Source organism: Sinimarinibacterium arenosum (assembly GCF_005047655.1).
Classification (GTDB): domain Bacteria; phylum Pseudomonadota; class Gammaproteobacteria; order Nevskiales; family Nevskiaceae; genus Solimonas.
On the sequence record NZ_SUKF01000008.1, the window covers coordinates 1 to 57,117 of the forward strand.

A 57,117-nucleotide genomic window follows, 5' to 3' on the forward strand; every position below is an offset into this window, starting at 1 on the left:
GCCATGCCAGCAATGTGGACGTCGATATCCTGCGGACCAGGCGCCTTTGCCCAATCCCGCAAACTTGTTTCGGATCACCCAAGCAACCCGTCACCTCACCATCGCAAACGCCGTGCCAAGGTCCGAAGCGCCTGTTGCCCGGATCACCACGGCACCGGGAGAGCGCATCGCGGTACGTAGAGGAATCCTGCTGCACTGCGGCATTTTCAACCGAGGAGTAGCGCCTCATCCGGCTTTGCGGGGCATCGCGTCGGGCGCCGCCGGGGTGCGAATCGTGTTCGTGCGTCTGGTGCACAAACAGTGCACGGAAGCGCCAACTTCGCGCGCAATGGACGCCTTAAAGAAGCTCCGTCACCGTCAGCAGGGCACGTGCAGCGTCACCGATCTTGAGCTTGCGCGACATCGCGATGGTCCGCAGCAGTTCATAGGCGTCGCTTTCGCTGAGCTTGCGCCGTTGCATCAGCATGGCCTTGGCACTTTCAACATCACACCGGTCGGCCAGACGGATCTTGTTGTTCTCGATCTCACGACGCAGCGCCTGATGTTCGTCAAAGCGCGCAATCGCCACCTCGATCACCGACTTCAGCCGCGCAGGCGACATGCCATCGACCACATAAGCGCTGACGCCGGCACGGATTGCCCGGCGCGTGGTGTCGGGATCGGTCTGCGACGCGAACAACACGATCGGCCGCGGCCGATCGCGGGTGACCTGGCCCAGCGATTCGAGCGTATCGCGACTGGGCGCATCGACATCGACCAGAATCACGTCGGGCCGGTGCCGGTCAACCGCCAGGCTCATGTCATCGCGGCTCGACAGTCGTGCGACCACTCGATGTCCTGAGGCATCCATCGCCTGCTGCATCAGATCCAGCCGCTCGGCGTCGTCGTCGACCAGCATCACGCGCAGCGCTGCCGGGGTCTTGCGCGAACTCATGTGCAAGACCCCGGCATCCACACGACAGCGGCATCGCCGCAGGCTGCGGCGACTTCACTATATAAGGACATCAACACCCCGTTGCCAGGCGGCATTGTGTGTCGCGGTGAGTTGTATGCGGCGCGGATGGTCATCACGCGCGGGCCTCATGACGATGGCGACAAGGTCACAGATGGTATTCGATCTGCAGCCACAGTTTGTCCGTGTCCACGCCATAGTCATTCGCCCGATAGCGGGCCAGTTTGATCTGCCCCTGCACGTCATACGGTAAAGACACCGAGATCCGGGCATCGAGTTCGCGACCGAGATCGTCGTGCGACTCGTCAGAGCGGAACTGATGATAAGCCGCCCCGATGCCGCACCAGGGCAACTTGGCATCGACCGCGACATAGGCATCGCGCAGACCCGCATCCGGTGTCTTCAGGAACACGTCGGCCCAACCCTGGAATGCATGGCGGGTACCCAGCGGGGTCTGCAGTGCAAAGTCGCCGGCATCGCTCCCCAGTAGCTCATATCCCAGCTTCAGGGCCAGTGGATTACGCTCCAGCGCCAGCTCGGCCAGTCCATAGCGGGTGTCGAAACGATCGCTACCGCGAACCGCCCTTTGCTCTGCCATCTCGGCGCTATAACGCAGCTGCGTTGCAGGAGCCAGACCGACCTTGCCGGTGGCACGCAGCCCGAACGTGTCGAGGTCCGCTGCAGCCGGATCCTCATTGTCGATCCAGTAACCGTAGGCGCTCAGTCCGATCTTCGGATCGATGGCCCAATGCACCCGCAACAGCTCGGCGCGGACCTCCACGTTACTGAGCGTGATGGTGTTGACCGTGCTTAGATACGCCGCGTCGATCGTCACGGTCTTGAACATCCCCGCGTGCAGAAAGACCCCATCAAAGGTCTGTTCGTTCTGGCGCCAACCGACGTTTCCGATCCAGCGGGCGTTGTCGTAAATGAGCCGTTGCCGCCCCGCGCTCAGCAGGATCTCCGGCGTCACCGCGTACTGCACCCCATAACGGTTCAATTCGCTGCCCTCGGGATCGGCCACAACCGGTCGCCCGGCTGTTTCGGGAGCGTAATCGTCGACCAGTGCGGCCGTGTGCTCGAATTCAACAAACGCAGTAACGTCCGCTACGGCGCGTGTGCTGTATCCAAGCCGTGTGCGCAGGGTCAGTGCATTGGCTTCCTTGTCCAGGTTGTCCTGCTCGACCGATTCATAGCGCAACCGCAGGTCCAGTTGTGTGGTGCCGCCATGCAGGAAATCCTGTACCTGCGTCTCTTCTCCCCATGCAGCCGCCGCGCATGTGAGCAGACCTGCCCCGCCCAGCATTGCAACCCTTTTTGTTACGCCCATTGAAAGTACCGCCCCCTTCCGTTCGGTTGTCGAAAAAAACACGCGCGCACAAAAAAAGCGCCCCCCAAGATCAGCGTGGCTGATTCAGGTGGACGCCCTTGTCCTGTACGCAGTGGTGTACGGCTGTCGCAGGCCCATCATTGGGCCGCACCGTCATGGTGCTAAAGCTGAAGCCAATGCCCCAAACGCAAACGCCGTGCCATCCCTCCATGCGCTAACACCGACGCCGTGCACGTCGCAGCACACAAGGGCACAGATCTTGCGGAGTGAGCTCTACTTACCGACCCGGATGCGCAGCCCCCCATGCGTGTGATGCTCGTGGACGATGACTATGGACGTATGGCTCTGCTTCGCCAAGCGCTGCTGGCAGGCGGAAACGACGTTGTCGCGCAAATGTCGACCACCGACGATTTGCTCGCCTGCGTCGCGCGCCTGCAGCCGGACATCATCCTGATTGAAGTCGATGCACCCAGCCGCGATACGCTCGAATCGCTGGGTCAGATCAATCGCGACCGACCGCGACCGATCGTCCTGTTCGCCAACCACAGTGACGCCGATACCGCGCGCCGTGCCATGCGCGCCGGCGTCAGTGCCTACGTCGTCGACGGCATGTCGCCGTCTCGGCTGAAGTCGGTGATCGACGTCGCCATTGCACGCTTTGATGAGCACCAGGCCTTGCGTCGGGAGTTGCACGAAACCAAGACACGTCTGGCCGATCGCCGCGACGTTGACCGCGCCAAGGGCATCCTGATGCAACGGCGCAAGCTCAGCGAAACCGAGGCCTACGAACTACTGCGAAAGATGGCGATGGACCGCAACGTCAAAATCGGCGACGCGGCACGCTCGTTGCTCGCGGCCGCCGAGCTGCTATGAGCGAGGAACGCATGAGCGAAACGCTCGAGAAAAAGAAACTCCGCCTCGGCGTTGTGCCCCTGGCGGATGCCGCACCGATCATTGTCGCTCGCGACAAGGGCTTCTTCGAAATGCATGGCCTGCAGGTCAGCATCAGTGTCGAAGCATCCTGGGCGAGCATTCGCGACAAACTGGTCGCCGGCATTCTCGATGGCGCACAGATGCTCGCGCCGATGCCCATCGCCGCAACGCTCGGACTCGATGGACTCGGCACGCCGATGGTCACCGCGCTGAGCCTGAATCTCAACGGCAACTCGATTGCCGTATCCGAGCGCCTGTATCGCGAGCTGCATTTGCAGCGGCGCGATGCAGCGGCAGCGGGCCGTGCGCTGAAAGACTTGCTGATCCGTGACCGCCTGACCGGTCGCGGGCCGCGCGTGTTTGCACACGTGTTTCCGTTTTCCACCCATCACTACGAACTGCGCTACTGGCTCGCCGCCAGTGGCATCGATCCGGACCACGATGTACGGCTTGAGGTGGTTCCGCCGCAGTTGATGGTGCACAACCTGCGCGATGGCCGCATCGACGGCTTCTGCGCCGGCGCGCCCTGGGGTGCCGTGGCGGAGATTGCCGGCAGCGGTTATCGCATCGTCAACACCTACCAGATCTGGAACAACGCGCCGGAGAAAGTGCTGGGCGTCACCCGTGACTGGGCCGACGCAAACCCCACCACGCATCGCGCGCTGGTCGCAGCATTGATCGACGCCTGCCGCTGGCTCGATGCGGCCGAACATCGTGCCGAAGGCGCGCAGCTGCTGATCGACAGCGAAGTGCTGGAAGCCCCACCGGCAGCGATTCGCGCGGCACTCGATATTCCGGTCGCGGGCGATCCGTTTTTCGGGCCTGGCCTGGCATTCCACGCCGGTGCCGCGAACTTTCCGTGGGTCTCGCACGCCCAGTGGTTCATCGAGCAGATGCAGCGCTGGGGCCAGGTCCCGGCGGATGTCGACGCCGCGGCGGTCGCGGCCAAGGTCTATTTGCCCGCGCTGTATCGTCAGGCCGCGGCCAGTCTGAAGATCACTTCACCGCTGGAGGATTCCAAGACGGAAGGTCAGCACGACGGCGACTGGTCACTGGAGCAGCCGTCCGGCGCAATCCGGATGGGTGCCGACCGTTTCTTTGACGGAAGCATCTTTGACCCGGGCGTATCCGGACTCCCGCGTTGAACGCGTACCGGTACGCAGTTTCACCCCGGTCATCCAGCGTTGTGGCATGACGCGTGCTTGTGATATTCCCGACGCCAAGCCCAACGATGGGCTGCCGGCACCGGATAACGAAGTCCATCACCCTCTCGGGCGATGGGCTTTTTTTGTTGGAGCAAGGTCCTTCCCCCAGAGGCGACGCTCCTGTTCCGTTGCCGCAGTCCATCTGGCCGCGTCTGCAGCGTCGCCGCGCGGGCGCGGCGCGGTCGAGGATGCCCCTGTTCCGGCCTCTTTCAGAGTCATTCCGACCGCACCGCGTCCGCGCCCTTGTTGACGCAAGCGAACGACAGAACGGAAACCACATGACTCCGACACAAGTGGCGCTGGTGAAATCGACCTGGGCACAGGTTCTGCCCATCCAGGATCAGGCGGCAACGTTGTTCTACAACAAGCTGTTCGAGCTGGATCCCAGAGTGCAGTCGATGTTCCGTGGCGACCTGCCAACCCAAGGCAAGAAGCTGATGCGGATGCTCGATATCGCTGTCCGCGGACTGGATCATTTTCATGCCCTGCTACCCGCACTGAAGGATCTCGGCCGACGCCATACCCAGTACGGTGTGCGCTCGGACGATTACGGCACGGTGGCTCTGGCGCTGCTGTGGACGCTGGAACAAGGGCTCGGCGACGCCTTTACCGCAGAGGTGCGCTCCGCGTGGACCGAGGTCTACACCGAACTGGCCACGGCCATGCAGACGCTCTAACCGGCACTGCAGGCGGGCCCCGCGGCGGTGCGCCCGCTCGCGCCAGCTTGGTGCGCAGCGCACGGCATTGAGCCGCCGCCGCGGCGTGTCGCCGGCATGAAAGCGCGGCCACCTCGTTCGGCAAAGCTGGCACGCGGCTTGCGATAAACAACCCAGCACTGGATGAAGCGCGCACCAACGGCGGTGCATGCGGCGCAGGTTATGTCCTGCGGAAGGGTGCTCAGAATCGGACAACGGCGTCCATGGCACGGTCGAGAGACCGTCTCATGGGCGCTTTTTTTTGCCTTTTGGAAACTGAGAGACGAACCATGACCAGCAGCTCGCATCGTCATCCATCATCAGGATTGCGCCGCCTCGCGCTGCCCGCAATGACCCTGCTTGCCACCTTGGCTGCCGCGGCCTGCGGCAGCGGTGACAAGACCAGCGCAGCACCCGAGGCCTCGCCGAAGGCGGCAGCGCCTGCAGTTACCGTTGCGCAACCGGAAAAGGCCGAGCTGAAGTTCGGCTTCATCAAGCTGACCGACATGGCACCGCTCGCGGTGGCCTATGAGAAGCACTACTTCGAAGACGAAGGGCTGTTCGTCACGCTCGAAGCGCAGGCCAACTGGAAGGTGCTGCTCGACCGCGTGATCTCGGGTGAGCTCGACGGCGCACACATGCTCGCCGGCCAGCCGCTGGCGGCCACCATCGGCTTCGGCACGGCGGCCGACATCATCACGCCCTTCTCAATGGATCTGAACGGCAACGGCATCACCGTTTCCAACACGATCTGGGAGGAGATGAAAAAGAACATTCCGATGGAGGACGGCAAGCCGGTCCATCCGATCAGCGCCAGCGCGCTGGCGCCGGTGGTCAAGCAGTACAAGGCCGCAGGCAAGCCGTTCAACATGGGCATGGTGTTTCCGGTATCGACGCACAACTACGAGCTGCGCTACTGGCTCGCCGCCGGGGGCCTGAATCCGGGCTACTACGCACCGCTCAAGGGTGACGTCGGCGGACAGATCGGTGCAGACGTGCTGTTGAGCGTGACGCCGCCGCCGCAGATGCCGGCGACGCTGGAGGCCGGGACCATCTTCGGCTACTGCGTGGGTGAACCGTGGAATCAGCAGGCCGTGTTCAAGGGCATCGGCGTGCCGGTGATCACCGACTACGAGATCTGGAAGGACAATCCGGAGAAAGTCTTCGGTATCCGCGCCGACTTCGCCGAGAAGTACCCGATCACCACCAAGGCGGTCACCAAGGCGCTGATCCGTGCGGCGTACTGGCTCGACGAGAACAACAATGCTAACCGCATGGAAGCGGTGCAGATGCTGGCCAAGTCCGACTACGTCGGTGCAGACGCCGAAGTCATCGCCAACTCCATGACCGGAACCTTTGAATACGAGAAGGGCGACAAGCGTCCGGTGCCGGACTTCAACGTGTTCTTCCGCCACAACGCCACCTATCCGTACTACTCGGACGCGATCTGGTACCTGACGCAGATGCGTCGCTGGGGCCAGATTCCTGAGCAGCATCCGGACAGCTGGTACATGGACACGGCGAAGAAGGTGTATCGCCCGGACCTGTACGCCGCGGCAGCGAAGGAGCTGATCGCCGAAGGCAAGCTGAAGTCCAGCGACTTCCCGGACTTCGCTACCGAAACCGGATTCCGCCCGGCGACTAACGAGTTCATCGACGGCGTGACCTATGACGGTACGCAGCCGAACGCCTACATCGACGCCTTGAAGATTGGTTTGAAGGGCGACGAGACCGTCAAGTAAACCGCGACGCACATAGACGCCGCATCGATCAGACAAGACGTATTGGGGATTGCTCATGATGCTGAATCACACTGTCAATTTTCTCGGCAAGGCCGGGTTGACCTGGTTCATTCCGATGGCGCGGCTGGTCGCGGGTGAGGACCCGCGGCAGCAGCTGCGCGAAATCCTGCAGGTGATCGGCATTCCGGTGCTGGCTTTTGCCATCTTCCTCGGTCTGTGGGGCGGACTGGCCGGCTCGGTGCAGACCAGTCTCGGCGCCTTGCCGGGTCCGTCGGCGGTGCTTGAAGCCGCGGGCGGGCTGCTCGACGAACACCGGGCCGAACGTGAGAAGGCGGATGCGTTCTACAAGCGGCAGGACGAGCGCAATGCGCAGATCCTCGCCGCCGACCCGAATGCAGAAGTCAACGTCCGCGCGTGGACCGGCAAGCCGACCTACATCGATCAGATCGGTACCAGTTTGCTGACGGTGTTCTGCGGTTTCGTCATCGGCACCCTGGTTGCGGTGCCGCTGGGCATCGTCTGCGGTCTGTCCAATATCGTGCAGGCTGCGATCAATCCGATCATCCAGATCTTCAAGCCGGTCTCGCCACTGGCATGGCTGCCGATCGTGACCCTGGTGGTCAGCGCGGTCTACGTCTCGGCCGATCCGATGTTCGAGAAGTCGTTTCTGATCTCCGCGATCACGGTGACGCTGTGCTCGCTGTGGCCGACGCTGATCAACACCGCAGTCGGTGTGGCCTCGGTCGACAAGGATTTGATCAACGTCTCCAAGGTGCTGCAGCTGTCGTGGTTCGCCAAGGTCCGCAAGATCGTGCTGCCGTCGTCGCTGAAGCTGATCTTCACCGGTCTGCGGCTGAGCCTGGGTGTGGGCTGGATGGTGTTGATCGCCGCCGAGATGCTGGCGCAGAACCCCGGGCTGGGCAAATTCGTCTGGGATGAATTCCAGAACGGCAGCTCGCAGTCGCTGGCCCGCATCATGGTTGCGGTCTTCACGATCGGCTTCATCGGCTTTCTGCTCGATCGCGTGATGGCCACCCTGCAGCAGCTCGCCAGCTTCGGCGACGACCTGCGGTGAGCGGAGCCCAGCCATGCAAGCCCAATTGAAAATGCGTCCGCTCACCGAGCCCGCATCGGCGTCCGGTCCCATGCCGTCGCCATCCGCACCACCGGCACCGATCCGGCTGGAACTGCGCAACGTTGCCAAAGCCTATGGTGCCGGCACGCGTCGCAGCGAAGTGCTCAAGAACATCAATCTGCAGATCAAGGAAGGCGAGTTCGTTGCCATCGTCGGATTCTCCGGCAGCGGCAAGTCCACCTTGATCTCGCTGATTGCCGGACTGATCGCACCCGATCAGGGTGAAGTCCTTGCCGGCGGCAAGGCGGTCACCGGCCCCGGGCCGGACCGCGGGGTGGTGTTCCAGAACTACTCGCTGATGCCGTGGATGACCGTGCGCGAGAACGTCGCGCTCGCAGTGGATCAGGTGTTCGGCGCCGAATCGCGGGCGCAGCGCGCAGCGCGGGTCGAGAAATATGTCGGCATGGTCGGATTGACGCCGGCCATGGCCAAGCGACCGGCCGAGCTGTCCGGCGGCATGCGTCAACGCGTCGCGGTTGCGCGTGCGCTGGCGATGAGCCCGGACATTCTGCTGCTGGACGAACCGCTGTCCGCATTGGATGCACTGACACGCGCCAAGTTGCAGGACGAAATCATTCAGATCTGGGACCAGGAAAAGAAAACCTGCGTTCTGATCACCAATGATGTCGACGAAGGCCTGATCATGGCCGATCGCATCATCCCGCTGAATCCGGGCCCCGGCGCAACCTTCGGCCCCGAGTTCATCGTCGATCTGCCGCGCCCGCGCGATCGTCGTGCGATGAATCATGACCCGGCGTTCATCCGCCTGCGCAAGGACGTGACGCAGTATCTGATCGACGCCGCGGCGTCGCAGAATGCACAACGTGACGACAAGGTCGTGCCGCTCAAGGGACTGATCCCCAAGACCAGCGACGACTACCCGGCAACGATCAAGGCCGGCAAGAAGAAAGCCCCGGTACAGCCGGAACGCTATGTCGAGTTTTCGCAGATCTCCAAGATCTATCCGACCCGCAAGGGACCGGTCAAAGTCGTCGACGGCTTCGATCTGAAGATCCGTCAGGGCGAATTCATTTCGCTGATCGGACACTCCGGCTGCGGCAAGTCGACCGTGCTGTCGATGATGGCTGGGCTCAACTCCGTCAGTGAGGGCGTGATCATTCTGGACGGCAAGGAGATCGACGGCGCCGGTCCGGATCGCGGCGTCGTATTCCAGGCCCCGAGTCTGGTGCCGTGGCTGTCGGCCTTCGAGAACGTCGCTCTCGGCGTCAACCAGGTGTTTCCGCAGGCCAGCGAGGCCGAACGTACCGAGATCATCGAGCACTATCTGGCTCGCGTCGGCCTCAGCGAACAGAAGCACAAGAATGCTGCCGAGCTTTCCAACGGCATGAAGCAGCGCGTGGGTATCGCACGTGCATTCGCACTGTCACCCAAGCTGATGCTGCTGGACGAACCGTTCGGCATGCTCGACTCGCTGACGCGCTGGGATCTGCAGGAAGTTCTGATGGACGTGTGGGCACGCACACAGCTGACCGCCATCATGGTGACCCACGACGTTGACGAGGCGATTCTGCTGGCCGACCGCGTGGTGATGATGACCAACGGCCCGAACGCCAGGGTCGGCAAGATTCTCGAAGTCGATCTGCCGCGTCCACGCACACGCAAGGCACTCCTGGAGCATCCGGATTACTACCGCTTGCGCGAGGAGCTGCTGAGCTTCCTCTCCGACTGCGATCACGCCTGAGGCACGCCATGAAAATCATCGTCATCGGCAACGGCATGGTGGGGCACAAGTTCGTCGAAGAACTGGTCGCGCAGCAGAATGTGGCAGCGGACGTCACTGTGCTGTGCGAAGAGCCGCGCCCAGCCTACGACCGTGTGCAGCTGTCTGCCTTTTTCTCCGGCAAGACCGCCGACGATCTGTCGCTGGTCACGCCGGGCTTCTTCGAACAGCATAGTGTGGATCTGAAGCTGGGCGTCGGCGCCAAGTCGATCGACCGCACGCTGAAGACGGTGACCACCACCGCCGGCGAAACGCTGGGCTACGACAAGCTGGTCATCGCCACCGGCTCGTATCCTTTCGTGCCGCCGATTCCGGGCAAGGACCGCGAAGGCTGCTTCGTCTACCGCACGATCGAAGATCTGGAAGCGATGACCGCCTGCGGCGCGCGGTCCAAGGTCGGTGTAGTCATTGGCGGTGGCTTGCTCGGCCTGGAATGCGCCAAGGCGCTGCGCGATATGCAGCTGCAAACGCATGTCGTCGAGTTCGCTCCGCGCCTGATGGCAGTGCAGATCGATGACGGCGGCGGGCGCGTGCTGCGCAGCAAGATCGAACAGCTGGGCGTCACCGTCCACACGCAGAAGAACACGGTTGAAATCGTTGCCGGTGATCACTGCCGGCACAAGATGAAGTTCGCGGACGGCGCCGAGCTGGAAACCGACATGATCGTGTTTTCCGCCGGCATCCGGCCGCGCGACGAACTGGCGCGCGCCTGTGGCCTGGGCGTTGGCGAGCGCGGCGGAATCATCGTCGACAATCACTGCCGCACGCTCGACGACGACATCTATGCCATCGGCGAATGCGCTTTGTGGAGCGGCCGCATTTTCGGCCTGGTGGCACCGGGCTACGAAATGGCGCGGGTTGCGGCGAAGACGATTGCCTCATCACCGTCACATGACGCGCCGCAGTTCACCGGCGCCGATATGAGCACCAAGCTCAAGCTGATGGGCGTCGACGTCGCCAGCATCGGTGATGCGCACGCGGCAACCGCCGGTGCACGCAGCTATGTGTTTACCGACGAGCGCAAGCAGATCTACAAGAAGCTGGTGACCTCCGAGGACGGTTCCCTGCTGCTCGGTGCGGTGCTGGTGGGTGATGCCACCGAGTACGGCCAGCTGTTGCAGATGATGCTGAACCACATCGCGCTGCCGTCGTCGCCGGAATTCTTGATCCTGCCCGCCGCGGACGGTCAGACCCGCGTGGGTCTGGGAGTCGATGCGCTGCCCGGGTCGGCGCAGATCTGTTCGTGCAACAACGTGACCAAGCTGCAGTTGTGCGAAGCGGTCGGCGCCGGCTGCACCACGCTCGGCGCGCTGAAGAAGACCACGCAGGCAGCGACCTCCTGCGGCGGCTGTGCGCCCCTGGTGACGCAGATTCTCAAAGCCGAGATGAAGCGCCTGGGTCACAGCGTGAACAATCATGTCTGTGAGCATTTCGCCTATTCGCGGCAGGAGCTGTATCACCTGGTGCGCGTCGGACGTATCGAAACCTTCGACGCACTGCTGAGCAAGCATGGCAGCGGACTGGGCTGCGATATCTGCAAGCCAGTGGCTGCCAGCATCTTCGCTTCGTGCTGGAACGACTATGTGCTGACCCGCGACAAGGCCGCACTGCAGGATTCCAACGACTACTTCCTGGCCAATATCCAGAAGAACGGCACCTATTCGATCGTCCCACGCATCGCCGGCGGCGAGATCACGCCGGACAAGCTGATCGTGCTCGGTCAGGTCGCCAAGAAATACGGTCTGTATACCAAGATCACCGGCGGCCAGCGCATCGATCTGTTCGGTGCCCAGGCGCACCAGCTGCCGCAGATCTGGAGCGAGCTGGTCGACGCCGGATTCGAGACGGGCCACGCCTACGGCAAGGCGGTCCGTACGGTGAAGTCCTGCGTCGGCAGCACCTGGTGTCGCTTCGGCGTGCAGGACTCGGTGTCGATGTCGTTGACGATCGAGCATCGCTACAAGGGCCTGCGCGCTCCGCACAAGCTCAAGTTCGCGGTCTCCGGTTGCACCCGCGAATGCGCCGAGGCGCAGAGCAAGGATGTTGGCGTCATCGCCACCGAGAAGGGCTGGAACCTCTACGTCTGCGGCAACGGCGGCATGAAACCGCGTCATGCCGAACTGCTGGCGGGCGACCTGGACGATGCCACCCTGCTGCAGTACATCGACCGGTTCCTGATGTTCTACATCCGCACGGCCGATCGCCTGCAGCGCACCAGCGTCTGGCGCGACAACCTCGAAGGCGGTCTCGACTATCTCAAGGACGTGATCGTGCATGACTCGCTGGGCCTCGGTGCCGAGCTTGAGGCCGAGATGGCGCAAGTGGTCGACAGCTACGTCTGCGAGTGGAAACGCACAGTCGAGGATCCGGAAGCGGTCAAGCGCTTCCGCACCTTCATCAACGCCGACGGCGGCGACGACAACGTCGTGTTCGTCGAGGAGCGCGGACAGATTCGACCGGCAACCGCAGCGGAACGTGAGCGCCCTGAGTTCAAGGGTGTCGCCGTTGTCGCCGAGCCAGCCTGAGCCTGCGCAATGCCTGCTATGGATGGAATACGTATGAGCACGCTTTGGCACGACGTCTGTGGTGTGGACGAGATCTGGCCCAATACCGGGGTCTGTGCCCGCATCGACAACCGTCAGATTGCAATCTTCCGGATCGATCGCGCCGACGGCGCGACCGAAATCTTTGCGATCGACAACCACGACCCGCATTCCGGCGCGAACGTGCTGTCGCGCGGGATCGTCGGCAATCTCGGCGCACGCACCGTGGTGGCTTCGCCCATCTACAAGCAGCATTTTGATCTGGCAACCGGCGATTGCCTCGAGGAGCCGTCGCTGCCGGTGCGCAGCTACGCCGCCGAGATCAACGACGGGCGGGTTCGGGTCTGCGTGTGAACGCAACGGCGCTGAACGCTTTGATCGTGCCCGCGCGCCTGCGCGGTGGCCTGCGCGTGACCAGCGGCCCGGGCCACGCGGAGCGCTCCGGCGCCGGCCGGTCTGCAAGTCCGGCGGCATCCGCCGCAGGCCAGGGCGCGCCGCGCACACAGAGCGGGGATGATGCTCAGGGTCAGGGGAACCGTCCTCGCCAGCATCTGGTCGTGATCGGCAACGGCATGGCCGGCATGCGCACGGTTGAAGAGCTGCTGAAGCTCGACGACCAGGCCTACGACATCACGGTGTTCGGCGCCGAGCCGCACGGCAACTACAACCGCATCATGTTGTCGCCGGTACTCGCCGGCGAAAAGACGGTCGACGACATCATGCTCAACACGCCGCAGTGGTATGCCGATCACGGCATCACCCTGTACGCCGGTGATCCGGTGGTGGCGATCGATCGCCGCGCCCGCCGCGTCCGTGCGGCCAGCGGACGCGAAGTCGGTTACGACCGGCTGTTGCTGGCAACGGGCTCCAAGCCTTTCGTGATTCCGGTTCCGGGTGCCGATCTACCGGGCGTGATTGCGTTCCGCGATATCGGCGACGTCGACGCGATGCTCGCGGCCGCACGGAATCATCGAAACGCTGTGGTCATCGGCGGCGGATTGCTCGGCCTTGAAGCCGCCAATGGCCTGATGCGTCAGGGCATGAACGTCACGGTGGTCCACGTGATGGACAGCCTGATGGAGCGACAGCTCGACAAGCCGGCGGCGATCCTGTTGCAGCAGGCACTGGAGGCGCGCGGCATCGGCTTCATGCTGAACGCCAATACCGAGGCGATTCTCGGCAGCGATCGCGTCACCGGCCTGCGCTTCAAGGATGGCCGCGAGATGGCCGCGGATCTGGTGGTGATGGCCGTCGGCATTCGCCCCAACGTCGATCTCGCGCGCAGTGCCGGCCTGCACTGCGAACGCGCCATCGTGGTCGACGACACGCTGCAGTCGCTGTCCGATCCGCGCATCTATGCCGTTGGTGAATGCGTGCAGCACCGCAAGACCGTCTACGGGCTGGTCGCACCACTCTGGGAGCAGGCGCGCGTGTGCGCGTCGCATCTGGCCGGCGTCGGACACAACCGTTATTCCGGATCGGTGACCTCGACGCAACTCAAGGTCACCGGCATCCATCTGTTTTCCGCAGGCGATTTCATTGGCGGCGCCGATACCGAAGAACTGGTGTTCCGCGACCCGCGGCGCGGTGCCTACAAGCGCCTGGTCCTGCGAGACCAGCGAATCGTCGGTGTCGTTCTGTATGGCGATGTCCAGGACGGTCCGTGGTATTTCGAATTGATGCAGAACCAGACCAACATCGAATCGCTGCGGGACCGGCTGCTGTTTGGCCGTGCGTTCTGCACACCACCAGCCGGCCCGACCGGCGGACCTTGAGGGGGGTCGAATCATGAGCACCGGTGCTGGCGTCAACACCACATGCCCCTACTGCGGCACCGGCTGCGGCGTCACCGCGCGGGTGACGACCGCCGGGGTGGAGGTCGCGGGCGACACCACGCATCCGGCCAATCTGGGCAGGCTCTGTGTCAAAGGGTCTGCGCTGGGTGAAACCGTCGTTGACGAAGGCCGTCTGCTGTATCCGGCACTGCGTGATCGCAACAGTCCGAATCCTCCGCAACGCGTGAGCTGGGAGACCGCACTGGACACCGTCGCCGATGGCTTCGCGCGGATCATGCGCGAGCACGGCCCTGAGTCCGTTGCATGGTACGTCTCCGGCCAGCTGCTCACCGAGGATTACTACGTTGCCAACAAGCTGGTGAAGGGCTTTGTTGGCAGCGCCAATATCGACACCAATTCGCGGTTGTGCATGTCGTCGGCCGTTGCCGGCCACAAGCGCGCGTTCGGTGAAGATATCGTGCCGGTATCGTACGAAGACCTGGAGGACGCCGAACTGATCGTGCTGGTCGGCTCCAACACCGCATGGTGTCATCCGGTGCTGTATCAGCGCATTCTCAAAGCCAAGGCGCGCCGCCCGTCATTGCAGATCGTCGTGATCGATCCGCGACGCACCGCGACCGTGGAGCTGGCCGATCTGCATGTGCCGCTGCGCGCTGGCAGCGACGTGTGGCTGTTCAATGGTCTGCTGACATTTCTCGAGCGCAGCGGTGCGACCGATGCCGGATTCGTCAGCGAACACACCCGCGGCGTCGCTGACGCCCTGGCGGCGGCCGACATCGAACTCGAAACCGTCGCCCAGCAGTGTGGCGTCGACAGCGACACGCTCACCGCGTTCTATCGTCTGTTCGCCCGCACCGAGAAGGTCATCACCTGCTTCTCGATGGGGGTCAATCAATCGTCGGCCGGGACCGACAAGGTCAACAGCATCATCAACTGCCACCTGCTGACCGGCCGCATTGGCAAGCCGGGAATGGGGCCGTTTTCGCTGACCGGACAACCCAACGCAATGGGCGGTCGCGAAGTCGGCGGTCTCGCCAACATGCTGGCCGCGCACATGGATCTGGAGAACCCGGATCATCGCGCTCTGGTGCAGACGTTCTGGAACAGCCCGCGCATCGCCGAAAAGCCGGGCCTGAAAGCTGTCGAGTTGTTCGAAGCCATCGAGCAGGGCCGCATCAAAGCCGTCTGGATCATGGCGACCAATCCGGTTGTCAGTCTGCCCGACGCGGATCAGATCAAGCGCGCGTTGCAGCGCTGCGAAATGGTCGTGGTGTCTGACGTCATTGCCAACACCGATACCACGCCGTTTGCCGACGTGCTGTTGCCGGCGCATGCCTGGGGCGAGAAAGACGGCACGGTGACGAACTCCGAGCGCTGCATTTCGCGACAGCGCCCCTTCGTCCCGGTCGCCGGTGAGGCGCGCCCGGACTGGTGGGCGCTCAGCGAAGTGGCACGACGCTGGGGCTACGGCGAACAGTTCGCCTACACCAGCGCGCACGAGATCTTTGACGAGCACGCACGACTGACCGCCTGCGGCAACGGCGACGACGCGGCATCAGACCACTCATGCGCGCGCTACCTGAATCTGTCCGGCCTGACCGGACTCGATCGCCAGGCCTTCGACGCGATGAAGCCACGGCGCTGGCCGGTCGTCCAAGGTGACGCCGACACCAATCTTCGCGTCTTTTCTGACGGCCGCTACTACCACTCGGACCGGCGCGCCCGTCTGGTACCGACGCCGCCCCGCCTGCCGGCACATGCAACGGCCAATGAATTTCCACTGGTGCTGAACACCGGCCGCGTGCGCGATCACTGGCATACGATGACGCGGACCGGCCTGGCTCCACGTCTGGCCTCGCATACCCACGAACCCTATGTCGATATCCATCCGCTGGATGCGGCCGAAGCCTTGCTCAAAGTGGATGAACTGGCGCGCGTGACCACACGCTGGGGCAGTCTGGTCGCGCGGGTACGCTGCAGCGGCGAAGTACAGCAGGGCACGATCTTCGTCCCGATCCACTGGAACGAACAATTTGCATCCAACGCGCGGGTCGGTGCGCTGGTCAACCCGGTGGTCGACCCGGTCTCCGGCGAACCGGAATTCAAGCACACGCCGGTTCGCGTGGAGCCGTTCCGCGTGGACTGGCACGGCTTCGTACTCAGCCGTGGACGTCTGCCGATGGAAGGGGTGACCTGGTGGACGCGCGCCGCCGGCGCGCAGTTCGCGCGCTACGAAGTCGCGGGTCGCCAGAAGGTCGACAACTGGCCGGCACTGGCGCGTAGCGCCCTCGGCGTCCCGGACGGCGCAGACTGGATCGAGTACATCGATACCGCATCCGGGGTCTACCGCGCCGCCTACGTGATCGAAGATCGTGTCGAAGCCTGTCTGTTCGTCTCCTCGCGTCCGGACCTGCCATCGCGAGCCTGGCTGTCGAGCCTGTTTCAGAAACCGAAAATCGACAATCTCGACCGGCTCGGCCTGTTGGTAGGCGAGCCGCTGGACAGCAGTGCGGACACCGGGCCGACGATCTGCTCCTGCTTCGGTGTCGGCCGCAACACCATCACCAACGCAATCGAGCAAGGCGGCTGCAACAGCGTCGAAGCCTTGGGCGCCAAGCTGCGTTGCGGGACCAACTGCGGCAGCTGCATCCCCGAGTTGCAGAAACTGCTGGTCGCACCGACGGCGACTGCCTGAGCCCTGTGACGCTCCGTCCCGCGTTGCAGCGGCTCGCGGGTCAGCCGATCAGTTCGGCCAGACGTGCATTGAGTTTGAGCAGATACGCCGCGTGCCGTTTCTCACTGGCGCGGAAGGCCTTGATCAGCTTCAGGCCGGCTTCGGTGACAACCGCGCCGCCACCAGCACGCCCACCGGCAAGCCGGGTCACCAGGACCTTGCCGGTGCGCTTGTTCATGGCGTCAACCGCGTTCCACGCGGCGCGATAACTCATGCCCATGCGCAGCGCGGCCTGACGGATCGAACCGGTTTCGGCGATGGTCTCCAGCAACTCGATGCGGCCTGGGCCGACCAGACTCTCGTCGTCAGCCATGAGCCAGAGATGGGAACGCACTGAAAGTTTTGGTTTGGCCATGAGCGTCCAAATTGATGACAAGCGGTGCGATCTCCGCCGCAACAGCTGCGCGTCCGCACCCGCATCATAGCCCGGCCCTGCGCCGTGGGGCATGGGCGTTATGTATACTCGGGAATAACGTTGTCCTGCCACCCCCCATGCACAAGACCTCTTCCCAGCACCCGCTCAGCAGCGCCGCCGTGGCGCCGGAGCAGCGTGTGAGCCCGTGTGGAAATGGAACGGTGACGGGCGTGATTCTCGCCGGTGGCCAGGGTGCCCGCATGGGCGGTCGCGACAAGGGGCTGATCGAGTACAAGGGCCGCCCGCTGGTTGAGCATCAGCTTGAACTGCTGCGTCCGCAGGTCGGCGCGCTGATGATCAGCGCCAATCGCAACCTCGACCGCTACGCCGTTTATGGTGTTCCGGTGGTCAGCGATGCGACGCCGGATTTTCGCGGCCCGCTGGCCGGCATGCTGGCCGCGTTGAGGGCCGCCCGGACACCCTGGGTAGTATGCGTGGCATGCGATACACTCGGCCTGCCGGGAACGCTGGTCGAATGCCTGCTCGACTCGGCCAAGGAGGAGAACAGCAGCGCGGCCTATGTTGCCGACGCCAGTGGGGCGCAGTACACCGTCTGCGCGCTGCACACCACTTTGGCCGATCCGCTGGATGACGCACTACGTCACGGCCGCCGTGCGGTTCGCGAGTTTCTTGGCGCGCAGCGCGCGGCGCGCAGCCTGCTCGCAGGGACGCAGCTGCACAATCTGAATTCACTCCTGCCCGCGACGGAGACCCCTTCGTGCTGAACACGCTGAACGCACCCGCCACCCCCAGCGCCGCTGTGTCGGCGCCGGGGGTGCGTGCGCGTTCGCCGTCGGATGCGGTGTCGGGTTTGTCGGATGCGCGCGGGCGGGTCAAACGCAAGCTGCGCCTGTCGCTGACCGATCGCTGCAACCTGCGCTGCGTCTACTGCATGCCGGACACGCCGAAGTGGCTGCCGAAGGCGCAGATCCTGCGGCAGGACGAGATCATTCGTCTGGCCCGACTGTTCGTCGAAGAACTCGGCATCACCGACATCCGCCTGACCGGCGGCGAGCCGCTGCTGCGCGCCGACGTCGTGGATATCGTCGCGGCACTCGACACCTTGCGCCCACTGGGCCTGGAACGCATCGCGATGACCAGCAACGGCGGGCGTCTGCCGCGCGTTGCCAACGCCTTGCGCGCCGCCGGGCTCGACGACATCAACATCAGCCTCGATGCGCGCACACCGGAGACCTTCACACGCCTGACTGGCGGCGGCAGTGTCGAGCCGGTGCTGGAGGGGATCGCGGCGGCGCGTGACGCCGGGCTGCCGGTCAAGATCAACAGCGTCGTGATCCGCGATCACAACGAACACGAAGTGCTGCCGTTGCTGCGCTGGGCGATGGAAGCGGACATGACCCTGCGCTTCATCGAGTTCATGCCCTTGGATGGTCGAGGCTACTGGAATGCCGACCGTGTGTTCACGCAGGACGAGATCGTGGCGGCACTGCGTCAGCACCACCGGATCGATGCACTGCCGGAAACCGACGATCCCGCACGCTATTTCAGCGTCGACGGCAATCATCGCTTCGGCATCATCTCCACGATTTCAAAACCGTTCTGCCGTCGCTGCGATCGCGTGCGGATGTCATCGACCGGCACGCTGTATTCCTGCCTGTTCTCGGCCGCCGGTGAAGACCTGCGGGCGCCGATGCGGGCAGGTGCCGACGATCAGGCCCTGGCGCGGCAGATTCGCGGACACGTCTGGCACAAGGAAGCGGGCTACGCCGAGCGGCCGGGTTACGTCGAACGACCGATCACGATGCATGTGTTGGGAGGCTGAGGGTGCAGATTCAAGTCTTGTGTTATGGCGCGACACGCCGCCACGTCGACGGCGATGTCATCGAACTGGCGCTGGCCGAACCGGCGACAGTCGCCGATGCGCTGAGCGCGCTGTCGTCCGTCAGCACCGAACTCGCTGAGCTGCTGAAGCAATGTGCCGTGGCGATCGGCGACGAGCTGGTCCGCCGCAATCATCCGCTGCATGCCGGCGACGCGCTGGCACTGTTACCGCCGGTAGCCGGAGGCTGAGTCATGGACTTCAATCGAATTCAAACCACACCGCTGTCACTGGACGCGCTGCTGGCCGGCACGGAATCTCCTGAGTGCGGCGCGCTGACAGTGTTTTCGGGCACGGTCCGCGATCACCACGAAGGCCGCAGCGTGCTGCGTTTGAAATACACCTCGCACGTACCGCTGGCCGAACGCATGATTCGCGAGATCGAACGGGCCACCTGTGCGAAGTTCGATGTGCCGCTGTGCCGTGTTGTGCACCGCATCGGCGAACTCGGGATCGGCGAATCCGCGATCCTGGCCATTGTCCGATCCGGGCACCGTGCAGAGGCCTTTGCCGCACTCAAGTATCTGGTCGATCAGGTCAAGCATCGCGTGCCCATCTGGAAAGAAGAGTTCTACGCCGACGGCAGCAGCGCCTTCGTGACAGGCTGCTGCATCGCCGATGATGCCGATGACGCGTCACACGCCGGCGACCACGATCACGCTCATCACCACCACGCGGCGCACACGCACGCGCACACCGAGGCCTGAGCATGCGCGATATCACGCTCAAACCCAGCACGCTGCGCAGCGCGCGTGCGACCGGTTTTGTAACCTTGCCGGAAGACACGGTGGCACTGGTCCGCGCCCGTGGCGTGACCAAGGGCGACGTTGCTGAAGCCGCGAAGCTGGCGGGGCTGATGGCGATCAAGCGCACCCCTGACCTGCTGCCGCACTGCCACCCGCTGGCCGTGCTCGATGCCGACATTGAAGTCGCCGTCGAAGACAACGGCATTCGCATCGAAGCACGCGTGCGCACGATCGCGTCGACCGGTGTGGAGATGGAGGCACTGACGGCGGTCTCCGTCGCGGCACTGACGATCTACGACATGCTCAAGCCGCATGCGCCTCCGGAGGCGCTGTCGATCGGCGACATTCATCTGCTCGAAAAGCGCGGCGGCAAGACGCAGTATCGGCGCCAGCTTGCCGGCCTGCGCGCCGCAGTGCTGGTGCTGTCCGACACCGTGGCGGCCGGCAGGAAGCCGGACACCGCGGGCGCGAGCGTGCGTGACAGCCTCGCCGACGCCGGCTTCGATATCGGCGTGTACGAAGTACTCGCCGACGACCCCGATACGCTGCGCATGCGCGTGCAGCAGTTGCTGGCCGACAAGCTCGACTGCGTCATCACCGTGGGCGGAACCGGACTGGGGCCGCGTGACATCACTGTCGATGTGATCGAGCCAATGCTCACCACACCCCTGCCTGGCTTCATGGAAGCCGCGCGTGCATTTGGCCAGCAACGCACGCCGTACGCGATGTTGTCGCGCGGCGTCGCCGGCCTCGCCGGCACCACCTTCGTTGCGACCTTTCCGGGCAGCCGTCGCGGTGCCGAGGAAACCCTGGCTGCGGTGCTGCCAGGCCTGGTGCATCTGCTCGAAGTCTGCCGCACCGTACGACCGCATGAGGGTGGATACACCTGATGCTGCCGGAACATTCCTGTGGCGGCGGCAATATCGCGATCGATGCCGCGCTGGCCGTGCTGGACCAGCATCTGCAGCCGCTGGAAGCGGTCACCACACCATTGTCAGCTGCGCTGCATCGCGTGACCGCGGCGACGCTGACCGCACAGTGTGATCTGCCGCCGTTCGATCAGTCCGCCGTCGATGGCTACGCGGTGCGGACTGCAGACCTTGCGACGATTCCATGCCGCCTACCGTTGGCCGCGACGATCGCCGCCGGACCGCTGGCCGCGGCACCGCTGCTGCCCGAGCGCCAGGCCTGCCGCATTTTCACCGGCGGCATGCTGCCGCAGGGCACCGACACCATCGTGCGCCAGGAGCTGACCGAGCGCGACGGCGACAACGTGGTGATCTGCGCCGCTGTCGGCGCCGGCATCGACCTGCGCCGCCGCGGCGAAGAATTGCGTTACGGCACGCCGGTGGTTGCTGCGGGCAAGCGCCTGCATGCCGGTCTGGTTGGTGCACTGGCCGCTGCCGGCATTGCCGAAGTCAAAGTGCGCCGCAGTCCGCGCATCCGCGTATTGATCACTGGCGACGAGCTCGTCAGTGCCGGGTCCGATGCCGGGCGCGGCGAGATTTTCGATTCCAACGGTCCGCTGGTCGCGGCGTGGTTTGCCGCCGCCGGCTACCACGACGTGCATCTGCGTCGCGTGCCGGACGAACAGGCTGCGGTGACCTCGGCACTGGCCGAGGCTTTCGACAACGCCGATCTGGTGGTCAGCACCGGCGGCGTGTCCGTCGGCGACCGCGACCTGCTCCCGGGAACCGCAGAAGCGCTCGGTGCGCAGCGCCTGTTCTGGAAGGTGTCGCAGAAACCGGGCAAACCCTTGTACTCCGCACAGCGCGGGCGTTGCCTGTTTCTCGGTCTGCCCGGCAATCCGGGTGCGGTGCTGATCAATCTGGCCGTGTTTGTACGTCGCGCGCTCGATCGGCTGGAAGGGCTGGACGCACCCGGCCCGCAGCGCGCGGTCGGTCGCCTCGGGGACCGTGCGCGCTGCGATGCGCACCGTGATACCTGGCTGCGCGTTCGCCGCAGTGTCGACGCCGAAGGGCGTGTCCTGCTGCTGCCCCTCGGCCGTCAGGCCTCACACATGATCAGCAATCTGGCGCAGGCCGATACTCTGGCCCTGCTGCCAGCGCGTGCAAACGACTGGGCGCCCGGTGAAGCGGTCGAGTGGTTGCCGCTGAGCGGCTTCTGAACACTCACCGCAGCTCAATCCCACGGGTCCGGTGCGAAACGGCCCGGGAACGGCTCCGGCAAGCGTGAGGCCCAGCCGCGAGACCGCGGAATGATGCCGTGCGCCTGCAGATTGCGCACAGAGTCGTAGTAGATCGTCAGTACTTCCGCCGGACGCTTCGACGCGCGTTCAAACTCGACGTAGTCAGCTGACGAACGTGCACTGCGGCCGTGGCCGGTGCCGAGCTGTGGTTCCGCACGCTTGGACTGCACGCTCGGGCCACGCGCATCGTCGCGCTCACGCTGGATCTGCGGCACACGCCGATCGTCGTCGTAACGGTACACGCGGCGTTCGCGAAACAGTGCCACCCCAATCGCGCCGACGTTGTCCGGACGACGGGTTCGCGCCGCGTAGGAATCGTCGAGGTCGGTGAAGTAGAAGCGCGCGACGCGCGACAGGCTCTTGCGCCAGCCCTCGATATCCACGCGATCGCGGCGATCGATCACATAACCGCTTTGTCCAGCTGAGGCGGTCTGCCCGGTGATGACGTTGACGCCATCCACGCTGGTCACTGCCATGATGCGTTCGTTGCTGCGATTGCGGATACGAATCTCGTATTCGCGTCCCGGGTCCCCGGCAAGGTACCAGCGACCATCGTGACGATACATCGGCAACGCCTGACCACTGTGACGATCGATGATGTCGATGTCGGCAAGACGGCCGACATCTGGGTTGGAGCTGGCGCCGGCAAGGGCAGGCAGCATCAAGAGCAGCAAGGCAACGATACGGGATTTCATGTTGGTTTCTCCGGTGTCTCTGGCTTCAGTTGTAACGCCGCGATGCTTGCTGTGGGGTTAACTGAACGCGCGGTTCAGCCAACGAAAAAGGCCCCGAAGATCGGGGCCTTGATCGCAGCTGAATGAGCGCCGGTAACCGCGTCAGAAATACAGGCGCACACCCAATCGAACATCATCGAACTGGAACTCGACATTCGAATCCTGGCCTTCGAGATTGGTCAGGCGGTAATCGGCAAACAGGCCCAGCTGCGGGTTGATCTGCACCGCACCACCGACCAGGAATTCATAGCCCTCGATATCCTCTGAATCGTCCTGCAGGAACAGGTAGCCGGCTTCGCCGTAGACCTGGATTCCCGGCGCAAGGTCGCCTGCCAGTCGACCATGCACGCCAACACCATCAGCTTCGCCATCGTTGTTGTCGCCGAGCTGGATGTTGGTGTACTCGGCGTAAATGCCTGAGGTGGTCGGCATGAACCAGCCAGCACCGAGCCGATATTGATCGGCGTCCAGATCGAAATCGTCATAGCGCACAGTCTGATATTCACCGACAAAACCCAGGGTGTCGGCAAAGCGGAACAGTCCCTTCACACCAAACCCATCGCCGCTGTCATCGGCCGACCCGAAGTTGGGAACATCAATCGAAAGATCGGACGACGGAATGTAGTACGCGTCCAGCGTCCCGACATTGGATTGTGCAAACGCCAGCGTCGGCATCGCGACCACAGTGGCCAGTGCCGTCATCGTCAGCAATGCTCGGCTCTTCGTTTTTTTCATGACTCATTCTCCGATGGGTGCCCACTCCCGGGCAGGTCCGGATATTAGGAATGAATTGGCTGTCTTTCAGCTGAACACAGCCCCAGGCTTGACCCGTGCCAATCATGCGTCAATAGTGCGGATAAGCCGGACGACAGAGCCGGCCACCGTGCATTGCGCGGCATCGATACCACACAAAAAAGCATTCAAGGGAGATTCAAATGAAGGCATTGCTGCAAGCGTGGGTTCTGGCCGCTCTGGCCCTCTCGAACCCTGCGTGGGCGCAGACGCAAACGCCATCCGATCCTGTTGGCGGCTATCTCGAAGGAGGCCTTTCAGCGGCGCACTTCGAAATCGAAACATCGGATAACACCACCATCGAACTCGACGACGGCGCCGGCTTCAATCTGCTTGGCGGTATCCGCTTCGCACCGGGCCTGATGCTGAATGTGGCGTACACCCAGACCGATCATAGCGGCGGCGAAGTGCACCAGCCCGGCTCCGCCGATTCAAGTTTCGGCTACGACGTCTCGCTGCAGGAACTGCGGGCCGGGCTGTTCTATGCGCCCCCGCATACACGGGTGTTCGGCTTTCGTGCCGGCGCCGGCTACGAAAAGATCACGTTCGATCTCGACTTCGGCGATTACGATGCCGACGGCGTCTTCGGAGAAGGCGCGCTGCTGATCAAGGCCGGTCGCATTGCCACTTTCGATCTCTCCGGGGCCTTGATGGTGCTGGACGGCGACGGTGCCGATGAAATCGGCGGCGCGGAATTCCGCAGCGGTGTGCGCTTCCATGTCGGCGCCGTTGATCTGGGCCTAGCCTATCGCGTACTCGCACTGCACTTTGAATACGACGACGGCTCGGACGAAGACGATCTCTATGAGGAGCTGCGACTCACCATCGGCACGCGCTGGGGTTATCCGGGATAGAACCCCGGAATCGATCAGCCCGCCGCCGCTGCCGCGAGCCAACGCGCCAGCAGCCGATGCATCAGGCGGTTGCCGGCGGCGAAGCGATCAATGTCGGCCATCGCGACATCCGGGTCTTGTACATAGCGCCCCGGCGCGGGGCGTTCGATCCAGAACATGCGACGCGCGTCGGCGGCTGTCACTTCCAGATGAAACTGCAGGCCGATCACCTGGTCGCCCAGCGAAAAGGCTTGGTGCGCACAGGCTTCGCTGCGCATCAGATGTTGCGCGCCGTCCGGTATCGCAAACGTATCGCCGTGCCAGTGGAAAGCCGAAAAGCGCTCAGGAAAGTCGGCCAGCATGGCGCTGTCGTGCGCCTGTGGCATCAGCATCACCTCGAACCAGCCGATCTCGGTTTCGGCATTGCGCGTGACCGCAGCACCAAGCGACGCGGCAATCAGCTGTGCGCCCAGACAGATGCCGAGCACCGGCTTGCCCTGCGCGATGGCAGCTGCGATTGCGGCTTTTTCGCCGGACAGCCACGGGTGCACATCGACCTCGTCGACATTCATGGGTCCGCCCATGACGATCAACGCGTCAATGTCAGCGAGCGCCGGCGGCGTCTCACCGGCATAGCTGCGGGTCACCGAAAGGGTGTGCCCGTGTGCAAGCAGATACGGTGCGATGCACCCGAGATCTTCGAACGGCACATGCTGAAACCAGTGGATGCGCACGCAGGGACTCCAGAAATTCTGACCAGACGCTGATCGACGATGCCGGAATCACCCGGCGCGCGGCTTGAACATCAACGCAGCGGAATTGATGCAATAGCGCAGGCCCGTAGGTTTCGGTCCGTCTGGAAAAACGTGCCCGAGATGCGCATCGCAGCGTGCGCAGACGACCTCGACCCGGCGCATGCCGTGGCTGCTGTCCTCGCGCGATTCCACCGCGCTGTTTGTTGCCGGATCAAAGAAGCTCGGCCAGCCGGTACCGGACTCGAACTTGGTCGCAGAATCGAACAGCGGCAGGTCGCAACAAACGCAGTGGAACACACCATCGCGATGATCGTCCCACAGCGCGCCGGTGAACGCGCATTCAGTTCCCCCGTGCCGCGTCACCTGGTACTGCTCGGGAGTCAACAGCGCCCGCCATTCGGCATCGGTCTTGATGATCTTGTCCATTGTCAGACTTCCTGCGGCTATTGGTGTATCACTTCGACTATCTTACGCACACTCCAATTCGCATACGCCGTACACCGGGGGATGTCTTGATGATTTCAGTGCTCAGTGTTGGCGCAGCCTTGTCTGCGCTGGCCGCCATTGCCGTTGCGGAACGCAATCCGCGTCCACCGATCTTCATGCTGCTGAAACCACTGACCACAGTGCTGATCATCGCGATCGCCTTGCAGGCGCCGGACAGCACCTACCGCAGCTGGATCGTCGCCGGTCTGGTGCTGTCATTGTGCGGCGATGTGAGTCTGATGTTCGAAGGCACGGCGGCATTCATCGGGGGCCTGTCGAGCTTTCTGATCGCCCACGCGCTGTTCATGTGGGCTTTCATTGCCGACCTGCCAAACCTGCCGGTGCCCGTGTGGACGGCTGTATTCGCGGTTTACGGCCTCGCCTTCGCCTTCGTGCTGATGCCGCGCGCCGGAGCGCTCAAGCTTCCGGTACTGGTCTATGGTCTGGCGCTGATCGGCATGGCCGTCACCGCATCGACGCGCTACGTCGCGCTGGAAACCAGTGCCAGCCTGCTTGCGGTGATCGGCGCAGGGCTGTTCCTGATTTCCGACTCGGCCCTCGGTGTCCGCAAGTTCGTCGGTGGCTACCGCGGCGCGCAGGCCTTGATCCTGTCGACCTACTGGACCGCGATCGGCCTGATTGCCGGCTCGTGCCTCGCGCCTGCTGTCTGACCCTGACGCACTCAGTAGCGCTCGAGCAGAGTGTCGATATCGTCGCGGATCGCAGCGAGCGTGCTGGACATCGGGACCCCTTTGCCCGGCGCGCCGTTCGCCAGCGCGGCAAAGGCAATCCAGCCACCCTCACGCTTGCGTAGATAGCCCGCGGTGCCGAAGACCGAGCGCGGTTCGCTGAGCGTGCCGGTCTTCAGCGCCACCCGATCCTGCCAGGCCTCGCTGCCGCTACGGATGAATTTGTGCGGGGCTTCACCTGGCACCACCAGCCCGGCATAAAACGCCGGAAACTTACGGCTGTCGTGATACTGATAGTGGAGAACCGCCACCAGATCCTTGGCCGAAAGCTTGTTCTCCGGGGTCAGACCGCTGCCACTGAGCAGCACCGGTGGCGTATCCCCGTCGTAGCCCACCTCGGCGCGCGCACGCATCACCAGATCGACCAGCGTTCGTGCCGCATTGGCCAGCGAGGTCACCGGCTCGGGCGTGCGTTCCGCCGCCATCGCCACGGTCAAGACGTCGGAGATGTAGTTGTTGGAGTACCGCAGTAGCCGCCCGATCTGTTCGCGCAGCGGCAGACTTTCGGTGCTCCCCAGCGTGTACGCGTTCGCCGGCATCGCGTCGTAGCTGACGCTGACCGCACCATCCACTTGAACGCCGAGTTCGTCCAGCACCTGCCGCAGCAGCAATCCGGCGCCCAGTGCCGGATCGGACATTGAGCGATAGAAACGTCGTTCCGAACCCAGCGGCAGATCACCACCCATGGCCAGGGATTCGTTGCCGCCAAGCGTGACGCGATCCAGCCACATGCCCTTGCTGCGACCCTTGCCGCGCGCCTCGACCGAGCCGTCCAGCGGGATCGGCACATCGACCGCGGCACAGCTGCGCACCTGTGCCGGCGCATTGGCCTTGATCGGCAACACGTCGACGCACCACGTCCCGTAGTCGACGCCGAACGCGGCCAGCGGAGCGTCGTAGGCGGTGTGGCTGCGCGCCAGCGCATCGCAACGATCCTTGGTCTCGCAGGTCAGTGGCCCGAAGGCGCTGGCGTTGACCACCAGCCCGCCGTTGATCTTGCGCACGCCGGCCTGCTTAATCTGCGCGGCCAGATACCACAACGACTGGTGATCGAAGGTGGCGTCACCCTCGCTGTAGACAACCAGATCGCCATACAGCTGGCCGTGCTCGATCGGTCCGGTGCCCATCGCGCGTGTGGAAAACGTCTTGTCCACATCCCAGGTGCCGAGCGCTGCCGATGCCAGCACGATCTTGGTCAGCGAGGCCGGCGTCAGGCGTTGATCCGCGTTCAGCGCCTGCAACGTCTTGCCGCTGTCGAGATCAACCGCAATCGCGGTGACATCCGCGCCGCGCTGATCGTGCAGCGCCTGCAGATGCGACCAGTCGGCGAAAGCGCCGGTACAAACCCACAGTGCCGACGCAGCAACCCATCGCGTCAAATGACTGCGTTTTCCGCTGTCAAAACAAAATCGGCTCATAGGTCAGTTTCTACTCCGCTTGATCGTGAATCGCCATGGGCAATGCGGTCTCAGCCGAGACTCGCGACCCAGATCGCAGCGAGGTGTTCGAGGCCATGGCGATCATCGTCGTCGAATCGGCCCACCTGCGGGCTGTCGAGATCCAGCACGCCGATCAGCTGATGGTCGCGCACTAATGGCACCACCAGTTCGGCGTTCGATGCCGGGTCACAGGCGATATGACCGTCAAAGTCATGCACATTCCGGACGACCTGTGTTTCACGTGTGGCCGCAGCCGTACCGCAGACGCCCTGATTGAGACCGATGCGAATACAGGCCGGCTTGCCCTGGAACGGGCCCAGCACCAGCTCATGGCCGTCGTAGAAATAGAATCCGGCCCAATTGATCTGCGGCAGGCTGTGCCAGAGCAGCGCAGCCAGATTGGCAGCGTTGGCAATGCGATCACGTTCGCCCTTGAACAAGGCTTCGGCCTGCAGCGCCAGCTCAGCATAGGCCTGCGTCTTGTTGGCGGCGGAAACGGCTTGAAGTTCGAACACGACGGGTGCCCTCAGAAGGTATCCAAGGCCAGTATAAATGCCGCCCGCGACAGCCGGATTGTGATTAATGATCGATTATAGAGATTTAATTGATCATTAATAAACTATTCCGCAATAGAAATAGCCGCATTTGAGGAATGTTCCGGTGTTTTGGCGGTCAATGCCTGACTAAGCTGCACTGTCATTTTTCAGTATCCGAACCGGATAGGACCGTCCATGCGAACCATTGCCTCCGCGGCGCTGTGTGCCGTCGCGCTTGTTGCCTGCGGCAAGCCCGCCGCCCCGACCGAATCCCCCAAGACTGTCGCCGATGCCGCGCCGACCGCGGCCAAACCGATCTCCGGCATCGACAAGACCCAATTCGACCCCAGCGTGCGGGCGCAGGACGACTTCTATCGTCACGTCAACGGCACCTGGATGAAGAGCCATCCGGTGCCCGCCGAGAAGTCCAACTACGGCTCGTTCACCAAACTGGCCGATGATGCCGAAGCCCAGCTGAAGCAGATCATCGAGACCGCAGCAGCCAAGACCGACAAGCAGCCCGGCTCAGACGAACAGAAAGTCGGCGACTACTACACCGCGTTCATGAATGAGGCCCGCGCCGACGAACTCGGCCTGAAGCCGTTGCAAAGCGAGCTGGCCGGGATCGACGCCCTCGACGACAAGGCAGCGCTGGCGTCGCTGATGGCGCACCTGTCACGCATCGGCGTCAACGTGATTCCAGGCTTCATCGATACCGATGCCAAGGACTCCTCGCAGTACATGGTGTATCTGTTCCAGGGCGGCACCGGGCTGCCTGATCGTGACTACTACCTCGACCCCAGCGACGAGTTCGCACAGATTCGCGCCAAGTACCAGAGCCATATCGGCAGCATGCTGAGCCTTACCGGCGTCGACGACGCCGAAGCCCAGGCGGCGGCGATCATGAAGCTGGAAACCCGATTGGCCGAGAAGCAGTGGGACAAGGTCGACTCGCGCGACGCCGACAAGACCTACAACAAATACGCCTTCGCGGATCTGCCCAAGCTGATGCCGGACTTTGACTGGCCGGCGTTCATCGACGGCATGGGTATCGGCAAGTCGCCCGGCCTGGTGATCAGCCAGCCGAGCTTCTTCGAAGCCTTTGACGGCATTCTCAAGGACACCGATCTGGGCACGATCAAGGCTTGGCTGAAGTGGCAGCTGGTCAGCAGCTACGCGCCGTTTCTGTCCAAGCCGTTCGTTGACGAAAACTTCGCGTTCTACGGCACCACGCTCAACGGCATCACCGAACTGAAGCCGCGCTGGAAGCGCGGTGTCGACGCCACCGAGGGCGCACTGGGCGAGGTGCTCGGACGCATCTACGTCAGCGAACACTTCCCGCCAGAAGCCAAGGCGCGCATGGGCGTGCTGGTGCAGAACCTGGTGAAAGCCTACGAGGCCAGCATCAAGGACCTCGACTGGATGAGCGACGAAACCAAGACCAAGGCCCTGGAAAAGCTCGCCAAGTTCACGCCAAAAATCGGCTACCCGGACAAGTGGAAGGATTATTCCGCGCTGAGCGTGACGGCCGATGATCTGGTCGGCAACGTGATGCGCTCGAACCAGGTCGAGCACGCGCGTGAGGCGGCCAAGCTCGGCGGTCCGATCGATCGCAACGAGTGGCACATGACGCCGCAAACGGTCAACGCCTACTACAACCCCGGCATGAACGAAATCGTGTTCCCGGCCGCGATCCTGCAGCCGCCGTTCTTCGACATGAATGCCGACGACGCGGTGAACTACGGTGGCATCGGCGCGGTGATCGGCCACGAGATCGGCCACGGCTTCGACGACCAGGGCTCCAAGTACGACGGCGACGGCAATCTGAAGTCGTGGTGGACCGACGAAGATCGCAAGCGCTTCGAGGAGCGTACCAAAGCCCTGATCGCACAATACGACGGCTACGAGGCGCTGCCGGGCGAGCACGTCAACGGCGCCTTCACGATCGGCGAGAACATCGGCGACCTCGGCGGCCTGTCGATTGCCTACACGGCGTATCACATGCAGCTCGGCGGCAAGGAAGCTCCGGTGATCGACGATCTGACCGGCGACCAGCGCCTGTTCATGGGCTGGGCCCAGGTGTGGCGGCGCAACTACAAGGACGAGAACCTGCTGCAGCGCCTGAAATCCGATCCGCATTCGCCTTCCGAATTCCGCTGCAACGGCATCGTGCGTAACCTGCCGGGGTGGTACGCAGCGTTCGACGTCAAGGAAAGCGACAAGCTGTACCTGCCGCCGGATCAGCGCGTGAAGATCTGGTAAGCGCGGAGTTTCGATATGAAAAAGGCCGGGGCATGCCCCGGCCTTTTTACGTCAACTCAAATTTTTATGCCGCAGCGAGCGGCCGTGCTTCGCGCGATTCGAGGCGTGTGAGCAGGGATTTCAGTACCGCCCAATAGCGTTCGGGCTGCTGCACCAGTGCGGCGTAGTCGGACAGCGACTCCCGTAGCGAGGGGTCGCCGTTGATGCGATCACCCAGCGACAAGGCCAATGCCTGCAGCACCAGCGGTTGCTGTTCTTCGACGGCTGCAATCTCCGCCAGCGCCGGCGCCAGCAGATGGCGGCGCCGGCTCCGCACGCGCAGTCGCCTGAGCACCGTCCCCAGATAGCCGCCGGCAGCGCCCGCGCAGAGTCCAAAGACCGACAGCGCGAAGTTGTCCGGCTCGTTCACATAGGGGATCAAGCCGATTCCCACACCGACCAGCGAAATCAGGGTGTCCATCTCTCGAAAGTGGATCGGATCGGCGTCGGCATAGGCCTTGGTCGAGGTCAGACGTGACTGCGTGCGCAGCGCGAGATGGTACGGATGCATGGCAAAGCACCGGCGGGGGACGTTGGCGCATTCAAGCAGCTCGGCCGGGTCCCGGATCGGAGTCGATGACCGACGATCATTCCGACCGGACCAGTGGCAGCTCCGGCCCGGTCGCACGGGCGCGATGTCCCTCAAGAATGCCGGCGCCGGCGCCGATCCGTTCACACGGGCCGGCCTTTCGGTCGGTAGCCCCGTGTCCGGACCGACTGCATGCCTCGAATCGACCTGAAACCAGCACCCGAGAAAACCGCCACCCGGCTGCCGCCGTCGCGGCCGATCGCCGTGGGCGTCGTGCTGGTAGTGGCGCTGCTGCTGGCCGGTGCCTGGGTCACGGCGCGCAGCTACGTCGACCTGCACCGCATGGTCGCCAACGAGCTGCAGCTGCGCGATCTCGGCGGACGCCTGCTGTATCTGCGCGAACAGCTGGGCACTTCCGCCCGGCTCGCTGCTGAAACCGGCGATCCGCAATGGTCGACGCGCTACCACGACGTTCGCCCGCAGCTCGACGCTGCCCTGCGCGAACTGGTGTCGCTGGCACCGCATGCTTCGGTTTCGGCGTCACCGACCTGGGCCGACAGCGCAGCGCTGGCCGCAACCGAGGATCGCGCTTTCGCCGCGCTGCGTCAGGGTCAGCGCGAATCCGCGCTTGCCCTGCTGTCCGATGCCGACTACCTGTCACGCCAGCAGCAGTATGTAGACGGGCTGGACGCCCTGGGCCACGCGGTGCTGGAGGAAGCCCAGGCGCGGCTGGCGATGCAACGCTACCGGGTGCTGGCCGTGGCCCTGCTCGGGTTGACCTTGCTGGCGGCGCTGGCAGCGGCCTGGGCCTGGATCTCGGGACTGGTGCAGCAGTACGTCAACGCGATCCACGCCGCTGAATCGGCGCTGGAGCAGACCAACCGCAGCCTGGAAAGCCGCGTCCGCGAGCGCACCGCGGAACTGTCGACGCTGAACCAGCATCTGCGCGACGAGATGGAGCGCCGTTCCAAAATCGAGCTGGAACTGCGACAGGCACAGAAGCTCGAAGCGATCGGTCGCCTCGCCGCCGGTGTCGCGCACGAGATCAACACACCGGTGCAGTTCGTCAGCGACAGCTGCCATTTTTTGCGTGACGGCGTCACCGATGCACTGGCTGTGCTGCAGGATCAGCGCAGCGCGCTCGACGCGCTGGTGGACGGCCAGCGCAGTGTTGACGAAGTCAGCACCAGCCTGCATCGGAGCTGGAGTGCGCATGGCATCGACCTGCTGGCCGAGCAACTGCCGCAGGCCAGCACGATGGCGCTCGAAGGTCTCGATCGCATCGCGCACATCGTGCGCTCGATGAAGGAGTTCTCGCATCCGGGCAGTGCGCGCACCGCCATTGATCTCAATCGCGCCATTGGCAACACGCTGACGATCGCACGCAACGCCTATCGCTACGTCGCCGATGTACACACCGATCTGGCCGAGCTGCCGCCGCTGTCGTGCTTCCCCGGCGCGCTCAATCAGGCCTTGCTGAATCTGATCGTCAATGCCGCACAGGCGATCGGCGAAGCCGTCGCCGGCAGCCAGCGCCGCGGTCGCATCGACATCCGCACCCGCCGCGACGGCGAGTCCGTGGTGATCGAAATCCAGGACGACGGCGTCGGCATGACGGACGCCGTGCGCGAACGCATCTTCGAACCGTTCTTCACCACCAAGGCGATCGGCCAGGGCAGCGGCCAGGGCCTGGCCATCACCCGCGCCGTCATCGTCGACCAGCACAGCGGCCAGATTTCAGTGCGCGCGGCAGCCGGCGGCGGCAGCGTCTTTGTGGTGCGCCTGCCGCTGAACGCAACCGAAACGCCGCAACCCGCAACTGCATGAATCAGGAGTCCGCCATGTCCGGGCAACAAGTCGCAACGATCCTCTGCGTCGACGACGAGCCACACGTGCTGTCGAGCCTCAAGCTGCACCTGCAGCGAAGCTACCGGGTCCTGACCGCAACCTCGGGCGCCGACGGCGTCCGCCTGCTGCGCGCACATCCGGAAATCGCGGTGGTGATGTCGGACATGCGCATGCCCGGCATGGACGGCGCCACCTTCCTGCACGCGGCGCGGTCACTGGCCCCCGATACGCCACGCCTGTTGCTGACCGGCCACGCCGACATCGATTCCGCCGTCGCCGCCGTCAACGACGGACAGATTTTCCGCTTCCTGCTCAAACCCTGCCCCCCCGCAACGGTGGCCGCGGCATTCGCGGCGGCGCTGCGTCAGCGGCAACTGATCGACACCGAACGCGCGTTGCTGGAACAAACCCTCACCGGCGCGATCCGCACACTCAGCGACGTGCTGGCGATGGCCCGTCCGGCCGCGTTCGGCAGCTCGGTGCGGATCAAGCAGCTGGCGCTGGAGCTGGCGGCGCGGCTGCGTCCCGGTCCGTGGTGGGCGCTGGAGGTGGCGGCGATGCTGCTGCCGCTGGGCAGCGTCGCTTTGCCGACCGAAGTCGCCGACCGCCTGCACGACGGGCACGCCCCCAACGCCGCCGAACGCGAGATGCTGGATCGCCTGCCGGGGATCACCGAAAACATGCTGGCGGCGATTCCACGGCTGGAACCGGTGCGCGCGATGCTGGCCGGAGTCGCCGGCAAACCGTCGGGTCATGCCGAAGTCGCCGCACTGGCGGACGACGAGACGATCCGCCTGGGCGTCGCGATCCTGCGCGTCGCACTGGATTTTGATGCCCTGGATCTTCAGGGCATTCCGGTCAACGCGGCGCGCGCCTCACTGCATGCGCTGCCGGGGCGCTACAACGCGGATGTGCTGGCGGCGCTGGATGTGGTCCGGGCCGATACCCAATCCCACGGCGGTGTCCGTGAAGTGTCACCTTCCGCGCTGCGCGTGGGCATGGTCATCGCCAGCGACGTGCGTCTGGTCAGCGGGGTACTGCTGGTCGCGCGCGGATTCACCGTGACGCCGGGGCTGATCGAACACATCCGCAACCTGCGCAGCGGCGCACTGGCCGATCCGTTCCGGGTCTATCTGGAAGCGCCGGCTGACGCCGAGGCCTGAGCACCGGCGCTCAATCCAATACCGGTGCGCTGCTCTGCGGCTGCCAGCGGTAGCGCGCCAGATCGATGCGTCCATCCACATTCGGGACACCTTCGTCCGCCAGACGCTGCAGCTGCCCATCGGGAGACAGCGTCCCTGCAGAATTCCGTATTTTCTCCAGCCAGCATAAGGTTGGACATCGCGAACGGGGTAACGACCACTTTGCCCAATCACTGCTCTCCACATCCGCCGACTCCAGAATCGGCGCTCTCGCAGAGCATCTTTACGGTGAAGTGGCCGTATCCAGAACACAGCACTGCGGAGGGTCGTACGGCAACGCACGGCTAGCCAGCGTGACGTCCGGCTGCAGCGCATCGCTGGCGATCAGTCCGACAGCGGAGATGGTGTACAGATAAGTGCCGGCGTCGTCCTGCATGAACACACTACGGCGCGGCTGCGCCGCATAGACCGGGTCGCCGCAGAGCATCGGCGACGTACCGGACGACGAGCCCATACACATGTCGTTCTGCGCCGTCAGCGCAGCATGATCAATGCGGCCGGTTTCCTGCAGCGGCGTGCCCGTGCCAGGCTCGACGCGTACGACTAGAAATCCGGCGAAATCGCTGCCATCGGAGCCACCGTAAGCCTGCAAAGGAACCGCCAGCGTGCCCGGAGTCGCAGCGGACGGCTGGTCGGCGAAATAATTGAACGCGTGCGGATCGTATTCAGCGGGGCTGTAGCTGTAACTGCCATCGCCTGCTGCCGGCGTGATCACCGAAAGCTGGCGGATGTGTTCAAGGTTGGACACATCAAACAACTGCAGTGCGACTTCGCCGGTCAGCTGCTGGTCATCGCCGGCACGTCCGATTGTAAGCAGATAGTTGTCGCCCAGCGGCATCAGATAGCTGGAAAAGCCCGGCAGCTTGAGCGTATCGGCGACACGCGGTCCGGCCGGATCGGACAGATCCAGGGCAAACAGCGGATCGATGCGCTGGTACGTCACCACGTAGCCGCGGTCGCCGACGAAACGCGCACCCTGAATGGTCTCGCCGGGCGCCAAATCACGCAGCTGCCCGATCACCGGCATGCGTTCGGCGGCGCCGGCGTCCAACACCGTGACGTGATTGCGGGTTCCGCCATCACGATCACTCTGCGTCGTCGCCATGCGCAGCATTCCCTGATACTCGGACATCTGATAGGCGTTGTTCAGCGAGCCGTCGACCAGCGCCAGCGCCTGATAGGCGGCCGGCCCACTTGCCGGCAGCGCCAGACGGTACACCACCGTCTGATCAACCTGCTGCGGATCGAAAAACCAGCCGAAGCTGGACTGCGCGAGATACAGGTTGGCGGCCGAGGCGTACACCTGGTAGGCGTTGTTGACCACCCCTGCCGCAGCATGATCGGAACCGTCGGTGTCGAAGCTATCGATGACCGCGAGGCCCAGGGCAGTCGTGACGTCGGGATGCGAGATCGCTGCACAGGACAGCCAAGACTGCTGCTGCGCGCCCCCAGCGAACTGCTCGCGGACCCGCGGCAGGAAATCATTGGGCTCAGCGGCGTCGACGCGCCGGCCGATTTCACTGCGCACCTCGGACTTGACCGCCGCCACCGTGCCGTCGTCGCCCCTGGCGATGGCATCGAAATAATTCTGGCGCAATCGCGCCAGCTCGTCGGCACCGTCGTAGAACCATGCCGGCAGCGGTACGTCAAAGCGGCTGACGCGGTGAATTCGCGAGCCAATGCGGCGAGTCTGCAGGCTGTAGCCGTCGACGGAAACGCGTGCGGTTTCGGTTGGCGGGGCCTGCGGATCGTGCACATCGAGCATTACTGCGACCGCCTGTGCGCCGCCGTCATCGTAGCGGGCGCCCAGCACAACCAGGCGGCCTGCAGCTTCATCGAGATAGAAGTCGTCGGCGTGGAACGCCGGATCGTCAGCCGCCAGATCGACCGAGATGACGGGACGCTGTTCGAGCCCTTGCGGTGGAAACGCCGCCAGCGCATGCAGTTGGTGGTCGGAAAGAATGTACAACCGGCCGGCGTTATCGGCACGGACCACATCAGCCTCGTCAACACCGGATTCCTGCGCGTTGGTCGCGGACACGCGTTGCGGAGACGGCGGTGGCGTCATTTCGGATGCGGTGTCGGCCGAGTCGGCCGCGAATACCGGGCACGGCCCGTCAGCAAAGCAGTAATAGCGCGTGAGATATTGCTCGGTCAGCGCATCGGTGGTGTAGACAAGAAAATCGCTGCAGTCCGCCGCGAATGTCTTCAGAGCGAGCTTGGCCAGCGGGGTCGATACGGTGTCCTGCGATATCGGAGCCGGCGATCCACCGCCACCACAGGCACTCAACAATCCCGCTGCCGTCAGCACAATGAGCCGCCGCATGTCGTTGCGCATCCGTATGCTCCGTCGTGACCGGGGGCCAGTATAAATTCGCCGATGGCGTCGTGGACGTCTGCGGCAAAGGTCGGGCCCTCAAACCGAAGACCGCATCCGGCGGCTTTCGAGTTCGACGCGGCGAATCCGGCGCATCGCTGCCCCTCCTGCATAGTCGGCGTCACCGTGCAGCCATCGGCTGATTCGATATGCACTGCGCGCGCTCCGCACACCGCCACGTGATCCAGCTGGGTTCAGTCCAGCACCGGTGCGCTGCTCTGCGGCTGCCAGCGGTAGCGCGCCAGATCGATGCGTCCATCCACATTCGGGACACCTTCGTCCGCCAGACGCTGCAGCTGCTGGCGGTACGCGGGGCCCTCAGGATCGAACGACGGCCGCCCCTGGGCATTGATCACGCGATGCCAGGGCAGATCATGCCCGGTAGGCAGATGGCTCAGGGCATATCCCGCAAGGCGCGGACGTTTGGGGAATCCTGCCTGCGCGGCCACCTGACCGTAGGTCGCCACGCGCCCACGCGGAATACGGCGGACAACGGCCAGAATCAGCACGCAGTCGTCGTCGCGGCTCATCCGCAAATCCCGCCACGATGGCGGGCACGCACTGCGCTCAGGCGGCGACGGACAACAGATTGAACGACGGATCGCCGCTGCGGTTGCGGGCGCTCCAGTCCAGCCGCCAGGCGTTGGCTTCGAGCCGCCCGATCCAGGCCTGCGCCAGAGCGTCGGCATAGCCGCGACCGAAGTGCGACGGCGTGCGACAGTCGTCGACCCAGACCATGCAGTGGTTGTCCGAGCCGGCGCACAGTCGCAGCAGATAGTCGCCATTCTCGGCGCGGCTGACGAACAGCCCGCAGATGGCATCGCCGCTGGCGGACGGTGCCGCACGGGTCAGCAGAAAACTCGCCAGCAAGGTCTCGTTGCCGGCAATCCATTCGCGCATCGCCAGATGCGAGGTCGCGGTGGGGAGGGTCGGGGACAGCGCAGGGATCGTGTTCATGCTCTGGTTGTCGGTCGCGCAGCGCTCGGTCTGAGCAGGTAATTGTCCGCATCGAATGTAGGAAAATTACCTTTTGCGCGTAGGACATTATTTGGGTCCGGACATCCGCCGGCAAGTATTCAGGCTCGATTTCCTAGCGGATAGCCGCTCGCAAACCACGCCGGAACACCGTCAGACCGTCAACAGGCCGTCGGCGACGCGCACGGCAAAGCCGCCGACACGCACAGCGGTGACCACCGATCCGGCCCGCTCCGCCGCCACGTGCAGCTGACTCGGCCGTCCCATTTCCAGGCCCTGATGAATCATCCACTGCAGGCGCCCTTCGACAATCGGCGAATCCGTTGCCAGCGCGCCGGCCAGGGCCGCCGCCGCAGAGCCGGTGGCCGGGTCCTCGGCCACGCCCAGCGCCGGCGCGAACATGCGTGCGCGCAGTTCGCCTTCATAACCGCGCGCATACACATACAGCTCCTGCGCCCACTGGCCGGCCAGGGCGTTGCGCCAGGCCGTGACGTCAAGATCGATCGCCGCCAGCACTTCCGGAGCGCGCACCGGTACCAGCACGAACGGCAGCCCGCAGGACACCGCGCGCGGGCGCTCGTCATTGCTGCCCAGATCTTCGACCGACAGGCCCAGGATCTGCGCCAGCACGGCGTCCGGCGGCGCCGGCGCGAATTCAGGCAGCTGCGCCGCAGTCAGCTCGGCATAGGCCGGGCGACCCAGCGCACGTCGCACCCGCACCGGCACCGGGCCGATGCCTTCCTCGAGCACGAAGCGCTCGTCCTCGCCCTGCGGGGCAAAGCCTAGCTCGGACAGCAGGCAGGCGCTGCCGATGGTGGGGTGGCCGGCGAAGGCCATTTCGCGGGCCGGCGTGAAAATGCGCAGCCGCGACAACGCGTTCTCGATCGTCGGAGTCTGGATGAACACCGTCTCCGACAGATTGAATTCGCGCGCGATCTGCTGCATCTGCGCCGTGTTGAGCACGTCGGCGTCGAGCACGACCGCAAGGGGATTGCCGGTGAATGCCTGCTCGGTAAACACGTCGAGCATGTAGTAGCGCAGCTGCATGGATCTTCTTTCACGGAAGGACTCGGACCCCGGATTGTGCGCGTGCGCGCGGCGAACGCAAGTCTCCGTGACCAATAATCGCGATATTTTCTGTCATCGTCGTCGATCTGCGCACATCTTTTGTTAGCATGGCGCCTCTGGTCGGTGATCTGATCCGCCCCACAAGGCCGCGAGCTGCAGATCATCCGGCGCCGTCCGTGCACACCCCCGCCGTGACCGTCCGCAGCGCCCGCGCTGCCCAGAACGTTCACCGGCGTCTCAGGAGCCCAGACGCGATGCGTTCACCCCGCGCCCCCAGGCCACACCGTCCCGTCCGCCGTCGCGCGGCGCGCGGCGCCGGTGCCGGATGGCGCGCCGTACCGCTCGCGCTGGGTCTGCTGCTGAGCTTCGCGGGCGGCGCGGCACAGGCGGCGGACCTGTCGATCTCCTGCGGCGCGCTGGGTCAGGAGCTGCGGCTGTGCCAGGACGCCGTCGACGCCTGGTCGCGCAAGACCGGGCATCGGGTGCAAGTGGTGTCGACGCCGAACTCGGCGACCGAACGTCTGGCGCTGTACCAGCAGATCCTGGCCGCGCGCTCGTCCGACATCGACATCATGCAGATCGACGTGGTCTGGCCCGGCACACTGGCACCGCATCTGGTCGATCTGTCCCAGTACATCGGGCCTGGAACCACCGCGACGCATTTCAAATCGCTGATCGACAACGACACCGTCGACGGCGCACTGGTGGCGATGCCGTGGTTCACCGACGCCGGCGTGCTGTTCTACCGCAAGGACCTGCTCGAGAAATACAACGAGCCAGTACCGAAAACCTGGACCGAGCTGACGCGCATCGCGCGCCGCATCCAGAACGCCGAACGCGCCGCCGGGCACGCGCGCATGCAGGGCTTCGTATTCCAGGCCAAGGGCTACGAAGGCCTCACCTGCAACGCGCTGGAATGGATCGACAGCTTCGGCGGCGGCACGCTGGTCGACGACCACGGCGCGATCACCGTCGACAACCCGCGCGCCGCGGCGGCGCTGGATCTGGCGGCGAGCTGGATCGGCGACATCGCCCCCGAAGGCGTGCTGAACTACGACGAGGAACAGAGCCGCGGCGTGTTCCAGTCCAGCAACGCCGTGTTCATGCGCAACTGGCCTTACGCCTGGGCGCTGGCCAATGCCGAAGACAGCCCGATCCGCGGTCAAGTGGGCGTCACCGCGCTGCCAGCCGGCGGTACCGACGGCCACCCCAGCGGCGTGCTCGGCGGCTGGCAGCTGGCAGTATCGAAATACTCGGCGCATCCGGCGCTGGCGGCGGATCTGGTGCGGCACCTGACCGCCGCGTCCGAACAGAAACGCCGCGCCGTCATCGGCGCCTACAACCCGACGATCCCGGCGCTGTACCGCGACCCCGAGGTTCTGGATGCGGTGCCGTTCTTCGGCCAGCTCTACACCAGTTTCGAGCACGCGGTGGCGCGGCCCTCGCGCATCACCGGCAGCAAGTACAACCGTGTCAGTGCCGCGTTCTACAACACCGTGCACGACATCCTCGCGCGCCGGCAGCCGGCGGAACCGCAGCTGCGGGCGCTGGCACAGCGCCGGCTGCAGCGCCTGTCGCGGGACGGCCAGTGGTGAGCCGGACCTCCGCAATGCCGGCGCCGCGCTCGCGGCTGGCACGCCAGCGCATCCGCGCCGCGTGGTGGATGCTGGCGCCGATGCTGATCGTGCTGCTGGGCGTCGCCGGCTGGCCGTTGGCGCGCACGATCTGGCTCGGCTTCACCGAAGCCGGTCTGGCTGACGTTGAAGCGCCGCGCTTCATCGGCCTGACCAACTATGTCTACCTGCTGCAGGACCCGGACTGGTGGCGCGCCGTGCGCAACACCGCCGTCTTCGCCGGTGCATCGGTCGCGCTCGAAACCGCGCTGGGACTGATCATCGCGCTATCGCTAAATGCGCACTTCCGCGGACGCGGCGCGCTGCGCGCTGCGATCCTGGTGCCGTGGGCGATCCCGACCGTGGTGTCGGCGCAGATGTGGCGCTGGATGTTCAACGACGTCTTCGGCGTGATCAATCATGTGCTGCTCGCGGTACACGCGATCGACACGCCCATCGCCTGGACCGCGTCGCCGGACACCGCGCTGCTGTCGATCATCCTGGTCGACGTCTGGAAGACCACGCCGTTCATGGCGCTGCTGCTGCTCGCCGGCCTGCAGATGCTGCCGCAGGAATGCTTCGAGAGCGCCAGGGTCGACGGCGTGCATCCGCTCAAGGTGTTCTTCCGCATCACCCTGCCGCTGCTGAAGCCCGCGCTGACCGTGGCGATCATCTTCCGCGTGCTCGACGCGCTGCGCGTGTTCGATCTGGTCTACGTCATCAGCGGCAACAACCGCGACACCATGTCGATGTCGGTCTACGCGCGCCAGCAGCTGGTCGATTTCCAGGACGTCGGCTACGGCTCGGCGGCCGCGACGCTGGTGTTCGCGATCATCGCGCTGTTCACGGTGATCTACCTGAGCGCGTCACGCGCCGGCCGGGAGCTCTGAGCATGCGTCGAACGCCGCAATACTGGATCGGTCGCCTCGCGTTCTGGCTGCTGCTCGCCGTCATCGCGTTCTACTCGGTATTCCCGTTCTACTGGGCCATCGTCACCTCGCTGAAATCCGGTTCGGCGCTGTTCAGCGTCGACGCGTGGCCGCAGCATCCGGCCTGGGACAACTATCGGGCGGTATTCCGCGAGCAACCGTTCGGCCGCAACATCCTCAACTCGATCATCGTTGCGGTCTCCACCGTCGTGCTGTCGCTGGCGCTGGCCGTCGCCGCCGCCTACGCACTGGGCCGCGTGCAGTTCCGCGGCCGTCGCCTGCTGTTGTTCGTCGTGCTCGGCGTGTCGATGTTTCCGCAGGTCGCGGTGCTGTCCGGCATGTTCGAGCTGATCCGCAGCCTCGGCCTGTACAACCATCTGCCGGCACTGACGCTGTCGTATCTGATCTTCACGCTGCCATTCACCGTGTGGGTGCTGACCACGTTCATGCGCGAGCTGCCGAAGGAACTCGAGGAAGCCGCGATCGTCGACGGCACCGGTCCGCTGACGATCGTCACGCACATCTTCCTGCCGCTGATGGGACCGGCACTGGTCACCACCGGCCTGCTCGCGTTCATCGCCGCGTGGAACGAGTTCCTGTTCGCGCTGACGTTCACGCTGTCGGGCGAGCAGCGCACCGTGCCGGTGGCGATCGCCCTGATCTCCGGCGCCAGTTCGCACGAGCTGCCGTGGGGCAACATCATGGCGGCCTCGGTGATCGTCACCGTGCCGCTGATCATTCTGGTGCTGGTATTCCAGCGCCGCATCGTCTCGGGTCTGACCGCCGGCGCGGTCAAGGGTTGAGACGCACGCGCAAGGAGAACCGCATCGCATGGCTGCGATCACGCTGGAGAACATCAGCAAGCGCTTTGGCCGCACCGAGGTCATCCGGGACGTCAGCCTGCGCGTCGACGACGGCGAGTTCGTCGTCTTCGTCGGCCCCTCGGGCTGCGGCAAGTCAACGCTGCTGCGCCTGATCGCCGGACTCGAGGACATCGACAGCGGGCGCGTGCTGTTCGACGGCGACGACGTCAGCACGCAGGCGCCGTCGGCGCGCGGCATCGCCATGGTGTTCCAGTCGTACGCGCTGTATCCGCACATGAGCGTCTACGACAACCTCGCGTTCGGCCTCAAGCTGGCGAAGGCCGAGCGCTCACAGCTCGATGCGCGCGTGCGCGAGGCGGCGCGCGTGCTGCAGATCGAGAACCTGCTGGAGCGCAAACCCAAGGAACTCTCTGGCGGCCAGCGTCAGCGGGTCGCCATCGGCCGCGCGATCGTGCGTTCACCGCGCGCATTCCTGTTCGACGAGCCACTGTCCAATCTCGACGCGGGGCTGCGCGTTCAGATGCGCATCGAGCTGGCGCGCCTGCATCGCCAGTTCGGCACCACGATGATCTACGTGACGCATGACCAGGTCGAGGCGATGACGCTCGCCAGCCGCATCGTGGTGCTGAACCAGGGCCGCGTGGAGCAGGTCAGCACGCCGCTGGACCTGTACCAGCAGCCGCGCAATCGCTTCGTTGCCGGCTTCATCGGTTCGCCGAAGATGAACTTCGTCGCAGGCACAGTCCTGCGCTGCGACGGCGATACCGTGCAGATCGATCCCGGTCGCGGCGCGCCGGTGCAGGCGCGTACGCCGGCGGCCGCCACGCTCACGCCCGGCGCCGCGATCACGCTGGGCCTGCGCCCCGAGCATCTGCAGCTCGGCACCACGGCCGATTCAACGCTTGAAGGCGAAGTTGTGGCGGTCGAACAGCTGGGCAGCGAGGCCTATGTCTATGTTGATGCCCCCGGCGGCGAGGAACCGCTGGTGATCCGTACCGACGACGTCAGCACCGTCCAGGTCGGCGCACATGTCCGCATCGGCGTTCCGGCCGATGCCGGCTATCTGTTCAATGCGGATGGCGAGGCACTGCCGCGGCTTGCATGACTGCGCGTGGCTCGCAGCGCGGGGTCAGCGTTCGAGATCGTCCAGCGACTTCGGCCAGCTGTCCTTGAGCAGACGCGACAGCGCGCGGTCGGCGAGGATGCGCCCTTCGGTCTGGCAGCCGGCGCAGTAGTTGGCCTCGCTGTCGGCATAGACGATGCGCTGCACCGGCGCGCCGCACACCGGACAGGGCTGACGGTAACGCCCATGCACCGCCATCTGCGGATGAAACGCCGTGACTTTCGGCGGCCAGTCATTCCGCGCCTCCGTACGCAGACGCTCGGTCCACTCGCGCAGCGTCGACTGCATGGCCTCGTACAGCGCGTGTTGTTCCTGCGGGGCCAGCACGGCGGCGCGCTTGAACGGTGACAGGCACGCGCGATGCAGGATTTCATCCGAGTACGCATTGCCGATTCCAGCGAACTCGGCCGGGTCGGTCAACGCGCGCTTCAGGGTGTGACGACTGCGCGCAAGTTGCGCACGGAAGGTTTCAAAATCCGCCGTGAGCGGTTCAAGGCCGCCGCGCTCGAACGCCTGCAATTGCGCGGCGCCTTCGACCAGATGCAAGGACGCGCGGCGCTTGCTGCCGGATTCGGTCAGCAGCAGCGTGCCGTGCTCGAAATCGAACGCCGCCAGACCGCCACTCTTGGGCAGCGCCGCGCCGGGCTTCTTCCAGTGCAACCGACCCAGCCGCATCAGATGAATCACCGCGTAGAGATCACCGCCGAAACGCAGCACCACGCGCTTGCCGATCCGATCGGTACCCAACAAGTGACGCCCGACGAAGTCAGCCGGCTGCGGGCTCACCGTGCGCAACACGAAAGGATTGCCGATGCGCAGCGCGCGCAAGGGCTGTGCAACGGCCTTGCGTTCGATGCATTCGAGATAGACGCTCAGATCCGGCAACTCGGGCATGGCAATCGGCCATCCGCTATCGACGGCGATCAGTCTAAACCGCCACACGCGGCATCCGGTGCACGGTTCACCCATCGGCGCGGGGCATCGGCCATACTGACTGACGATGCTCCTGAACCTCGCCATTGTCATCCTGCTGATCCTGCTCAACGGCATGCTTGCGATGTCCGAGCTGGCCGTGGTGTCGTCGCGACGCGCGCGCCTGCAGGCGATGAAGCGCCGCGGGGTTCACGGCGCCAGCGCCGCGCTGCAGCTCAAGCAACAGCTCGGTTCTTTGCTGAGCACCATCCAGATCGGCATCACCCTGATCGGCGTTCTCGCCGGCGCATTCAGTGGCGCCACACTGGCGAGTCCGCTGGCGCAGGCGCTGAGCGCATCCGGCGTTCTGCAGAACTACGCCGACGAGATTGCACTGGCTGTCGTCGTGAGCACGATCACGTATCTGTCGCTGATCGTTGGAGAGCTGGTGCCGAAGCAGATCGCCTTGCGCAATCCCGAGCGGATTGCCAGCGCAATCGCGCCCCTGATGCGCCGCCTGATGCGCCTGAGCTCACCGCTGGTGCGCCTGATGGATCTGTCCAGTACCGCGCTGCTGAAATTGTTGCCGTCGCATACGGGACCGACCACGCGCGTGACCGACGAGGAAATTCACGCCATCGTTGCCGAAGCCGCGTCGACCGGCGTCGTCGAGCCGGAGGAACGCATGATGATCGCCGCAGTGATGCGTCTGGCCGATCGCAGCGTGCGCGCGGTGATGACACCGCGACAGTATCTGGACTGGATCGATTTGGATGAACCGGTCGAACAACAGCGCGCGACGCTGCGCGCGAGCCAGCATTCGCGCTTGATCGCGGCGCGGGGCGATATCGACCAGTTCGTCGGCATCGTGTCGACCAAGCGCCTGCTCGACGCCCAGCTCGACGGCGGTACGGCCGTATTGCCGGCGGCCCACGTCGAGGACGCGCTGGTGCTGCCGGAAAGCGTGGCCGCCCTCGGCGCCATCGCCAAGCTCAAGCAGTCACCGATTCATGCGGCCATTGTGGTCGACGAATTCGGCAGCCTGCAGGGTCTGGTCACGGTGACTGACATCCTCTCGGCCATCGCCGGGGAGTTCGACCTTGATGAACCACCCCCAATGATGCAGCGCCGCAGCGACGGATCGTGGTGGGTCGATGGCGAGTTGTCCGCCGGCGAGCTGGCGGAGCGCCTGCAACTGGATCTGCCGGACCGGAATGCCTACGAAACCGTGGCGGGTCTGGTGCTGCAGCTGCTTGGGCATCTGCCCGAGCGGGGCGAAACCGTCGACCTGCCGCCGTGGCGCTTTGAAGTGCTGGAACTGGAGGGTCGACGCATCGACAAGCTCGGCATCCGTCGCCTGGACGCGACCACGTCGCGCTGAACCTTCCTGCATGCCTGGGCCGACAACGCCGCACCGGCTACGCGCGCCGTGCGTGAACCGCTCGACCCGCACAGCGACCGTCCGGCGTCGATCCTGTTCATCGCCGAGCCTGCACCGTTCCTGCGCATTCAGGCGGACTGAACGACCTTTTCAGAACATTTAGCTTTTCCGTCACCGTCGCGGCCCTCTAGCATGCGGGCTCGCCTCCGGGAACACCGATGAGCCGCCAGGACCCTTCTGACCTGCAGCGCTACAGTCTGACCGCCCAGCTCGGACACTGGCTGACCGCGCTGCTGCTGTGTGCGGCGTTCCCGATCGGCTTCTATATGGTCGAGCTGGCGCTGTCGCCGACCAAGCTGAAGCTGTTCTCGTATCACAAGTGGATCGGCGTCACGGTGTTCGCGCTGGTGCTGCTGCGCCTGCTCTGGCGCAGCGTGAGTCCGCCGCCGCCATCTCCGGCGATGCCGTCCTGGGCGCTGCGCACCGCACAGATCACGCATCGCTTGCTGTATCTGCTGCTGCTTGCGGTGCCGCTGAGCGGCTGGCTGATGAGTTCGGCCAAGGGCTTCCAGACGGTCTACCTGGCGCAGCTGCCGATTCCCGATCTGATCGGCAAGGATCCCGCGCTCGGCGCGGCGCTGGAATCGGTGCACTGGATACTGAACAAGATGCTGCTCGGCGCCATCACGCTGCACGTCGCCGCGGCACTGAAACATCACTTTGTCGATCGCGATGCCGTGCTGCTGCGCATGCTGCCGGCGCTGCGCCGCTCGACACCTCTTGCCGCCCACGGAGAACGATGATGCCCCCGTCGCAGGCCCCATCGCTGCCCCGATCGCAGGCCAGATTGCATCCCGGATGGCTGCGCCCGCTGATGCTGGCGCTGCCGCTGCTGGTCTTTGGCCACGGCGTCGAGGCGGCGCCGCGCGTGGTCGACTCCGGCGCCAGCCAGATCAGCTTCAGCGTCAAGCAGATGGGCGTTGCCGTCGACGGCCGCTTTACCCGCTACAGCGCCAGCATCGATCTGGATACCGAACACCCCGAACAGTCGAAGGCGCGCATCGAAGTCGACATCAGCAGCCTGGACACCGGCACGCCGGAGGCCGATGCCATCGCCATCGACACGCCGTGGCTGAACGCAAATGCGTTCCCCAAGGCGGTGTTTGAAAGCACGGCGGTGCGTTCGCTCGGACCCAACCGCTATCAGGCCGAAGGCCAGCTGACCATCCGCGGCAGCACGCGCGCGATCAGCGTGCCGTTCACCACCACCGCGCTGCCGGACGGCCGCCTGCGCGCCCAGGGCGAATTCACGCTGAACCGGACCGACTTCGGGATCGGCGGCGGCGAGTGGAACCAGGGCGATCTGGTAGCCGACGCCGTGCCCGTGCGCTTCAATCTGGTTCTGTCCCCGGCGCCGAGTCCCTGACGGCCCGGCGCTTCATCCACCATATCCACCACGCTTTCCTTGGAGAACCCACGATGAACAAGAAGATCCTGCTGCTGCCGCTGCTGGCCGCGTTCAGCGTCAGCGCCGCCGCCGCCGACACCTATGTGATCGAACCGACGCACACGTTTGCGAACTTCGAGATCAATCATCTGGGCTTCTCGACCTCACGCGGCCAGTTCGGCGGCACCTCCGGCACGCTGCATCTGGATCAGGCCAAGAAGACGGGCTCGGTGGAAGTCAGCTTCGATCTCACGCAACTCAACACCGGCGTGCCCAAGCTCGACGAGCATCTGCAGGGTCCGGATTTCTTCAACGTCGCGCAGTATCCGACCGCAACGTTCAAATCATCCAAGTTCAAGTTCGACGGCGACGCGCTGGTCGCGGTGGACGGCGAACTGACGCTGCACGGCGTGACCAAGCCGGTTAGTCTCGAAGTCACGGCATTCAAATGCGGTGAGCATCCGATGACGAAGAAGCCGCATTGCGGCGCGGACGCGGTGACCACGATCAAGCGCAGCGACTGGGGCGTCAGCGCCTACGTGCCCGCGGTGGGCGACGAGGTCAAGCTGGCCATCCAGGTGGAAGCAGACAAGCAGTAACCCGGTCAGGCGCCGGTGTCGGGGCGCGGACAACTTGTCCGCGCCCTTTTTGTTTTCAGCGTGTCCGCTTACTGGAAGCGACCGCCGACGATGTATTTCTTGTCCTCGTCGAGCGTGGCGAAGTAGCGGCTGTTGTTGAAACGCAGTTCCTTGGTCGACATCTCGCCCGGCAGGATCAGCTGCACGTCGGGATAGCTGCTGCGGAATTCCTCCGGTGTCGGGTGCTTGGCGATGAACGCATCGAAGCGCGACAGATCGGTGACATAGCCCGGTACCGGCTCCATGGCGGCAGATGGTCGTATCAGGTCGGGCAGGCAGGCGCTGAGGCCAAGCCCCAGCACACACGCCGCCAGCAGGCGCGCGCTTGGGAGAAATCGTTTGAACATGGTGCGGACTCCTGAAACATGGCGTTGTTCTCGATGGCCCTCGCAGCGTCGGGTTGCGTCAGGCCGGTCTCGTTACAATCGCGTAAGCCCTCGATCAAGGCAAGCCATGACATCGCCCATCGCACTGCGGATTCCCAACCCGCATCTGCTCAAACCCTTGCTCCGCTACTGCGCAACACTGTGCTGCGGCCTCACGCTGACGTCCTGCGCCAGTCAGGCGCCCGCGCCGCAGACAGCGCAGAACGCAACCCCCATTCCCCAACAGGCGCGCATCGTGGACCCACATTCCTACGCCAATACCGACGCCTTCATCACCCAGCGCATCGCGCTGGACCTGAGCGTGGATTTCGATCGTCACGTATTGAGCGGCAGCGCCGAGCTGACGCTGAGCCGCATCAACGGCGGTGCCGATACGCTGGTGCTGGACACGCGCGATCTGGAGATCAGCGCGGTCGAGACGGCCGAGCGTGAAGGCGCGTATCGCAGTACCTCGTACAGCCTCGCGCAAGCCGACCCGATTCTCGGCAGCGCGCTGCGCATCACCATGCCGCAGCAGGCAACGCGGGTCCGCATCTATTACACGACGCGTCCGCAAGCCTCCGGCCTGCAATGGCTGAGCCCGGCGCAGACCGCCGGCAAGCAGCAGCCGTTTCTGTTCACGCAGTCGCAGGCCATCCACGCGCGCAGCTGGATTCCATTGCAGGACACGCCGCGCGTGCGTGCGGCCTACGACGCGCGCATCAAGACGCCGCCGGGCCTGATGGCGGTAATGAGCGCGGAGAACCCGCAGGCGCTGAGCGCGGATGGTGAATACCGCTTCTCGATGCCGCAGCCGATTCCGTCGTACCTGATCGCACTGGCCGTGGGCGATCTGCGATATCAGGCGATGGGCCAGCGCACCGCCGTCTACGCCGAACCGTCGATGCTTGCGGCGGCCGCCGCCGAGTTCGAAGACACCGAAGCGATGCTGGAGCGTTGCGAGGCGATCTTCGGCCCGTATCGCTGGGGCCGCTACGATCTGCTGATCCTGCCGCCGAGCTTTCCCTACGGCGGCATGGAGAATCCGCGCCTGACCTTCGTCACGCCCAGCGTCATCACCGGCGACAAGTCGCTGGTGTCGCTGATCGCGCACGAACTCGCGCACTCGTGGTCCGGCAACCTCGTGACCAACGCGACCTGGAACGACTTCTGGCTCAACGAAGGCTTCACGGTGCATCTGACCAACCGCATCGTCGAAGAGGTCTTTGGTCTGGACGTCGCCCAGCAGGAACGTGCGATCGGCGCCAGCGACCTGAAACGCACGTTGTCCGAACTCGAACAGCCGCGCGACAAGACCCTGGTGCCCGAACTCGCCGGCCGCGATCCGGACGACAACGTCACCGACGTCCCCTACGAAAAGGGCGCGCTGTTCCTGGCATACCTGGAGCAGCAGTACGGTCGGCCGCGCTTCGATGAATTCCTGCGCGGCTGGTTCGACGCCCACGCGTTCCAGAGCGAAACCACCGCGGACTTCCGCGCATGGCTGGATCGCGAGCTGCTGCAAAAAACGCCCGGCGTCGTCAGCGCCGCGAAGATCGAAGAATGGATGACCAGCACCGAGATGCCCACGGACACGCCGTGGCCGCAGTCCACCGCGTTCGCCACGGTCGACGCTGCACGCGAGGCCTGGCTGTCCGGCAGCACACCGCTGGCCGAGATGGACACTGCGCACTGGTCGACGCGGCAGTGGGAGTATTTCCTCAACTCACTGCCGACACCGCTGCCTGCCGCGCAGCTCGCGGCACTGGATGAACGCTTCAACCTCAGCCAGACCACCAATCGCGTCATCGCCGCGCGCTGGTTCCGCGATGCGGCGCTGAGTCAGTACCAGCCGGCGTATCCGGCACTGCGCAAACACCTGAACAGCATCGGCCGCATGCTGCTGATCGAACCGGTCTACACCGCACTGGCAAAGACGCCGGACGGTCTGGCGCTAGCCGAGCAGATCTACGCCGAAGCGCGCAGCGGCTATCACCCGATCGCACAGACCTCGGTCGAGAAGATTCTGGCCAAGGCCCGCGCGGAGCAGGCAGGCCACTGACGATGACGACCGCGCGCGCCATGGTGCTGGAAGCCCCCGGCTCGCCATTGGTGCTGCGCGAACGTCCGCTGCCGCAACCCGGCCCGGGCGAAGTGCGGATTGAAGTCAGCACCTGCGGTGTCTGCCGCACCGACCTGCATCTGCTCGACGCCGAGCTGCCGGACATTCACTACCCGATCGTGCCGGGACACCAGATTGTCGGCCGCGTGCAGGCGCTCGGTCCGGGAGTCGATGCCGGCACATTGAAAATCGGCGACCGCGTCGGCGTGCCGTGGCTCGGTGGCACCTGCGGACACTGCGACTACTGCCTGCACGAACAGGAAAACCTCTGCGACGACGCGCAGTTCACCGGCTACCAACTGGACGGCGGTTACGCCACGCACTGCATCGCCAAGGCCGCGTACTGCCTGCCGCTGCCGGAGACGATGGACGATCAGGCGGTGGCGCCGCTGCTCTGCGGCGGCCTCATCGGCTATCGCTGCCTGCGCATGTGCGGCGACGCCAAGCGCATCGGCATGTACGGCTTCGGCGCTGCGGCGCATCAGATCGCCCAGGTCGCCATCTGGCAGCAGCGCGATGTCTACGCCTTCACCCGTGCCGGTGATACCACGACGCAGGCCTTCGCCCGCAGCCTCGGCGCCGTCTGGGCCGGAGAGTCCGGACAGACCCCGCCGCAGAAACTCGACGCCGCGATCCTGTTCGCGCCTGCGGGCGAGCTGGTACCCATGGCCTTACGCGCCGTGCGCAAAGGCGGCCGCGTCATCTGCGGCGGCATCCACATGAGCGACATCCCCAGCTTCCCCTACGACATCCTGTGGGGTGAACGCAGCGTGATGTCCGTCGCCAACCTCACCCGCGCCGACGGCCACGAGTTCCTGACGCTGGCCGCACAGGTGCCGGTGCAAACGCAGGTCACCGTATTCGCACTGGATGAAGCCAACGAGGCACTGGACGCGTTGCGTAATGGTCGCTTTGAAGGGGCTGCGGTGCTTGATATGCGGCGGTGAGTGTGCACGCTCGCTGATCAGAAAGACGCGCCAAATGAGTTCGGACCAATAGACTAATCAAAGGCCAGCCAAAGAAAGCTGAGCAACGGCCTGCGGGAACTCCGCTTATCGGGACAGCTGCACCAAAGAGCCGCGCTCAAGTAGTGTTATCGGCGTCAGCTGCAGAACGTCGACCATGGCTAAAAATCGCGCGAAAATCATCGGAGATCTGGGCGAAACCCTGGTTCAGGGCTTGCTCCAAGCCTACGAGTGGGAACCTAGAAAGGATGTCCCCGATGAAGGCTACGATTTCAACGTTGAGATTCCTGCGAGAGGAAAACATCCGTCTGAACGTTTCTTCGTACAAGTAAAGACCGCAGGTGTTCGACGCCCACTTGCTGATGGCTCTTGGGCACAACAGCTGAAGCTAAAGGACGTGCGTAGATACGATGCGTCCCGTCATCCTGTTTTTCTGTTCGCTGTTGATCTAAAGACCGAGACGATTCGCGCGCTCGACTATCATCATGAGGCTACCAAACAGCCCGGCGCTCTGACATTTCGATTCGCCGAACAGTCACAACTAGATCCCGAGCACTGTAGCGTCCTGGAGTGCGCCGTTCGCCTTGCATCAAGAGCACGAGACGCAAAGTACGCTTCTCCTGTCAGCATCCTTAAGTTGCGAAGTGACGACCTAGCTGCGCTCGACCATCGATTCAACGTGACCGGCGAAGTGGTCGCTGGGGTAGAACGATATCGAGTAGAGGTAAAACCAAAACATGCCGTCACCTTCCACTTCCGTCCCAAAAAAGTTCATGAAGATACTTTCCGCAAGGTAATTAAGTATGGAGGCTCCACAACTGTTGATATCGAAAATTTTTATGTCCCTGATTCCGAATTGTTCCGAAACATCGCACTAGATCAAGCGACGCTCCGCGTTGAAAATCAAGAGAAGCCAGTTCGAATTCGATTCGCCGCTGAGCAGTCCAATTCCTTCCTAGATGTCGACGCAACTGTCACTTTCGGGATAGCAGGTTCCCGAGTACAGATTGCTCATCCCAGACTTCCCTATCATTTTGAGTTCATTGTAGAAGACGATACCACCTCTTTGGATTTCAACTGGACCTTTAATGCAGCCTGTTGGGTCGGTCAACCCATACTGCAACTTTCATATTTTTCTCCGCTGTTCGCTTTTTCTGCCGGGCTAGCTCGCGGGGAAGATTTTGGGATTTACGTTGAGGTAGACGGCGTGTTCACAACCTTCGCCAGAGCTCCGAGCAACGAGAACATTACTTCCGCTGGCCGCTGGATGAATGAACTGCTTTCTGTGCTTACCAATCTACGAGAGGTATGTACCAAAGTCGCACCCGGATGGAGGTTCCCTGAGAACTTTTCGTACTCCGAGTCGGACAAGGAGGAATGGGCCGCATCCGCAGCTCTGCTGCGTGGCGCGCTTGTGACACAGCCGATCGTTACTGTTACGGCGGATATCGAACTCTCTCCGGAATATCAGTCTGTAATCCCAGATGAGTTATTTAGGGAAGCTACTTGGCGCTTGGCGTGTGAGTGGGGTGTCAGCGTTGGCAACGAGTGCCTCGGCGTCTTTGAGGTGTATCAATACCTTGTCGGTTATACGGCTAGTCAACCATTGCCCGGCAAGTTGCGTCTGACACCAAGCGATGGAGCACGGCATGAAGTCGCATTGCGTACCAGGTCCGTTGAGAAAACTGCAGATGTGTTTATCGCATTTGAGAGCATCTGAAGATTTCGATTCCCAGAGACCCTCCAGAACTAATAAGGTAATGCAGCATTCTCGTCGCCATGCCGAATTCCCATCGGCTGCCCCAACACCGGCAGCACCACATTTAAATCACGACATTCCCGCCTAACGTGGTCGAACACCGGCGCCAGATTGAACACCAGCGGTATCGGCCATATGGGCTGGATGAGGTCGCTGGTGAAATCGTCCCAATGCGTGAGCACCACCTGCTTGGCACCGAGGGATACGATGTCTGCCTGCTGTCCGCGTAGCGCACTCTCAATACTGCGTTGCGCCAATATTGGCGCCCCTCACTCCGTCTTCACCTCACTGTCCGCCTCTGCCAGCGCCCCCAGCAGGCAACAGGTCTGACCCACGGAAACCGGCGCGAATCCGCTGCCCGGTGTGCGCATGCCGACGACCTGGCCGTGGAACACGCGGGCGACGGCGCCGATGATTTCGTCGCGGTCTGCGAAGAAGCGGACGTCGTATTTCCATTCGCGGCCTTCGCGATCGACCACCGGATGCGGTGCGTAGCGCTGGGCGAGATAGGCGTCCGCCGGGAGTTCTGTGAGTTTCGGTCTGCTGATGCTTTTGCCGACGTAGACGCCGCGGCTGGCATGACCGCTGGCGGGCTTGAACACCCAGTTTGCGCGGTCGGCGTACCAGGCTTCGGCGGTGCGGCTCGCCATTGGCAGGGTTTCGGCAATGCGGAAGTTCATGCCACTGCGCTCGTCGCGCGCGAGGACAGGATCGTGCGACCAGTCCAGAAAGCGGCGCTTGTCGGCAATGGCTGCGTAAGCGGCTGGCGAGGGCGCAACCCGCGTGCTGCCTTCGTCCATCGCCCTGCGCACGGCGGCGTGGCGTTCTTCGCTGATGAGAAAGTCTGTGCTGCGCCAGTAGACGCAGTCGATGGGCTCGCCTTGGTGGCGCAGCCGGCCGGACTCGTAGTGCAGCTCCGCGGCGTCGATCAGGTGAACCGATGCGGCGTGGGGTCGCAGCAGTTCGGCAATCGCTTTCATCTCGGGATACAGGGCCTGTGCGGCAATGTCATCGTCGACGATGGCGAGCACCTGGGGCGATGAGCCCAGCAGATCCCGGTGGAACAGTTCGATCAAGCGCTCCTGCAGCACGCCGTGTTCCCAGTCTGCGCAGCACAGGTTGGTGTTGCGGTTGGCTTCCAGCGCCGTGAGCATACCGCCGGCATTGGTGTTGACCTCGATCAGGACCGGCCCCTCGGGCGTGGGGTGAACGTCGTAGCTCAGCAGCAGCGGGCGGCTGCGCTCGACGTCCGGCGTGGCGGCCGCGATCCGCTGCCACAGCACGCGCACGCCACTGGTGATGAGGCGCATGGCGGCGGGGGATAACGGGACCGGCTGGGTCAGCACCGGCAGTCCGAACGGTGCCGGTGATTCGATCTTGTCGTCGCAGCGGGTCATGGGCGGCACTCGACGCGTGAGCTGAGGGGGTTTGGATTGTATGCGCGGCGCGTCACGCCGGCGCTGCGTTCATCGGGCGTCGGTGCGTGTCGCCACACGCTGTAACCCGGTACGCCTGCAGACGCATCAGCTCAGCTAAGGGCCCGATCAGGCCGAGCCCCGTTTTGGCGTCGCCGCCGCGACACTCAGCGTGATGCGGACACGCGCTCGTCGCTGTGCCGGATGCCGATCGGCTGCCCCAGCACCGGCATCACGACATTGAGATCGCGGCGTGCCCGCTTAACGTAGTCAAACACCGGCGCCAGATTGACCACCAGCGGCATCGGCCGCAGCGGTTGATCCAGACCGCGGGTGAAATCATCCCAGTGCGTGAGCACGACTTGCTTGGCACCGACGGCATCGACGGTCTCGTGCAGATACTTGGGCAGATCACCGATCAGCGCGGCACCGAGGAACACGATGTCGGCCTGCTGACCGCGTAGCGCGCCTTCGACGTAGCCGGCGCTGCCGTGATGCAGCACACGGCCGGAGGGATGATCGATCAGGATCGAGTAGGCGCCGCCGAGGCGGTAGTCCAGGTAATGCGCGGGCGGTACCAGCGGCGCGGTGATGTCGCCAGTCGGGCGGCCACCGGTGGCGCCGGCATGGCGGCTGTCGAAGAAGCGGAGGGTGTAGCGGCCGACGGTGATCGGCTGTTGCGGCTGGATCACGCGGATCTGCGCTTCGTCCAGCCCGGCGCCACGGCCGACGTTGGCGGTGCTCTCGGAGCCGATCAGCAGCGCGCCGGTCTCGCGCGCGACGACGCCGGCGTCCATCGAATGGTCGAAGTGCGAGTGCGAGACCAGCACGGCGTCGAGGTGGGTGACGCCGGCACGCGCCAGCCACTCGCGGATCAGCGGTTCGTCCGGCTCGATCAGGGCATTGCGCGCCAGCGGCAGCACGCCGGGCGGGCGGCTGAAGAACGGATCGATCAGCAACGACTGCTCGCCGTCGCTCAGCAGCAACGCGGTGGTGCCGTACCAACGCGCAGTGAGCATGCCGGGGCGGGATACCGCGGGCGCCGCCTGATGCTGCTCGATCAGCGCCAGATCACGTTGCGGGCGCAGCCACAGCAGCCACGCCGCGACGGCGGCGAGGATCAGCACGACCACGACGGCGATGCGGCGCCAGTTCATCGAAGGTCTCCGGGGCCGCAGCAGCTTTGGTCTAGAACTCGCTGTAGCGACGACGACGGCCGGTGCGGCCGAGCCACGGCAGGATCAGGCCGCCGAGCACACCGGCGCCGATCAGACCGGCACTGGTGAGCATGGTCTTGCGGCGCGCCTTCTGCTCGTTGAAGCGGGCCTTGACCTCTTCGCTGGCACGCTGCAGTTCGGCGATCTCGCCCTTGAGGCGGTCGTTGTCCTGTGCCAGTTCCAGCGCCGGGCGGGCCTTGTCCAGGCTGCCCTGCGCCTGACCCAGCGCCTGTTCGAGTTCCTTGATCCGCGCCTCGGCGGTGTTCAGCGCCTGCTTGGTGCTGTCGAGCTGGTCCTTGGCCGCAGGCTCGTCAGACAGGAAGCGCGCGGTGATCCAGCCTTCGGTCCCGGAAGCGGTGCGCACGCGCGCGAAACTCTCGGGCCCCAGGGACTCCAGCACGGTGACGCGGTCGCCGCTCTTGATGACGCCGAGGTAGCCGCCGTCGTTGCGCGGGGCGTCGCGCACGGTCACGCTGATTTCGTCGTCGATGTATTGGGTCTTTTCAGCAGCATGTACGGCCGGGGCAAGCACGGCGGACAGCAGCAGGGGGAGGGAGAAAAGGCTTGCGGTGTGACGGTGTAAGCGAAATTTCATAGCCGGGCGAGTCTAACAACGCATGGCGCTCAGGAACACCGGAAATTCCCGCGCATCGCTCCATGCTGAAAATTCGTCAGTCCTTGATCGGGATCAAGTCTTTTGATTCAGCTCCGGTTCATAGTGAGCCCATAACACGCGGTGCGGCATGCGAGGAGACGCATCATGAAACCAGTTCCGGCGCAATTTGATCCGGTCGAAGCGATGGCGCGTGCGCGTCACGAATTTGGCGAGCACGGCGGCGTCAATCTGTCGATCGAGGCAAGCACCACGTTCACGGTGATGCATGCCGAGGTCATGCCCGAGATCTTCCAGGGCCGGCGCGGACCGGACAGCGGCGGCTGCTATCTGTACGGGCGCCACTTCAATCCGACGGTGTACGCACTGGGCCATCAGCTCGCCGCGATGGAGGGCGCCGAGGCCGGCTACTGCACGTCCAGCGGCATGGGCGCCATTGCGGCGGCGCTGCTGCAGCTGTGTGGTCATGGCGATCACATCGTCGCCAGCGACACGATCTACGGCGGCACTTACGCGTTGCTCAACGATTACCTGCGCGAGAAGTCCGGGATCGTCACCGACTTCGTCGACATTTCCGATCTGGCCGCGGTCGAGCGCGCCTGCGGCAATGGCACCCGAGTGCTGTACGCCGAAGGCATCGCCAACCCGACCTTGAAGGTCGCGGACATTCCGCGGCTGGCGGAGATCGCCCACCGTCACGACGCGATGCTGGTGATCGACAACACCTTCAGTCCGCTGATCCTCAGCCCGCTGCAGCTCGGCGCCGACGTGGTCGTGCACAGCCTGACCAAGTTCATCAGCGGCGCCTCCGACATCGTGGCCGGCGCCGTGCTGGGCCGCACGGCGTTCATCCAGCAGCTGATGGATCTGCACACCGGTTCGCTGATGCTGCTGGGGCCGACGATGGACCCGCACCAGGCGTTCGAGCTGAGCCTGCGCCTGCCACATCTGGCGTTGCGTGTGGCCGAGCACAGCCGTCGCGCCAAGGTGTTTGCCGAACGCATGGCGGCTCAGGGTGTGCCGGTGATCTATCCCGGCCTGCACACGCACCCGGGCCATGCGCTGCTGTCACAGATGGCGCATACCGACTACGGCTGCGGCGGGGTGCTGTGCATCGACCTGGAAACCCGCGCGCGCGCGGACGATTTCATGGA

General features: G+C 64.3%; 53 protein-coding genes (1 of these 53 only partly in view). 33 read left to right on the plus strand and 20 right to left on the minus strand.

Translation table 11 applies throughout. The features are described 5' to 3' along the window. Positions 1-337: 337 nt before the first annotated feature. A complete protein-coding gene (locus tag E4T66_RS15830) occupies positions 338-934 on the minus strand; it encodes an ANTAR domain-containing response regulator (protein WP_136850044.1) in 597 nt (198 codons plus the stop codon). A gap of 166 nt (positions 935-1,100) precedes the next feature. Then, a complete protein-coding gene (locus tag E4T66_RS15835) occupies positions 1,101-2,258 on the minus strand; it encodes an alginate export family protein (RefSeq protein ID WP_169577661.1) in 1,158 nt (385 codons plus the stop codon). A 336-nt stretch (positions 2,259-2,594) separates the two neighbouring features. Between E4T66_RS15835 and E4T66_RS15840 the strand changes: the two genes are divergently transcribed. The 10 genes from E4T66_RS15840 (at position 2,595) to E4T66_RS15885 (ending at position 16,767) form a co-directional block, all read left to right on the plus strand. After that, the gene (locus E4T66_RS15840; RefSeq protein ID WP_282707014.1) at positions 2,595-3,155 is read left to right on the plus strand and encodes an ANTAR domain-containing response regulator; all 561 of its coding nucleotides are present in this window, start codon (positions 2,595-2,597) and stop codon (positions 3,153-3,155) included. An 11-nt stretch (positions 3,156-3,166) separates the two neighbouring features. Then, complete coding sequence (locus E4T66_RS15845; RefSeq protein ID WP_136850047.1) at positions 3,167-4,360, plus strand: CmpA/NrtA family ABC transporter substrate-binding protein; 1,194 nt, start codon at positions 3,167-3,169, stop codon at positions 4,358-4,360. A 338-nt stretch (positions 4,361-4,698) separates the two neighbouring features. Beyond that, positions 4,699-5,097, plus strand: a complete 399-nt coding sequence (locus tag E4T66_RS15850; protein ID WP_136850048.1) for a globin family protein — start codon at positions 4,699-4,701, stop codon at positions 5,095-5,097. Positions 5,098-5,405: 308 nt separating this feature from the next. Next, the gene (locus E4T66_RS15855) at positions 5,406-6,857 is read left to right on the plus strand and encodes a CmpA/NrtA family ABC transporter substrate-binding protein (RefSeq protein ID WP_211242975.1); all 1,452 of its coding nucleotides are present in this window, start codon (positions 5,406-5,408) and stop codon (positions 6,855-6,857) included. A gap of 58 nt (positions 6,858-6,915) precedes the next feature. Next, entirely contained in the window at positions 6,916-7,932 is a 1,017-nt protein-coding gene (locus E4T66_RS15860) for an ABC transporter permease (RefSeq protein ID WP_211242976.1), read from the plus strand. A 70-nt stretch (positions 7,933-8,002) separates the two neighbouring features. Further along, positions 8,003-9,694 (plus strand): ABC transporter ATP-binding protein, encoded by a 1,692-nt coding sequence (locus tag E4T66_RS15865; protein ID WP_367396763.1) that lies wholly within the window; start codon positions 8,003-8,005, stop codon positions 9,692-9,694. Positions 9,695-9,702: 8 nt separating this feature from the next. After that, a complete protein-coding gene (gene nirB / locus E4T66_RS15870; RefSeq protein WP_136850050.1) occupies positions 9,703-12,258 on the plus strand; it encodes a nitrite reductase large subunit NirB in 2,556 nt (851 codons plus the stop codon). Positions 12,259-12,291: 33 nt separating this feature from the next. After that, positions 12,292-12,630, plus strand: a complete 339-nt coding sequence (nirD, locus tag E4T66_RS15875; protein WP_248679752.1) for a nitrite reductase small subunit NirD — start codon at positions 12,292-12,294, stop codon at positions 12,628-12,630. A 197-nt stretch (positions 12,631-12,827) separates the two neighbouring features. Beyond that, a complete protein-coding gene (locus E4T66_RS15880) occupies positions 12,828-14,051 on the plus strand; it encodes an NAD(P)/FAD-dependent oxidoreductase (protein WP_367396764.1) in 1,224 nt (407 codons plus the stop codon). Positions 14,052-14,064: 13 nt separating this feature from the next. Next, positions 14,065-16,767: a nitrate reductase gene (locus E4T66_RS15885; RefSeq protein ID WP_136850052.1), complete on the plus strand. Its 2,703-nt coding sequence runs from the start codon at positions 14,065-14,067 to the stop codon at positions 16,765-16,767. A 40-nt stretch (positions 16,768-16,807) separates the two neighbouring features. On the opposite strand, the gene E4T66_RS21420 is transcribed toward E4T66_RS15885, so the two are convergent. Beyond that, positions 16,808-17,119: a winged helix-turn-helix domain-containing protein gene (locus E4T66_RS21420; protein WP_169577662.1), complete on the minus strand. Its 312-nt coding sequence runs from the start codon at positions 17,117-17,119 to the stop codon at positions 16,808-16,810. A gap of 179 nt (positions 17,120-17,298) precedes the next feature. Here E4T66_RS21420 and mobA point away from each other — a divergent pair, with 179 nt between their 5' ends. The 6 genes from mobA to E4T66_RS15920 are packed head-to-tail and all read left to right on the plus strand — an operon-like array spanning position 17,299 to position 21,935. Next, positions 17,299-17,946, plus strand: a complete 648-nt coding sequence (mobA, locus tag E4T66_RS15895; RefSeq protein WP_136850054.1) for a molybdenum cofactor guanylyltransferase MobA — start codon at positions 17,299-17,301, stop codon at positions 17,944-17,946. After that, positions 17,940-19,004 carry a GTP 3',8-cyclase MoaA gene (gene moaA / locus E4T66_RS15900; protein ID WP_248679756.1) on the plus strand — a complete coding sequence of 355 codons (1,065 nt, stop codon included), beginning with the start codon at positions 17,940-17,942 and terminating at the stop codon, positions 19,002-19,004. Before mobA ends, moaA begins: the two co-directional genes overlap by 7 nt. 2 nt (positions 19,005-19,006) lie before the next feature. Then, a complete protein-coding gene (locus E4T66_RS15905) occupies positions 19,007-19,252 on the plus strand; it encodes a MoaD/ThiS family protein (RefSeq protein WP_211242978.1) in 246 nt (81 codons plus the stop codon). A 3-nt stretch (positions 19,253-19,255) separates the two neighbouring features. Next, the gene (locus E4T66_RS15910; RefSeq protein WP_136850055.1) at positions 19,256-19,768 is read left to right on the plus strand and encodes a molybdenum cofactor biosynthesis protein MoaE; all 513 of its coding nucleotides are present in this window, start codon (positions 19,256-19,258) and stop codon (positions 19,766-19,768) included. Between the two features lie 2 nt (positions 19,769-19,770). Beyond that, positions 19,771-20,697: a bifunctional molybdenum cofactor biosynthesis protein MoaC/MoaB gene (gene moaCB / locus E4T66_RS15915; protein WP_136850056.1), complete on the plus strand. Its 927-nt coding sequence runs from the start codon at positions 19,771-19,773 to the stop codon at positions 20,695-20,697. After that, on the plus strand, positions 20,697-21,935 hold the full coding sequence (locus E4T66_RS15920) for a molybdopterin molybdotransferase MoeA (RefSeq protein ID WP_136850057.1): 1,239 nt from the start codon (positions 20,697-20,699) through the stop codon (positions 21,933-21,935). The genes moaCB and E4T66_RS15920 overlap by 1 nt, the downstream gene beginning before the upstream one ends. A gap of 14 nt (positions 21,936-21,949) precedes the next feature. Here E4T66_RS15920 and E4T66_RS15925 read toward each other — a convergent pair whose 3' ends face one another. Both E4T66_RS15925 and E4T66_RS15930 read right to left on the minus strand, forming a co-directional pair. After that, complete coding sequence (locus E4T66_RS15925) at positions 21,950-22,711, minus strand: hypothetical protein (protein WP_136850058.1); 762 nt, start codon at positions 22,709-22,711, stop codon at positions 21,950-21,952. A gap of 141 nt (positions 22,712-22,852) precedes the next feature. Then, positions 22,853-23,485, minus strand: a complete 633-nt coding sequence (locus E4T66_RS15930) for a YfaZ family outer membrane protein (RefSeq protein ID WP_136850059.1) — start codon at positions 23,483-23,485, stop codon at positions 22,853-22,855. A 200-nt stretch (positions 23,486-23,685) separates the two neighbouring features. Here E4T66_RS15930 and E4T66_RS15935 point away from each other — a divergent pair, with 200 nt between their 5' ends. Next, entirely contained in the window at positions 23,686-24,396 is a 711-nt protein-coding gene (locus tag E4T66_RS15935; protein WP_136850060.1) for an outer membrane beta-barrel protein, read from the plus strand. Positions 24,397-24,410: 14 nt separating this feature from the next. Here E4T66_RS15935 and E4T66_RS15940 read toward each other — a convergent pair whose 3' ends face one another. Continuing rightward, positions 24,411-25,109, minus strand: a complete 699-nt coding sequence (locus tag E4T66_RS15940) for a type 1 glutamine amidotransferase (RefSeq protein WP_136850061.1) — start codon at positions 25,107-25,109, stop codon at positions 24,411-24,413. A gap of 48 nt (positions 25,110-25,157) precedes the next feature. Continuing rightward, a complete protein-coding gene (gene msrB / locus E4T66_RS15945; RefSeq protein ID WP_136850062.1) occupies positions 25,158-25,556 on the minus strand; it encodes a peptide-methionine (R)-S-oxide reductase MsrB in 399 nt (132 codons plus the stop codon). 89 nt (positions 25,557-25,645) lie between these two features. On the opposite strand from msrB, the gene E4T66_RS15950 reads away from it, so the two are divergent. Continuing rightward, positions 25,646-26,287, plus strand: coding sequence for a lysoplasmalogenase (locus E4T66_RS15950; RefSeq protein WP_136850063.1), 642 nt, complete (start codon positions 25,646-25,648; stop codon positions 26,285-26,287). An 11-nt stretch (positions 26,288-26,298) separates the two neighbouring features. Here E4T66_RS15950 and dacB read toward each other — a convergent pair whose 3' ends face one another. Further along, entirely contained in the window at positions 26,299-27,783 is a 1,485-nt protein-coding gene (gene dacB, locus E4T66_RS15955) for a D-alanyl-D-alanine carboxypeptidase/D-alanyl-D-alanine endopeptidase (protein ID WP_136850064.1), read from the minus strand. A 50-nt stretch (positions 27,784-27,833) separates the two neighbouring features. Next, a complete protein-coding gene (locus E4T66_RS15960) occupies positions 27,834-28,319 on the minus strand; it encodes a GAF domain-containing protein (RefSeq protein WP_136850065.1) in 486 nt (161 codons plus the stop codon). Between the two features lie 216 nt (positions 28,320-28,535). Between E4T66_RS15960 and E4T66_RS15965 the strand changes: the two genes are divergently transcribed. After that, entirely contained in the window at positions 28,536-30,602 is a 2,067-nt protein-coding gene (locus E4T66_RS15965; protein ID WP_136850066.1) for a M13 family metallopeptidase, read from the plus strand. A 64-nt stretch (positions 30,603-30,666) separates the two neighbouring features. Here E4T66_RS15965 and E4T66_RS15970 read toward each other — a convergent pair whose 3' ends face one another. Then, positions 30,667-31,152: a hypothetical protein gene (locus E4T66_RS15970; protein WP_136850067.1), complete on the minus strand. Its 486-nt coding sequence runs from the start codon at positions 31,150-31,152 to the stop codon at positions 30,667-30,669. Between the two features lie 210 nt (positions 31,153-31,362). Between E4T66_RS15970 and E4T66_RS15975 the strand changes: the two genes are divergently transcribed. Together E4T66_RS15975 and E4T66_RS15980 are read left to right on the plus strand one after the other, a co-directional pair. Continuing rightward, positions 31,363-32,997, plus strand: coding sequence for a sensor histidine kinase (locus tag E4T66_RS15975; protein ID WP_136850068.1), 1,635 nt, complete (start codon positions 31,363-31,365; stop codon positions 32,995-32,997). 14 nt (positions 32,998-33,011) lie between these two features. Further along, entirely contained in the window at positions 33,012-34,181 is a 1,170-nt protein-coding gene (locus E4T66_RS15980; RefSeq protein WP_169577664.1) for a response regulator, read from the plus strand. Between the two features lie 262 nt (positions 34,182-34,443). Here E4T66_RS15980 and E4T66_RS15985 read toward each other — a convergent pair whose 3' ends face one another. The 4 genes from E4T66_RS15985 to E4T66_RS16000 all read right to left on the minus strand — a co-directional run bounded on the left by E4T66_RS15985 (position 34,444) and on the right by E4T66_RS16000 (position 38,619). Beyond that, positions 34,444-36,558, minus strand: a complete 2,115-nt coding sequence (locus E4T66_RS15985) for a beta-propeller domain-containing protein (RefSeq protein WP_136850070.1) — start codon at positions 36,556-36,558, stop codon at positions 34,444-34,446. Positions 36,559-36,791: 233 nt separating this feature from the next. After that, the gene (locus E4T66_RS15990) at positions 36,792-37,127 is read right to left on the minus strand and encodes an MGMT family protein (protein ID WP_136850071.1); all 336 of its coding nucleotides are present in this window, start codon (positions 37,125-37,127) and stop codon (positions 36,792-36,794) included. Between the two features lie 37 nt (positions 37,128-37,164). Continuing rightward, a complete protein-coding gene (locus E4T66_RS15995; protein WP_136850072.1) occupies positions 37,165-37,554 on the minus strand; it encodes a hypothetical protein in 390 nt (129 codons plus the stop codon). A gap of 171 nt (positions 37,555-37,725) precedes the next feature. Next, positions 37,726-38,619: a PhzF family phenazine biosynthesis protein gene (locus E4T66_RS16000; protein ID WP_136850073.1), complete on the minus strand. Its 894-nt coding sequence runs from the start codon at positions 38,617-38,619 to the stop codon at positions 37,726-37,728. A 275-nt stretch (positions 38,620-38,894) separates the two neighbouring features. On the opposite strand from E4T66_RS16000, the gene E4T66_RS16005 reads away from it, so the two are divergent. From E4T66_RS16005 to E4T66_RS16020, 4 genes are read left to right on the plus strand one after another with little or no spacing between them, the layout of a single operon-like run. Further along, complete coding sequence (locus tag E4T66_RS16005; protein ID WP_136850074.1) at positions 38,895-40,235, plus strand: ABC transporter substrate-binding protein; 1,341 nt, start codon at positions 38,895-38,897, stop codon at positions 40,233-40,235. A gap of 14 nt (positions 40,236-40,249) precedes the next feature. Further along, a complete protein-coding gene (locus E4T66_RS16010) occupies positions 40,250-41,143 on the plus strand; it encodes a carbohydrate ABC transporter permease (RefSeq protein WP_136850075.1) in 894 nt (297 codons plus the stop codon). Positions 41,144-41,145: 2 nt separating this feature from the next. Next, complete coding sequence (locus E4T66_RS16015; RefSeq protein WP_136850076.1) at positions 41,146-41,985, plus strand: carbohydrate ABC transporter permease; 840 nt, start codon at positions 41,146-41,148, stop codon at positions 41,983-41,985. Positions 41,986-42,013: 28 nt separating this feature from the next. Further along, positions 42,014-43,111, plus strand: coding sequence for an ABC transporter ATP-binding protein (locus E4T66_RS16020; protein ID WP_136850077.1), 1,098 nt, complete (start codon positions 42,014-42,016; stop codon positions 43,109-43,111). 24 nt (positions 43,112-43,135) lie between these two features. Here the strand turns inward: E4T66_RS16020 and E4T66_RS16025 are convergent, their stop codons facing one another. Then, complete coding sequence (locus E4T66_RS16025; RefSeq protein ID WP_136850078.1) at positions 43,136-44,023, minus strand: DNA-formamidopyrimidine glycosylase family protein; 888 nt, start codon at positions 44,021-44,023, stop codon at positions 43,136-43,138. Between the two features lie 106 nt (positions 44,024-44,129). Between E4T66_RS16025 and E4T66_RS16030 the strand changes: the two genes are divergently transcribed. The 4 genes from E4T66_RS16030 to E4T66_RS16045 all read left to right on the plus strand — a co-directional run bounded on the left by E4T66_RS16030 (position 44,130) and on the right by E4T66_RS16045 (position 47,468). Continuing rightward, positions 44,130-45,422 carry a hemolysin family protein gene (locus E4T66_RS16030; RefSeq protein ID WP_136850079.1) on the plus strand — a complete coding sequence of 431 codons (1,293 nt, stop codon included), beginning with the start codon at positions 44,130-44,132 and terminating at the stop codon, positions 45,420-45,422. Positions 45,423-45,640: 218 nt separating this feature from the next. Then, on the plus strand, positions 45,641-46,225 hold the full coding sequence (locus tag E4T66_RS16035; protein ID WP_136850080.1) for a cytochrome b: 585 nt from the start codon (positions 45,641-45,643) through the stop codon (positions 46,223-46,225). Continuing rightward, positions 46,225-46,848, plus strand: a complete 624-nt coding sequence (locus E4T66_RS16040) for a YceI family protein (protein WP_169577665.1) — start codon at positions 46,225-46,227, stop codon at positions 46,846-46,848. Before E4T66_RS16035 ends, E4T66_RS16040 begins: the two co-directional genes overlap by 1 nt. A 53-nt stretch (positions 46,849-46,901) precedes the next feature. Then, positions 46,902-47,468, plus strand: coding sequence for a YceI family protein (locus tag E4T66_RS16045; RefSeq protein WP_136850082.1), 567 nt, complete (start codon positions 46,902-46,904; stop codon positions 47,466-47,468). Positions 47,469-47,536: 68 nt separating this feature from the next. Here the strand turns inward: E4T66_RS16045 and E4T66_RS16050 are convergent, their stop codons facing one another. Beyond that, on the minus strand, positions 47,537-47,854 hold the full coding sequence (locus E4T66_RS16050) for a hypothetical protein (protein ID WP_136850083.1): 318 nt from the start codon (positions 47,852-47,854) through the stop codon (positions 47,537-47,539). Between the two features lie 106 nt (positions 47,855-47,960). Between E4T66_RS16050 and E4T66_RS16055 the strand changes: the two genes are divergently transcribed. The 3 genes from E4T66_RS16055 to E4T66_RS16065 all read left to right on the plus strand — a co-directional run bounded on the left by E4T66_RS16055 (position 47,961) and on the right by E4T66_RS16065 (position 52,679). Then, positions 47,961-49,934, plus strand: coding sequence for a M1 family metallopeptidase (locus tag E4T66_RS16055; protein WP_136850084.1), 1,974 nt, complete (start codon positions 47,961-47,963; stop codon positions 49,932-49,934). 2 nt (positions 49,935-49,936) lie between these two features. Beyond that, a complete protein-coding gene (locus tag E4T66_RS16060; RefSeq protein ID WP_248679758.1) occupies positions 49,937-50,941 on the plus strand; it encodes a zinc-dependent alcohol dehydrogenase family protein in 1,005 nt (334 codons plus the stop codon). A gap of 175 nt (positions 50,942-51,116) precedes the next feature. Continuing rightward, positions 51,117-52,679, plus strand: coding sequence for a DUF4365 domain-containing protein (locus E4T66_RS16065; protein ID WP_136850085.1), 1,563 nt, complete (start codon positions 51,117-51,119; stop codon positions 52,677-52,679). Between the two features lie 29 nt (positions 52,680-52,708). Here E4T66_RS16065 and E4T66_RS16070 read toward each other — a convergent pair whose 3' ends face one another. The 4 genes from E4T66_RS16070 to E4T66_RS16085 form a co-directional block, all read right to left on the minus strand. Further along, the gene (locus E4T66_RS16070) at positions 52,709-52,975 is read right to left on the minus strand and encodes a hypothetical protein (RefSeq protein ID WP_136850086.1); all 267 of its coding nucleotides are present in this window, start codon (positions 52,973-52,975) and stop codon (positions 52,709-52,711) included. 12 nt (positions 52,976-52,987) lie between these two features. Further along, the gene (locus E4T66_RS16075) at positions 52,988-54,115 is read right to left on the minus strand and encodes an ATP-grasp domain-containing protein (protein ID WP_136850087.1); all 1,128 of its coding nucleotides are present in this window, start codon (positions 54,113-54,115) and stop codon (positions 52,988-52,990) included. 185 nt (positions 54,116-54,300) lie between these two features. Continuing rightward, positions 54,301-55,290, minus strand: a complete 990-nt coding sequence (locus E4T66_RS16080; RefSeq protein ID WP_136850088.1) for an MBL fold metallo-hydrolase — start codon at positions 55,288-55,290, stop codon at positions 54,301-54,303. 31 nt (positions 55,291-55,321) lie between these two features. Further along, a complete protein-coding gene (locus E4T66_RS16085) occupies positions 55,322-55,945 on the minus strand; it encodes a TIGR04211 family SH3 domain-containing protein (RefSeq protein WP_136850089.1) in 624 nt (207 codons plus the stop codon). 165 nt (positions 55,946-56,110) lie between these two features. Between E4T66_RS16085 and E4T66_RS16090 the strand changes: the two genes are divergently transcribed. Continuing rightward, positions 56,111-57,117 carry the 5' portion of an aminotransferase class I/II-fold pyridoxal phosphate-dependent enzyme gene (locus tag E4T66_RS16090; RefSeq protein WP_136850090.1) on the plus strand. The gene runs 241 nt beyond the window's last position, so the window shows 1,007 of its 1,248 coding nt (coding positions 1-1,007); its start codon is at positions 56,111-56,113; the stop codon falls past the right edge of the window.

Coding starts and splice junctions, on each gene's coding strand:
- E4T66_RS15830 (WP_136850044.1), bottom strand. CDS start 934: ATGAGTTCGCGCAAGACCCCGGCAGCGCTGCGCGTGATGCTGGTCGAC.
- E4T66_RS15835 (WP_169577661.1), bottom strand. CDS start 2,258: ATGCTGGGCGGGGCAGGTCTGCTCACATGCGCGGCGGCTGCATGGGGA.
- E4T66_RS15840 (WP_282707014.1), top strand. CDS start 2,595: ATGCTCGTGGACGATGACTATGGACGTATGGCTCTGCTTCGCCAAGCG.
- E4T66_RS15845 (WP_136850047.1), top strand. CDS start 3,167: ATGAGCGAAACGCTCGAGAAAAAGAAACTCCGCCTCGGCGTTGTGCCC.
- E4T66_RS15850 (WP_136850048.1), top strand. CDS start 4,699: ATGACTCCGACACAAGTGGCGCTGGTGAAATCGACCTGGGCACAGGTT.
- E4T66_RS15855 (WP_211242975.1), top strand. CDS start 5,406: ATGACCAGCAGCTCGCATCGTCATCCATCATCAGGATTGCGCCGCCTC.
- E4T66_RS15860 (WP_211242976.1), top strand. CDS start 6,916: ATGCTGAATCACACTGTCAATTTTCTCGGCAAGGCCGGGTTGACCTGG.
- E4T66_RS15865 (WP_367396763.1), top strand. CDS start 8,003: ATGCCGTCGCCATCCGCACCACCGGCACCGATCCGGCTGGAACTGCGC.
- nirB (WP_136850050.1), top strand. CDS start 9,703: ATGAAAATCATCGTCATCGGCAACGGCATGGTGGGGCACAAGTTCGTC.
- nirD (WP_248679752.1), top strand. CDS start 12,292: ATGAGCACGCTTTGGCACGACGTCTGTGGTGTGGACGAGATCTGGCCC.
- E4T66_RS15885 (WP_136850052.1), top strand. CDS start 14,065: ATGAGCACCGGTGCTGGCGTCAACACCACATGCCCCTACTGCGGCACC.
- E4T66_RS21420 (WP_169577662.1), bottom strand. CDS start 17,119: ATGGCTGACGACGAGAGTCTGGTCGGCCCAGGCCGCATCGAGTTGCTG.
- mobA (WP_136850054.1), top strand. CDS start 17,299: ATGCACAAGACCTCTTCCCAGCACCCGCTCAGCAGCGCCGCCGTGGCG.
- E4T66_RS15910 (WP_136850055.1), top strand. CDS start 19,256: ATGGACTTCAATCGAATTCAAACCACACCGCTGTCACTGGACGCGCTG.
- moaCB (WP_136850056.1), top strand. CDS start 19,771: ATGCGCGATATCACGCTCAAACCCAGCACGCTGCGCAGCGCGCGTGCG.
- E4T66_RS15920 (WP_136850057.1), top strand. CDS start 20,697: ATGCTGCCGGAACATTCCTGTGGCGGCGGCAATATCGCGATCGATGCC.
- E4T66_RS15925 (WP_136850058.1), bottom strand. CDS start 22,711: ATGAAATCCCGTATCGTTGCCTTGCTGCTCTTGATGCTGCCTGCCCTT.
- E4T66_RS15930 (WP_136850059.1), bottom strand. CDS start 23,485: ATGAAAAAAACGAAGAGCCGAGCATTGCTGACGATGACGGCACTGGCC.
- E4T66_RS15935 (WP_136850060.1), top strand. CDS start 23,686: ATGAAGGCATTGCTGCAAGCGTGGGTTCTGGCCGCTCTGGCCCTCTCG.
- msrB (WP_136850062.1), bottom strand. CDS start 25,556: ATGGACAAGATCATCAAGACCGATGCCGAATGGCGGGCGCTGTTGACT.
- E4T66_RS15950 (WP_136850063.1), top strand. CDS start 25,646: ATGATTTCAGTGCTCAGTGTTGGCGCAGCCTTGTCTGCGCTGGCCGCC.
- dacB (WP_136850064.1), bottom strand. CDS start 27,783: ATGAGCCGATTTTGTTTTGACAGCGGAAAACGCAGTCATTTGACGCGA.
- E4T66_RS15965 (WP_136850066.1), top strand. CDS start 28,536: ATGCGAACCATTGCCTCCGCGGCGCTGTGTGCCGTCGCGCTTGTTGCC.
- E4T66_RS15970 (WP_136850067.1), bottom strand. CDS start 31,152: ATGCATCCGTACCATCTCGCGCTGCGCACGCAGTCACGTCTGACCTCG.
- E4T66_RS15975 (WP_136850068.1), top strand. CDS start 31,363: ATGCCTCGAATCGACCTGAAACCAGCACCCGAGAAAACCGCCACCCGG.
- E4T66_RS15980 (WP_169577664.1), top strand. CDS start 33,012: ATGTCCGGGCAACAAGTCGCAACGATCCTCTGCGTCGACGACGAGCCA.
- E4T66_RS15985 (WP_136850070.1), bottom strand. CDS start 36,558: ATGCGCAACGACATGCGGCGGCTCATTGTGCTGACGGCAGCGGGATTG.
- E4T66_RS15990 (WP_136850071.1), bottom strand. CDS start 37,127: ATGAGCCGCGACGACGACTGCGTGCTGATTCTGGCCGTTGTCCGCCGT.
- E4T66_RS15995 (WP_136850072.1), bottom strand. CDS start 37,554: ATGAACACGATCCCTGCGCTGTCCCCGACCCTCCCCACCGCGACCTCG.
- E4T66_RS16000 (WP_136850073.1), bottom strand. CDS start 38,619: ATGCAGCTGCGCTACTACATGCTCGACGTGTTTACCGAGCAGGCATTC.
- E4T66_RS16005 (WP_136850074.1), top strand. CDS start 38,895: ATGCGTTCACCCCGCGCCCCCAGGCCACACCGTCCCGTCCGCCGTCGC.
- E4T66_RS16010 (WP_136850075.1), top strand. CDS start 40,250: ATGCCGGCGCCGCGCTCGCGGCTGGCACGCCAGCGCATCCGCGCCGCG.
- E4T66_RS16015 (WP_136850076.1), top strand. CDS start 41,146: ATGCGTCGAACGCCGCAATACTGGATCGGTCGCCTCGCGTTCTGGCTG.
- E4T66_RS16020 (WP_136850077.1), top strand. CDS start 42,014: ATGGCTGCGATCACGCTGGAGAACATCAGCAAGCGCTTTGGCCGCACC.
- E4T66_RS16025 (WP_136850078.1), bottom strand. CDS start 44,023: ATGCCCGAGTTGCCGGATCTGAGCGTCTATCTCGAATGCATCGAACGC.
- E4T66_RS16030 (WP_136850079.1), top strand. CDS start 44,130: ATGCTCCTGAACCTCGCCATTGTCATCCTGCTGATCCTGCTCAACGGC.
- E4T66_RS16035 (WP_136850080.1), top strand. CDS start 45,641: ATGAGCCGCCAGGACCCTTCTGACCTGCAGCGCTACAGTCTGACCGCC.
- E4T66_RS16040 (WP_169577665.1), top strand. CDS start 46,225: ATGCCCCCGTCGCAGGCCCCATCGCTGCCCCGATCGCAGGCCAGATTG.
- E4T66_RS16045 (WP_136850082.1), top strand. CDS start 46,902: ATGAACAAGAAGATCCTGCTGCTGCCGCTGCTGGCCGCGTTCAGCGTC.
- E4T66_RS16050 (WP_136850083.1), bottom strand. CDS start 47,854: ATGTTCAAACGATTTCTCCCAAGCGCGCGCCTGCTGGCGGCGTGTGTG.
- E4T66_RS16055 (WP_136850084.1), top strand. CDS start 47,961: ATGACATCGCCCATCGCACTGCGGATTCCCAACCCGCATCTGCTCAAA.
- E4T66_RS16060 (WP_248679758.1), top strand. CDS start 49,937: ATGACGACCGCGCGCGCCATGGTGCTGGAAGCCCCCGGCTCGCCATTG.
- E4T66_RS16065 (WP_136850085.1), top strand. CDS start 51,117: ATGGCTAAAAATCGCGCGAAAATCATCGGAGATCTGGGCGAAACCCTG.
- E4T66_RS16075 (WP_136850087.1), bottom strand. CDS start 54,115: ATGACCCGCTGCGACGACAAGATCGAATCACCGGCACCGTTCGGACTG.
- E4T66_RS16080 (WP_136850088.1), bottom strand. CDS start 55,290: ATGAACTGGCGCCGCATCGCCGTCGTGGTCGTGCTGATCCTCGCCGCC.
- E4T66_RS16085 (WP_136850089.1), bottom strand. CDS start 55,945: ATGAAATTTCGCTTACACCGTCACACCGCAAGCCTTTTCTCCCTCCCC.